The organism is Streptococcus cuniculi (genome assembly GCF_001921845.1).
In the GTDB taxonomy this organism is placed as follows: Bacteria; Bacillota; Bacilli; order Lactobacillales; family Streptococcaceae; genus Streptococcus; species Streptococcus cuniculi.
Map to the genome: position 1 here is coordinate 1 of NZ_MSJM01000010.1, position 46013 is coordinate 46013.

General features: G+C 43.0%; 58 protein-coding genes and 4 tRNA genes. All 62 read left to right on the forward strand.

Annotated features, from left to right (window positions below; genetic code table 11):
* Nucleotides 1-52 precede the first annotated feature (52 nt).
* A tRNA-Phe gene (locus BU202_RS09395) sits at nt 53-125 on the forward strand.
* 16 nt (nt 126-141) lie between these two features.
* Nucleotides 142-212, forward strand: a tRNA-Gly gene (locus tag BU202_RS09400).
* Nucleotides 213-245: 33 nt separating this feature from the next.
* Nucleotides 246-319, forward strand: a tRNA-Ile gene (locus tag BU202_RS09405).
* 9 nt (nt 320-328) lie between these two features.
* A tRNA-Ser gene (locus tag BU202_RS09410) sits at nt 329-416 on the forward strand.
* Nucleotides 417-500: 84 nt separating this feature from the next.
* Nucleotides 501-1331, forward strand: coding sequence for a rod shape-determining protein MreC (mreC, locus tag BU202_RS09415; RefSeq protein WP_075105527.1), 831 nt, complete (start codon nt 501-503; stop codon nt 1329-1331).
* On the forward strand, nt 1328-1840 hold the full coding sequence (mreD, locus tag BU202_RS09420; RefSeq protein ID WP_075105528.1) for a rod shape-determining protein MreD: 513 nt from the start codon (nt 1328-1330) through the stop codon (nt 1838-1840). The genes mreC and mreD overlap by 4 nt, the downstream gene beginning before the upstream one ends.
* 84 nt (nt 1841-1924) lie before the next feature.
* A complete protein-coding gene (pcsB, locus tag BU202_RS09425) occupies nt 1925-3109 on the forward strand; it encodes a peptidoglycan hydrolase PcsB (protein ID WP_075105529.1) in 1185 nt (394 codons plus the stop codon).
* A 429-nt stretch (nt 3110-3538) separates the two neighbouring features.
* Entirely contained in the window at nt 3539-5362 is a 1824-nt protein-coding gene (gene asnB, locus BU202_RS09430) for an asparagine synthase (glutamine-hydrolyzing) (protein ID WP_075105530.1), read from the forward strand.
* 232 nt (nt 5363-5594) lie between these two features.
* Nucleotides 5595-6785, forward strand: a complete 1191-nt coding sequence (locus BU202_RS09435) for a carboxylate--amine ligase (protein WP_075105531.1) — start codon at nt 5595-5597, stop codon at nt 6783-6785.
* A complete protein-coding gene (locus BU202_RS09440; RefSeq protein WP_075105532.1) occupies nt 6785-7471 on the forward strand; it encodes an aspartate/glutamate racemase family protein in 687 nt (228 codons plus the stop codon). The genes BU202_RS09435 and BU202_RS09440 overlap by 1 nt, the downstream gene beginning before the upstream one ends.
* Nucleotides 7472-7802: 331 nt before the next feature.
* Nucleotides 7803-8771 (forward strand): ribose-phosphate diphosphokinase, encoded by a 969-nt coding sequence (locus tag BU202_RS09445; RefSeq protein ID WP_075105533.1) that lies wholly within the window; start codon nt 7803-7805, stop codon nt 8769-8771.
* Nucleotides 8772-8906: 135 nt separating this feature from the next.
* Nucleotides 8907-10085: a pyridoxal phosphate-dependent aminotransferase gene (locus tag BU202_RS09450; RefSeq protein WP_075105534.1), complete on the forward strand. Its 1179-nt coding sequence runs from the start codon at nt 8907-8909 to the stop codon at nt 10083-10085.
* The gene (gene recO / locus BU202_RS09455) at nt 10072-10851 is read left to right on the forward strand and encodes a DNA repair protein RecO (RefSeq protein WP_083605795.1); all 780 of its coding nucleotides are present in this window, start codon (nt 10072-10074) and stop codon (nt 10849-10851) included. Before BU202_RS09450 ends, recO begins: the two co-directional genes overlap by 14 nt.
* A complete protein-coding gene (plsX, locus tag BU202_RS09460; RefSeq protein ID WP_075105536.1) occupies nt 10848-11855 on the forward strand; it encodes a phosphate acyltransferase PlsX in 1008 nt (335 codons plus the stop codon). The genes recO and plsX overlap by 4 nt, the downstream gene beginning before the upstream one ends.
* Entirely contained in the window at nt 11848-12087 is a 240-nt protein-coding gene (locus BU202_RS09465) for a phosphopantetheine-binding protein (protein ID WP_075105537.1), read from the forward strand. The genes plsX and BU202_RS09465 overlap by 8 nt, the downstream gene beginning before the upstream one ends.
* Before the next feature lie 159 nt (nt 12088-12246).
* Complete coding sequence (purC, locus tag BU202_RS09470) at nt 12247-12954, forward strand: phosphoribosylaminoimidazolesuccinocarboxamide synthase (RefSeq protein WP_075105538.1); 708 nt, start codon at nt 12247-12249, stop codon at nt 12952-12954.
* A gap of 1 nt (nt 12955) precedes the next feature.
* Nucleotides 12956-16681 carry a phosphoribosylformylglycinamidine synthase gene (locus tag BU202_RS09475; RefSeq protein ID WP_075105539.1) on the forward strand — a complete coding sequence of 1242 codons (3726 nt, stop codon included), beginning with the start codon at nt 12956-12958 and terminating at the stop codon, nt 16679-16681.
* 9 nt (nt 16682-16690) lie between these two features.
* Nucleotides 16691-18130 carry an amidophosphoribosyltransferase gene (gene purF / locus BU202_RS09480; RefSeq protein WP_075105540.1) on the forward strand — a complete coding sequence of 480 codons (1440 nt, stop codon included), beginning with the start codon at nt 16691-16693 and terminating at the stop codon, nt 18128-18130.
* 69 nt (nt 18131-18199) lie between these two features.
* Nucleotides 18200-19219, forward strand: a complete 1020-nt coding sequence (purM, locus tag BU202_RS09485) for a phosphoribosylformylglycinamidine cyclo-ligase (RefSeq protein WP_075105541.1) — start codon at nt 18200-18202, stop codon at nt 19217-19219.
* A complete protein-coding gene (gene purN / locus BU202_RS09490; protein WP_075105542.1) occupies nt 19216-19764 on the forward strand; it encodes a phosphoribosylglycinamide formyltransferase in 549 nt (182 codons plus the stop codon). Before purM ends, purN begins: the two co-directional genes overlap by 4 nt.
* A 61-nt stretch (nt 19765-19825) precedes the next feature.
* Complete coding sequence (locus tag BU202_RS09495; RefSeq protein ID WP_075105543.1) at nt 19826-20266, forward strand: GNAT family N-acetyltransferase; 441 nt, start codon at nt 19826-19828, stop codon at nt 20264-20266.
* Between the two features lie 49 nt (nt 20267-20315).
* Nucleotides 20316-21863: a bifunctional phosphoribosylaminoimidazolecarboxamide formyltransferase/IMP cyclohydrolase gene (gene purH, locus BU202_RS09500; protein ID WP_075105544.1), complete on the forward strand. Its 1548-nt coding sequence runs from the start codon at nt 20316-20318 to the stop codon at nt 21861-21863.
* A 202-nt stretch (nt 21864-22065) separates the two neighbouring features.
* A complete protein-coding gene (gene purD / locus BU202_RS09505) occupies nt 22066-23325 on the forward strand; it encodes a phosphoribosylamine--glycine ligase (RefSeq protein WP_075105545.1) in 1260 nt (419 codons plus the stop codon).
* A 9-nt stretch (nt 23326-23334) separates the two neighbouring features.
* Nucleotides 23335-23826 (forward strand): 5-(carboxyamino)imidazole ribonucleotide mutase, encoded by a 492-nt coding sequence (purE, locus tag BU202_RS09510; protein ID WP_075105546.1) that lies wholly within the window; start codon nt 23335-23337, stop codon nt 23824-23826.
* Nucleotides 23813-24880 carry a 5-(carboxyamino)imidazole ribonucleotide synthase gene (gene purK / locus BU202_RS09515; protein ID WP_075105547.1) on the forward strand — a complete coding sequence of 356 codons (1068 nt, stop codon included), beginning with the start codon at nt 23813-23815 and terminating at the stop codon, nt 24878-24880. Before purE ends, purK begins: the two co-directional genes overlap by 14 nt.
* 16 nt (nt 24881-24896) lie before the next feature.
* The gene (locus tag BU202_RS09520; RefSeq protein WP_075105548.1) at nt 24897-25115 is read left to right on the forward strand and encodes a phosphoribosylaminoimidazole carboxylase; all 219 of its coding nucleotides are present in this window, start codon (nt 24897-24899) and stop codon (nt 25113-25115) included.
* An 8-nt stretch (nt 25116-25123) separates the two neighbouring features.
* Entirely contained in the window at nt 25124-25276 is a 153-nt protein-coding gene (locus tag BU202_RS10575; RefSeq protein WP_167364753.1) for a hypothetical protein, read from the forward strand.
* A gap of 52 nt (nt 25277-25328) precedes the next feature.
* Nucleotides 25329-25763, forward strand: coding sequence for a hypothetical protein (locus BU202_RS09525; RefSeq protein WP_075105549.1), 435 nt, complete (start codon nt 25329-25331; stop codon nt 25761-25763).
* Between the two features lie 171 nt (nt 25764-25934).
* Entirely contained in the window at nt 25935-27227 is a 1293-nt protein-coding gene (gene purB, locus BU202_RS09530) for an adenylosuccinate lyase (RefSeq protein ID WP_075105550.1), read from the forward strand.
* Nucleotides 27228-27273: 46 nt separating this feature from the next.
* On the forward strand, nt 27274-28272 hold the full coding sequence (gene ruvB / locus BU202_RS09535) for a Holliday junction branch migration DNA helicase RuvB (protein ID WP_075105551.1): 999 nt from the start codon (nt 27274-27276) through the stop codon (nt 28270-28272).
* A 6-nt stretch (nt 28273-28278) separates the two neighbouring features.
* Complete coding sequence (locus tag BU202_RS09540) at nt 28279-28890, forward strand: HAD-IA family hydrolase (RefSeq protein WP_075105552.1); 612 nt, start codon at nt 28279-28281, stop codon at nt 28888-28890.
* A 110-nt stretch (nt 28891-29000) separates the two neighbouring features.
* The gene (locus BU202_RS09545) at nt 29001-29600 is read left to right on the forward strand and encodes a nucleotidyltransferase family protein (protein WP_075105553.1); all 600 of its coding nucleotides are present in this window, start codon (nt 29001-29003) and stop codon (nt 29598-29600) included.
* A gap of 298 nt (nt 29601-29898) precedes the next feature.
* Complete coding sequence (rpsJ, locus tag BU202_RS09550) at nt 29899-30207, forward strand: 30S ribosomal protein S10 (protein WP_067087606.1); 309 nt, start codon at nt 29899-29901, stop codon at nt 30205-30207.
* A 98-nt stretch (nt 30208-30305) separates the two neighbouring features.
* Nucleotides 30306-30932 (forward strand): 50S ribosomal protein L3, encoded by a 627-nt coding sequence (gene rplC, locus BU202_RS09555; protein WP_075105554.1) that lies wholly within the window; start codon nt 30306-30308, stop codon nt 30930-30932.
* A gap of 24 nt (nt 30933-30956) precedes the next feature.
* Entirely contained in the window at nt 30957-31580 is a 624-nt protein-coding gene (gene rplD, locus BU202_RS09560) for a 50S ribosomal protein L4 (RefSeq protein ID WP_067087610.1), read from the forward strand.
* Nucleotides 31580-31879 (forward strand): 50S ribosomal protein L23, encoded by a 300-nt coding sequence (locus BU202_RS09565; RefSeq protein ID WP_067087612.1) that lies wholly within the window; start codon nt 31580-31582, stop codon nt 31877-31879. The genes rplD and BU202_RS09565 overlap by 1 nt, the downstream gene beginning before the upstream one ends.
* Before the next feature lie 17 nt (nt 31880-31896).
* Nucleotides 31897-32730: a 50S ribosomal protein L2 gene (gene rplB, locus BU202_RS09570; protein ID WP_075099719.1), complete on the forward strand. Its 834-nt coding sequence runs from the start codon at nt 31897-31899 to the stop codon at nt 32728-32730.
* 98 nt (nt 32731-32828) lie between these two features.
* Nucleotides 32829-33110, forward strand: a complete 282-nt coding sequence (gene rpsS, locus BU202_RS09575; protein WP_000533766.1) for a 30S ribosomal protein S19 — start codon at nt 32829-32831, stop codon at nt 33108-33110.
* Nucleotides 33111-33125: 15 nt separating this feature from the next.
* Complete coding sequence (gene rplV, locus BU202_RS09580) at nt 33126-33470, forward strand: 50S ribosomal protein L22 (RefSeq protein ID WP_067087616.1); 345 nt, start codon at nt 33126-33128, stop codon at nt 33468-33470.
* Between the two features lie 12 nt (nt 33471-33482).
* Complete coding sequence (gene rpsC, locus BU202_RS09585; protein WP_075105555.1) at nt 33483-34136, forward strand: 30S ribosomal protein S3; 654 nt, start codon at nt 33483-33485, stop codon at nt 34134-34136.
* 3 nt (nt 34137-34139) lie between these two features.
* Entirely contained in the window at nt 34140-34553 is a 414-nt protein-coding gene (rplP, locus tag BU202_RS09590) for a 50S ribosomal protein L16 (protein ID WP_067087620.1), read from the forward strand.
* Nucleotides 34554-34562: 9 nt separating this feature from the next.
* Nucleotides 34563-34769: a 50S ribosomal protein L29 gene (rpmC, locus tag BU202_RS09595; protein WP_075105556.1), complete on the forward strand. Its 207-nt coding sequence runs from the start codon at nt 34563-34565 to the stop codon at nt 34767-34769.
* A 23-nt stretch (nt 34770-34792) separates the two neighbouring features.
* Nucleotides 34793-35053: a 30S ribosomal protein S17 gene (rpsQ, locus tag BU202_RS09600; RefSeq protein ID WP_000440801.1), complete on the forward strand. Its 261-nt coding sequence runs from the start codon at nt 34793-34795 to the stop codon at nt 35051-35053.
* Nucleotides 35054-35077: 24 nt separating this feature from the next.
* Entirely contained in the window at nt 35078-35446 is a 369-nt protein-coding gene (rplN, locus tag BU202_RS09605; RefSeq protein WP_067087623.1) for a 50S ribosomal protein L14, read from the forward strand.
* 75 nt (nt 35447-35521) lie between these two features.
* A complete protein-coding gene (gene rplX / locus BU202_RS09610; protein WP_075105557.1) occupies nt 35522-35827 on the forward strand; it encodes a 50S ribosomal protein L24 in 306 nt (101 codons plus the stop codon).
* A gap of 23 nt (nt 35828-35850) precedes the next feature.
* The gene (gene rplE, locus BU202_RS09615) at nt 35851-36393 is read left to right on the forward strand and encodes a 50S ribosomal protein L5 (RefSeq protein WP_029176426.1); all 543 of its coding nucleotides are present in this window, start codon (nt 35851-35853) and stop codon (nt 36391-36393) included.
* Between the two features lie 14 nt (nt 36394-36407).
* Entirely contained in the window at nt 36408-36593 is a 186-nt protein-coding gene (locus tag BU202_RS09620; protein WP_002936651.1) for a type Z 30S ribosomal protein S14, read from the forward strand.
* Between the two features lie 600 nt (nt 36594-37193).
* A complete protein-coding gene (gene rpsH, locus BU202_RS09625; protein WP_075099715.1) occupies nt 37194-37592 on the forward strand; it encodes a 30S ribosomal protein S8 in 399 nt (132 codons plus the stop codon).
* A 365-nt stretch (nt 37593-37957) separates the two neighbouring features.
* Nucleotides 37958-38494: a 50S ribosomal protein L6 gene (gene rplF, locus BU202_RS09630; protein WP_075105558.1), complete on the forward strand. Its 537-nt coding sequence runs from the start codon at nt 37958-37960 to the stop codon at nt 38492-38494.
* A gap of 87 nt (nt 38495-38581) precedes the next feature.
* Nucleotides 38582-38938, forward strand: coding sequence for a 50S ribosomal protein L18 (gene rplR / locus BU202_RS09635; RefSeq protein ID WP_067087634.1), 357 nt, complete (start codon nt 38582-38584; stop codon nt 38936-38938).
* An 18-nt stretch (nt 38939-38956) separates the two neighbouring features.
* Nucleotides 38957-39451: a 30S ribosomal protein S5 gene (rpsE, locus tag BU202_RS09640; RefSeq protein ID WP_075105559.1), complete on the forward strand. Its 495-nt coding sequence runs from the start codon at nt 38957-38959 to the stop codon at nt 39449-39451.
* Nucleotides 39452-39464: 13 nt separating this feature from the next.
* A complete protein-coding gene (gene rpmD / locus BU202_RS09645) occupies nt 39465-39647 on the forward strand; it encodes a 50S ribosomal protein L30 (RefSeq protein WP_067087637.1) in 183 nt (60 codons plus the stop codon).
* Nucleotides 39648-39787: 140 nt separating this feature from the next.
* On the forward strand, nt 39788-40228 hold the full coding sequence (gene rplO, locus BU202_RS09650) for a 50S ribosomal protein L15 (RefSeq protein ID WP_075105560.1): 441 nt from the start codon (nt 39788-39790) through the stop codon (nt 40226-40228).
* 12 nt (nt 40229-40240) lie between these two features.
* Nucleotides 40241-41548 carry a preprotein translocase subunit SecY gene (gene secY, locus BU202_RS09655; protein ID WP_075105561.1) on the forward strand — a complete coding sequence of 436 codons (1308 nt, stop codon included), beginning with the start codon at nt 40241-40243 and terminating at the stop codon, nt 41546-41548.
* A gap of 93 nt (nt 41549-41641) precedes the next feature.
* Complete coding sequence (locus tag BU202_RS09660; protein ID WP_075105562.1) at nt 41642-42283, forward strand: adenylate kinase; 642 nt, start codon at nt 41642-41644, stop codon at nt 42281-42283.
* Nucleotides 42284-42403: 120 nt separating this feature from the next.
* Nucleotides 42404-42622, forward strand: coding sequence for a translation initiation factor IF-1 (infA, locus tag BU202_RS09665; RefSeq protein ID WP_002936627.1), 219 nt, complete (start codon nt 42404-42406; stop codon nt 42620-42622).
* Nucleotides 42623-42646: 24 nt separating this feature from the next.
* Nucleotides 42647-42763 carry a 50S ribosomal protein L36 gene (gene rpmJ / locus BU202_RS09670; RefSeq protein ID WP_001808836.1) on the forward strand — a complete coding sequence of 39 codons (117 nt, stop codon included), beginning with the start codon at nt 42647-42649 and terminating at the stop codon, nt 42761-42763.
* 17 nt (nt 42764-42780) lie between these two features.
* Nucleotides 42781-43146, forward strand: a complete 366-nt coding sequence (gene rpsM / locus BU202_RS09675; RefSeq protein ID WP_002936622.1) for a 30S ribosomal protein S13 — start codon at nt 42781-42783, stop codon at nt 43144-43146.
* 17 nt (nt 43147-43163) lie between these two features.
* Nucleotides 43164-43547: a 30S ribosomal protein S11 gene (rpsK, locus tag BU202_RS09680; RefSeq protein ID WP_004195509.1), complete on the forward strand. Its 384-nt coding sequence runs from the start codon at nt 43164-43166 to the stop codon at nt 43545-43547.
* A gap of 43 nt (nt 43548-43590) precedes the next feature.
* Nucleotides 43591-44529: a DNA-directed RNA polymerase subunit alpha gene (locus tag BU202_RS09685; RefSeq protein ID WP_075105563.1), complete on the forward strand. Its 939-nt coding sequence runs from the start codon at nt 43591-43593 to the stop codon at nt 44527-44529.
* A gap of 11 nt (nt 44530-44540) precedes the next feature.
* Complete coding sequence (gene rplQ / locus BU202_RS09690) at nt 44541-44927, forward strand: 50S ribosomal protein L17 (protein WP_000331493.1); 387 nt, start codon at nt 44541-44543, stop codon at nt 44925-44927.
* 331 nt (nt 44928-45258) lie between these two features.
* A complete protein-coding gene (locus BU202_RS09695) occupies nt 45259-45735 on the forward strand; it encodes a hypothetical protein (RefSeq protein ID WP_075105564.1) in 477 nt (158 codons plus the stop codon).
* Nucleotides 45736-46013 lie beyond the last annotated feature (278 nt).

Genomic DNA, 46013 nt, shown 5'->3' on the forward strand with positions numbered 1-46013 from the left:
AACCCGAAGGTCGTAGGTTCAAATCCTGCTCCCGCAATTTGATTGTGGATATGGCTCGGTAGCTCAGTTGGTAGAGCAATGGATTGAAGCTCCATGTGTCGGCGGTTCGATTCCGTCTCGCGCCATTTTTTAGGAATAAATGCGGGTGTAGTTTAGTGGTAAAACTACAGCCTTCCAAGCTGTTGTCGCGAGTTCGATTCTCGTCACCCGCTTTTGGATAGTGTCCAAAAACCAAACACATGTTTGGGCGCGTAGCTCAGATGGTTAGAGCGCACGCCTGATAAGCGTGAGGTCGGTGGTTCGATTCCACTCGTGCCCATTTATAAATGGAGAATTACTCAAGAGGCTGAAGAGGACGGTTTGCTAAATCGTTAGGTCGGGTAACTGGCGCAAGGGTTCGAATCCCTTATTCTCCGTTGTTTAACGAGATTATCGAATGATATTCTCGTTTTATTGTATAAAAATTTGCTTGGGTTGTATGAGGTTAGGTAAGATAAGAAATGAATAAAGTTGCGAAATTGATTGTTGTAAGTTCAGTGCTCTTGGTTTTGTCCTTCTCTTTATTGTTTTTGACGGTCAATAAGCGATTGGATATTCCTTATCTTTCAAATGGTGTTCACACTTCTCTATCCTATGTGAACCGATTCCTTTCCAAACCCATTCGTTTTTTCTCCGAACAACGGGATGTGATGACAGAATTAATCGAGACCTATGATGAGAATAAGGAATTAAAAGCATCTTTGGCTTCATTAGAAGGTCAAATTGCGGAGTTGGACACGATAAAAAAGGAAAATGCTAGCTTAAGAGAAACTCTTGGGATGACAGATCGGTATGCGGATAAGCATGTTCTTGTCGGGTTGGTATCTGTGCGGACACCAGTTTCTTGGAATACGCAGTTGACAATTGATTTAGGGAAAAAAGATGGTCTGACTGAGGAAATGCTAGTGGTGGCAAACGGTGGTTTGGTCGGAACAATTGAGCATCTTTACGATGATGTGACCGATGTCAAGTTGCTATCTAATTCGGATAAAGTGACTAAAATTCCTGTCAAGATTGCAGCAGGAAATACCAATATTTATGGTATTTTAACAGGATACGATACGGATACCAATAGTTTTATTATTAGTCAGTTAAATAGCGCCGAGGACATTGCAGTTGGTAGCAATGTTGTTACAAGTGATTTAGCTGGTGCTACGCCGTCTAATATTCAAGTTGGGAAAGTCAGATCCGTTAAGACCAGTAGTAGTGATTTAATTCGTGAGTTGTACGTTGAGCCGACTGCGAATTTTTCCAATATTTATTCCGTTTTGGTCGTAGGAGATGGAAAATGAAAAATTACGTGAAGTACATAATTCCCCTCCTATTGTTGCTAGCTTTTGTGATAGATGGGCAGTTATCTACATTATTTATTAATTTGACACCTGGCATTATCACTGTATCGAGTCACTTTTTATTGATAATGGCTTTGTATTCCGTTCTTTATATTCCTACTTTTTACAATGTTGTGATCTTTACGATTATTGGTTTCTTGTATGATATTTACTATTTGAATATCATAGGCATCTTTGTGACCTTGTTCCCACTAGCTGTTTATCTGATTGATTATTTCTATCAGAGTTTAAGGTTTAAACGAGTGACCAATCATATCATTTTATTAGTTGTCATCTTTGTGGTGGAGTTTGGGGCATTCTTATCTGCTCGTCTATTTGAAGTGTCCAATTTGTCCATGTTTATCTTCGTGGTCTATAGTTTGGTGCCTACCCTAGTCTTTAATTCTCTTTTATTATTGATGTTACAGCCTGTATTAGAGAAGTTCTTTTATATAACGAATAAGACATAAAAATGTAATAATCGCGTAATATTTTTACGCGATTTTTTTGGTAGAATGATATAGTCAGAAAGAATAGAGGAGTTTAACGAACCTATGAAGAAAAAAATCTTAGCAAGTTTGCTAGTGAGTACCATCGCTTTAACAACTGTTGGAAATGTATTGGATGTTAAAGCAGATGATACAGATAGCAAGATTGCAGCTCAAGATAATAAAATTAAAGAAATTACGAGCCAACAAGCTACTGCCCAAGCGCAGGTTGATGCAGTCCAAGCGCAAGTTGACTCTATTGTTGCAGAACAAGCTAGCTTGACAGCTGAAAACGAGCGTTTGGAAGCTGAAACTCAAGCTCTTAGTGCAGAAATCGAAAAATTAGCTGGTGATATTGTATCACGCGATGAAGCCTTGAAAAAACAAGCTCGTAGCGCGCAAACAGACGGTTCAGCAACTAGCTATATCAACACTATTTTAGATTCTAAATCAATCGTGGATGCTTTGTCTCGTGTGAATGCTATGCGTGAAATTGTTGCAGCAAACAACCGTATGCTCGAGCAACAAAAAGCAGATAAAGAAGCGATTGAAGAAAAACAAAAATCAAATCAAGAAGCAATCAATACTCTTATAGCTAATCTTCGTAAACTTGATGAGGATGCAAAGGCATTAGAGGCTCGTCAAGCAGAATTGAAAGTAGCGCAGTTAAACTTGGCTGCTGAAAAAGCAACTGCAGAAGATGAAAAGCAAGCCTTGATTGAAGAAAAAGCAGCGGCTGAAGCGGCAGCCCAAGCGGCGGCAGCAGCTCAGGCGGCTTATCAAGCACAACAAGCAGCGGCAGCCCAAGCAGCCGTATCACAATCACAACAGCCAGTTGTATCTAATGTAGTTTCGAATCCATCATCGGATACATCTGGACCTTCAGTAAGTGCTCCACAACCAAAGATTACATATGATTCAAACAATACTTATCCATGGGGTCAATGTACATGGGGTGTTAAGACGCTTGCGCCTTGGGTAGGAAATTATTGGGGGAATGCAGGACAGTGGTTGCATAGTGCCCAAGCAGCTGGTTTTAGTATCGGTTCGACTCCTAAAGTAGGGGCTGTTGCAGTTTGGAACAACACTTATTGGGGACACGTAGCAGTAGTGACTGCTGTTAATGGAAATCAAATCCAAGTTATGGAAGCAAACTATGGTGGAGATGGCTATAATGCGGATCCTAGAGGGATTGGAAACTACCGTGGTTGGTTTGTTCCAACAGGTGTTACTGGGTATATCTATCCTTAATCAGAGTAACTCTTTGGAGAAAATCCACAAAGTTTAGTATCATGTATAACACAACATCATCTGAATGAGTTTATTCTATCGATTCTCTCATTCAGATGATGTATTTTTTATCTAACAATTGATAAGGGAGTCGTTTTCCTTATTATAAAATGTCGATAGAGCCTAGAGGAAGCCTTCCAATAGAAGTGATTCAATTGACAAAAACAGGTCAAAATTATATAATAAGCGGGTGACTTGGTTATAGATATATCTTGATTCTTATGCTGGAGTCTTCATTTAGAACCGAGTGAAGTAGTCATAAGTAAAGTACGAGAAATGCCGTCTGAGGAAAGACGCTGTATTCGTGTTGTCCAGAAAAGGATTGTCTTTTCAGGATTTTATTTATTTTAGAGAAATGATTTATTAGCAGTTGTATACAAAGGAGTAAGTATGTGCGGATTTGTTGGATTCTATAGCAATACGATAACGGATAAAAATGTCGTGAAAGAAATGAGTGACCAAATTGCTCATAGAGGGCCAGATAGTGATGGCTATTATTTTGATAAAGGGATTAACTTTGGCTTCAGACGCTTGAGTATTATTGATTTGAACGAGGGGTCACAGCCTATTTTAAATGAATCAAACGATATCGCTATTATTTTTAATGGTGAAATCTATAACTATCAAGAGATTCGGGAAGATTTAGTCCAAAAAGGATACCACTTCAAAACTCATACAGATACAGAAGTAATTTTACATGGGTATGAAGAATATGGTGAGGAAGGAATTTTATCTAGATTAAGAGGGATGTTTGCCTTTACGATCTGGGATAGCAAACAAGAAAAGTTGTTTGGCGCGCGGGATCATTTTGGTATTAAACCATATTATTACAGTGTTTTGGGAGAAGATTTTATTTTTGGTTCAGAAGTTAAATCATTTTTGCGTTTTCCTAATTTTGAAAAGAAGATAAATGAAGAAGCTCTAAAACATTACTTAGTGTTCCAATACAATCCTTTGGAGGAGACCTTCTTTAAAGGAGTTAAAAAACTTCGTCCAGGCCACTACTATACTTATCAAAATGGGAAACTGGATATCAAGCGATACTATACCATTAGTTTAGACTATGAAGATCTTACGTTTGACGAAGCAGTTTCAAAGATTGAAAAAGAAGTTGAACAATCAGTTGAATACCACAAAATTAGTGATGTAGAGGTTGGTTCTTTCCTATCTGGTGGTGTTGACTCTAGTTATGTAGTAGCGACTGCACTTCCGAATAAAACCTTCTCTGTTGGTTTTGACAACGAAGGATTTGATGAAACCATGTATGCGAAAGAGTTATCAGATACTCTTGGCATTCAAAACTATTCTAAGATTATCAGTCCAGATGAGTTTTTTGAAGGTATCGAAAAAGTGCAGTATTTTTCAGATGAGCCTCATGCAAATCTTTCAGCCGTTCCGCTTTATTTCCTATCTAAATTAGCTTCGAAACAGGTGAAAGTGGTTCTATCGGGTGAAGGTGCTGATGAATTATTTGCCGGTTATAATGAGTATGAAGAAGCCTTGCCACAAAAAGTCTACAAACTTCTTCCATTCTCGTTAAGACAGTTGTTGTACAGAAAATTGAAGGACAAACCACATTTTCGTGGTAAGTCTATCATCACAAAATATGGTCAAAAGGTTGAAGATAGATATATTGGACAGGCTGAAATCATGTCTGACGACCAAGCAAACACCCTTTTGCAAGAGAAATATAAAAATTCTGTAAAATCAAGTGATTTAACGAAAAAATATTATGATGAAGTGAAAGATATGGATGATGTTTCGAAAAAACTATATCTGGACATGAATATGTGGATTGTTGACGACATTTTATTGAAAGCCGATAAAATGACAATGGCAAATTCGATTGAATTGAGAGTACCCCTACTCGATAAAAAAATGTGGGAATTAGCTCGAACTATTCCAGTCAAACATAAGGTTAATGGAACAACAACTAAGTATGCCTTCCGAAGAGCGGCTAAAAATAAATTACCAGAAAGCTGGGCTAAGAGAAGAAAACTTGGTTTTGTTGTACCGTTTGTCAATTGGATTAAGGAAGAAAGATACTATAATATCGTTAAGGAGACCTTCAACAAGGACTTTGTAGGTGAGTTCTTTGATGTTGAACAAATCAATGGTCTATTGGATGATCACTACAATAATGTAGAAAATAATGGTCGTAAGGTGTATACTATTTATGCATTTCTAAAGTGGTATGAACAGTATTTTAATTAGGAAGAAATTTGAACGTGAATAAGATGATTTCATTTCCTAAATTTTAAGCAGTTGAAAAGCTAAGATTTTTAAGATGAGGGACTCTTTCCTGCAAGAATGTGAGACTCCCTATCCTAACTCCCCTTTCCGTACACAAGTGAGCCGTTTATTGAAGGAGAATTTACGTGCTTTTAGTAGTTACTTGTGTTTGGAAGAAAGGGGTGTTTTGATAAACATGTAAGGAATGATAGATATGAACAAAGCGGTTGTTTTAGGGTGTAATTATTATATCGGTTTAAGTATTATAAGATGTTTGGGAAGAGAAGGAGTAGATGTTGTAGCATGTGATTATGATTTTAAAGATTCCTACGGTGCAAAGTCAACATATATCCGTGAATTTTTGCAAGTGGCGAATTTCAATGAAAATGAGCAACAAACCTTATCAGATTTGATTGAGTATGGGAAGCATCAAGCTGAAAAACCGGTACTATTGCCTTCTCACGATAAATATGTTGAGTTTATTGATCGCTATTATGATGAACTAGAGGAATATTATTTAATCAGTCAAGCTAAGGGGCTCAACAGCCAGCTATTGGACAAATGGGTGCTACATGATATTGCTCACCAACATGGAGTGAGAGTTCCTGCTACTATCCATTCGCAAGATGAGCAGCTATTCGAAAGAGTTGTGAACGAACTTGGTTTTCCTTGTATTATTAAGCCCTTTGATACAGTCGTATTTACAAAAATCTTCAGAAATAAGGTATTTATTTGCCACAATGAAGATGAATTGAAGAGTGGTATTCAGAAAGCAAAAGAGAATAACATAGATGTCTTTGTGCAAGAAATCATTCCAGGATTTGATGACTGCATGTTAACTTACGATTTTCATATTGATCGAACTGGAAAGACAAGCCACTACATGACAGCTCAAAAACAGCGTCAGTGGCCGATTAACTTTGGTGCTTCTGTTTTTACAATTCAAAAATATAATCAGAAATTGGTAGATATTTCTAAACCATTTTTGGAAGCGATTGGGTATAGAGGATTTGGAGAAATTGAATTTAAACAGCATGACAAAACTGGGGAAATTTATCTCATTGAAATCAATGCTCGGACAACCAACTTTAATCATATGATTTATAAGGTGGGCCTCAACATGCCTTATATTGCCTATCTTGATTTGACGGGACAGTTGAAGGAATCAGATTACAAATATATTGACTATAATACAAATTATGCCTTTATTTATGGATTTGAGGATGTGGTTGCCATCTGGCATTACTGGAAGACAGGTCAAGTGGGACTTCTGAAATCCTTAAAAATTTCTTTTTCTAAAAAATGGGCTCCAGCCATCTTTTCAATATCAGACATCAGGCCATGGCTTTTCTTTAACCAAAAGTTACTTGGAAAAGTAGTCAATAAAATGTTCAGGAGGAAATAATGTATAAATTAGGGATTATAGGAGGCATGGGCCCCTTAGCGACTGTAAGATTTTATGAAAAAATAGTGTTACAGACAGAAGCGAAGAAAGATAACGATCATATTGATTTGGTCGTCTTAAATCATGCTACTATACCTGATCGAACTACATGCATTATAGAAGAACAAGGTGAGGAATTCCTAGAAGCTATCAAGGAAGATTTTGAAAAGCTGGAACAATTAGGAGTGGATACAGTAGCCATCCCTTGTAATACCAGTCATTATTATTTTGAAGAATTTAGCCAATTTACAGACTTGCAAATCATCAATATGATTGAAGAAACGGTTTTAGAAGTGAAAAAAAGAGGTAATAGTACGATTGTCGTTTTTGGAACAGTTGGGACCGTGACTTCTAAAGTCTATGACAAATATGCCGCCAAGCATGGTATACAGGTACAGCCTCTTTCGTCAGAAGATATGTATAAAGTGGCAGATATCATTTATGGAATCAAAGCGACAAACAATTTAGAAACAGATCAATTTGAAGACATTTTAAAGCGGTATTGTACAGATGATATTGTGGGCGTTATTGCTTGTACAGAATTGAGTTTATTAGCGATTAATGAAGAGATTAATACCATTGATGCTATGGATGTTCTAGTTGAAAAGAGTATTATTCGCAGTGGAAAAAGGTTAAAAACGCTGTAGTTCTATATAGTTACTCTTATGATTAGATTGCAAATGAGCCAAAAATGTTGTAGGGGTTGGGACAGAAGTACCCAACCTCCTTATTTTTATAGTTTGAGCAGGTTGACGTATATATTAACAGTCTAGTAGACTGTTAATACCCGAGCCTAGAAACTCGAAAGCGAAGATAGTCAGGGGAGTAACTGTTGATACCTAATCCTAGAAACTAGAGAGTGAGGTCTACGAAATCGAACTCTTATGAGTTACCGATTTCTGTCCCACTCCTATTTTTGATTGAAAATTGTCTTAAAAAGGGTTAAAATAGTAAGGTAGAAATAAATAGGAGGCTGTCATGGCGTTTTCTGACATAAAGTTGTTTGCCCTTAGCTCGAATCAAAAGTTAGCGGCTAAGGTTGCAGAGAAAATGGGGATTTCTTTAGGGAAGTCTACCGTTCGTCAATTTTCAGATGGTGAAATTCAGGTGAATATTGAAGAGTCTATTCGCGGGAGACATGTATATATTCTTCAATCAACTAGTTCTCCAGTAAATGATCATTTAATGGAGATTTTGATTATGGTAGATGCTTTGAAACGGGCATCTGCAGAGTCAGTAAATGTCGTTATTCCTTATTATGGTTATGCACGTCAGGATCGTAAAGCACGTGCGCGGGAGCCGATTACTTCTAAATTGGTTGCCAATATGTTAGAAATTGCGGGTGTTGATCGGTTGCTGACGATTGATTTGCATGCTGCGCAGATTCAAGGTTTCTTTGATATTCCGGTGGATCATTTGATGGGTGCTCCTTTGATTGCGGATTACTTTGAGCGTCGTGGAATGGTTGGTGAAGGATATGTGGTGGTATCTCCTGACCATGGTGGTGTGACACGGGCGCGTAAGTTGGCACAGTTCTTGAAAACACCGATTGCGATTATTGATAAGCGTCGTAGTGTTGACAAGATGAACACTTCTGAAGTGATGAATATTATCGGAAACATCGAAGGCAAGACCTGTATCCTCATCGATGATATGATTGATACAGCAGGGACGATTTGTCATGCGGCTGATGCCTTGGCAGAAGCTGGCGCGGTTGAGGTTTATGCTTCATGTACCCACCCCGTCTTGTCTGGACCTGCAATGGAAAATATTCAAAATTCTGCGATTAAGAAATTGGTCGTACTCGATACGATTGAAATTCCTGAAGAGCGTTTGATTGATAAGATTGAACGGATTTCGACAGCTGATTTGTTGGCGGAGGCGATTATCCGAATTCATGAAAAACGTCCATTGTCACCTCTGTTTGAGACAGCGAAGGACAAATAAGCAAGGAAGGTTGGAACGAATGTTTCAGCCTTTTTCTTATGTTGTAAACTTTGTCTCAACTGAAAATAGTGGTATAATGTGATATAGTAATGCCTTTCTTGATAGAAAGAGCCGAGTGGATAGGAGAGGTGAGAGATGGAGTTACGTCATCGGTTTAATCGGAATTTGGATCGGATTGAGGTATCAATGATTCGGCAGTTTGATCAGGCAATTTCAGATATTCCTGGTATTTTAAAGTTAACCTTGGGAGAGCCTGACTTTACCACACCAGATCATGTTAAGGAAGCAGCGAAGGCTGCCATCGATGCCAATAAAAGTCATTATACGGGCATGGCAGGTCTTTTAGAGTTGCGGCAGGCGGCAGCGGAATTTGTCGCTGAAAAGTACAACTTGTCTTACAATCCTATGAATGAGATTTTGGTCACGATTGGGGCGACAGAAGCCTTGTCTGCTAGTTTGGTGGCGATTTTGGAGCCAGGAGATACGGTGCTCCTTCCAGCACCTGCTTATCCAGGTTATGAGCCGATTGTCAATATGGTGGGGGCAGATATTGTCGAGATTGACACGACAGCAAATGATTTTGTCTTGACACCTGAGATGTTGGAGCGGGCAATCATCGAGCAGGGAGACAAGCTCAAGGCAGTAATCTTGAACTATCCTGCCAATCCGACAGGTGTGACTTATTCTCGCAAGCAGATTGAGGCCTTTGCAGAGGTCTTGAAGAAATACCCTATCTTTGTTTTGTCCGATGAGGTGTATGCGGAATTGACCTATACGGGAGAGCCCCATGTGTCGATTGCGGAATACTTGCCAGAGCAGACGATTTTAATTCAAGGCTTGTCCAAATCCCATGCCATGACAGGTTGGCGGATTGGACTCATTATGTCATGTGCGGAGATTGTTGCGCAGGTGATTAAGAGTCATCAGTATTTGGTGACGGCAGCCTCTACAGCCATGCAGTATGGTGCCTTGGAGGCCTTGCGTAATGGAAAAGATGATGCTCTTCCGATGCGTCAAAAATATGTCAAACGCAGGGATTATCTGATTGAGAAAATGACGGAGCTTGGGTTTACCATCATCAAGCCAGACGGTGCCTTCTACATCTTTGCCAAGATTCCAGAAGGTTATAATCAGGATTCCTTTAGCTTCTTGCAGGAATTTGCACGGAAAAAGGCAGTTGCCTTTATCCCGGGTGCGGCCTTTGGCCAGTACGGCGAGGGCTATATTCGGATTTCCTATGCGGCCAGTATGGAGACGATTGAGCAGGCGATGGTACGATTGAAAGAATTTATGATGAATGATGGAACGGATTGAAACGAGCGGACTTGTTCTGTATAATCGAGATTTTCGTGAAGCAGATAAACTGGTCAAAATCTTTACGGAACAAGCTGGAAAGCGAATGTTTTTCGTGAAACATGCTGCCAAATCTAAGTTGACAGCTGCGATTCAGCCCTTGACCTATGCGGATTTTATTGTCAAAATCAATGAGGATGGTTTGAGCTATATCGAGGATTTTCACCAAGTGCAGCCTTTTCGGCAACTCAATCAAGATATTTTTCGTTTGAGCTATGCGACTTACGTGCTTGCTCTAGCAGATGCTTGTGTGCAGGATACGATTCATGATGCGGCCTTATTTGCCTTCTTGGTCAAGACCTTGGAGTTAATGGAGTTGGGCCTCGATTATGAGATTTTAACCAATATCTTTGAAGTGCAGTTATTGGGACGATTTGGGGTGTCGCTGAATGTGCATGAATGTGTTTTTTGTCATCGTGTGGGCCTGCCTTTTGACTATTCCTACAAATATTCAGGGGTACTGTGTCCACAACACTATCATGAGGATGAAAGGCGCTTGCACCTTGACCCTAATGTGCTGTATCTGATTGACCAATTTCAGGCGATTTCTTTTGAGGAATTGGAGCGGATTTCGGTCAAGGATGAGATGAAACGAAAATTGCGCCTTTTTATCGATCAAATCTACGATGAGTATGTCGGGATTCATCTAAAATCAAAGAAATTTATTGATGAGCTGTCTTCTTGGGGGCAGTTAATGAAACAAACAGAAAATGAGGAATTAAAATGAAACGGATTGCTGTTGATGCAATGGGTGGAGATCATGCTCCACAGGCTATTGTAGAGGGTGTCAATCAAGCACTTGCTGCTTTTTCAGATATTGAAATTCAGTTGTATGGAGATGAGGCAAAGATTAAGCCGCTCTTGACTAGTATGGATCGGGTGTCCATTATCCATACGGAGGAGAAGATTGAGTCCAATGACGAGCCTGTAAAAGCGATTCGGCGCAAGAAAAATGCCTCCATGGTGCTTGCGACAAAGGCTGTGAAGACAGGCGAGGCTGATGCGGTCTTATCGGCTGGAAATACAGGTGCGCTCCTTGCTGCGGGTGTGTTTGTCGTTGGACGTTTGAAGCAGATTGATCGTCCTGGGCTGCTTTCAACCTTGCCGACCATGGATGGAAAAGGCTTTGACATGATGGACTTGGGGGCTAATGCAGAAAATACGGCCCATCATTTGCACCAATATGCGATTTTGGGGTCCTTTTATGCCCAGTATGTACGGGGCATTAATCGTCCGCGTGTAGCCTTGTTGAACAATGGAACCGAAGAGTCAAAAGGAACACCAGTTCATAAGGAAGCCTATGACTTGCTTGCTCAAGATGATTCGATTCATTTTATCGGCAATGTTGAGGCGCGTGAGCTCTTAAACGGGGTGGCAGATGTGGTTGTCACCGATGGTTTCACGGGAAACGCTGTCTTAAAAACGATTGAGGGAACAGCTAAAAGTATCCTCAGCCAGTTGACTTCTGCCATTAAAAACGGTGGTCTACTGGCTAAAATTGGAGGTCTCCTCTTGAAACCAACCTTGAAATCTGCTCTTGGTGCGCTTGATTACAAGAAAGCAGGTGGTGCGGTGTTGTTAGGCTTGAAAGCTCCTGTTATCAAGGCACACGGGTCAAGTGATGCGGCTGCTGTCTATCATACCATTCGTCAGATTCGGACCATGCTAGAAGCCGATATTGTCCAAAAATCGGTCGAGCGGTTTTCAGATGAGGAGGAATCTCGTGACTAAGGAAGAAATTTATCAGCGACTTGAGGAACTGCTCGTCGAAGAAAAAGGAGCGGATTTGGAACTTCATCCAGACTTGGCTGTGCAGGAGGAATTGGCAGAGGATTCTGTTGAAGTTATGGAGCTTGTATTGACCTTGGAAGATGAGTTTCAGATTACAATTCCAGATGAAGCGATTGAAGGATTTGAGACGCTGGCAGATATTGTTGAGTATATTGAGAAGCGCTTGGGCTAATATGTCTATTTCTTTGTAAATTATAATAAAACGTTCGTCTTTTGACGGACGTTTTGTGTTTTATTGGGGGAGATCGCCTGTATTTTCTTGAATAAGCGAATATTATGTGCTAGAATAGAGCAAAATACAAAAAATATAAAAGTAAAGGCGAACGATTATATGAAACAGTCATTGTTATATTCGGGGAAAGCTAAGGACATTTACGCAACAGAAGAGGATGAGGTGATTATCTCCTGCTACAAGGATCAGGCGACAGCTTTTAATGGCTTGAAAAAGGAAGAAGTGGTCGGCAAGGGTCGGCTGAACAATCAGATTTCGTCTTTGATTTTTGACAAGTTGAATCGGGCAGGCATTGCGACCCACTTTTTGGAAAAACTCTCCGACACAGAGCAGCTGAACAAAAAGGTTGCGATTATCCCGCTTGAGGTGGTGCTACGCAACTATACGGCAGGTTCTTTTTCCAAACGTTTTGGCGTGGCAGAAGGCATTGCGCTTGCGCAGCCGATTGTCGAATTTTACTACAAAAAAGATGAGCTAGATGATCCCTTTATCAATGATGAGCACGTCGCTTTTTTAAATCTTGCAACGACAGAGGAAATCGCCTACATCAAGGAGGAAACAAGAAAAATTAACCGTTTGTTGACCGCTTGGTTTTCAGACATTGGCCTGACTTTGATTGATTTCAAGTTGGAATTTGGCAAGGATAAGGACGGTAAGATTCTCTTGGCGGATGAATTTTCACCTGATAATTGTAGGCTCTGGGATGCGGATGGCAATCACATGGACAAGGATGTCTTTCGCCGTGGTCTTGGAGAGATGACCGATGTCTATCAGGTCGTGTGGGAAAAGTTACAGGAGTTGGATTAAGATGGAAAAACGAATTTTTGTTGAGAAAAAAGCTGGTTTTCAAATAAAGGCAGAGAGCTTGCTGCGGGAGTTGCAGGAACGTTTGGGAGTTACAAGTCTTACGAGTCTGCGTTTGGTGCAGGTCTATGATGTGTTTGGCTTGAGTGAGACGCTTATGGCTGTAGCAGAGGAGCGGATTTTTTCAGAAAAGGTGACCGATATTCTTCTAAGCGATAGCGAGGTGGCAGATAGCTTTGCAAACAGTCGTTTCTTTGCCATTGAGGCGCTTCCTGGGCAATTTGACCAGCGGGCAGCGAGCAGTCAGGAGGCTCTCTTTCTCTTGGGAGCAGATAGTCACGTAACGGTGAAGACGGCTCAGCTCTATCTATTAAATGCGGATGTGAGCGATGCAGATGTTGCAGTCATTCAGGCCTATTTGCTCAATCCTGTTGATTCACGTTTCAAGGATGTGACAAAGGATTTAGAAGTTCCTGCTTTTTCCAGCTCTGCTGAAGTGATTCCAGTGCTTGAGGTGTTCAAGGACTATAGCGAAGCAGACTTTGCTCAATATAAAAAAGATCAGGGGCTTGCCATGGAAGTGGCGGATTTGCTCTTTATTCAGGATTATTTTGCCTCAATCGGGCGCTGTCCGACAGAAACGGAATTAAAGGTTTTGGACACCTACTGGTCAGACCATTGTCGCCATACGACTTTTGAGACAGAATTGCGTAGCATTGATTTTTCAGCGTCACAATTTCAAGATCAGTTGCAGGCGACTTATGAGAAATATCTTGCCATGAGAAGAGCATTGGGGCGTGCGGACAAGCCGCAGACACTCATGGATATGGCAACGATTTTTGGCCGTTATGAACGAGCCAATGGACGTTTGGACGACCTTGAAGTCTCCGATGAAATCAATGCCTGCTCGGTGGAAATTGAAGTCGATGTCAATGGAATCAAAGAACCGTGGCTCTTGATGTTTAAAAATGAAACCCACAATCACCCGACAGAAATCGAGCCATTTGGTGGTGCGGCAACCTGTATCGGCGGTGCCATTCGTGACCCGCTTTCAGGCCGTTCTTATGTGTATCAAGCCATGCGGATTTCAGGGGCGGGGGATATTACACAGCCCTTGTCGGCAACTCGCTCAGGAAAATTGCCACAGCAGGTCATCTCAAAAACGGCCGCGCACGGCTACTCCTCCTATGGTAATCAAATCGGCCTTGCAACGACCTATGTTCGGGAATATTTCCACCCAGGATTTGTGGCAAAACGCATGGAATTAGGTGCTGTTGTCGGCGCTGCTCCGCGTGAAAATGTCGTGCGTGAAAAGCCAGAAGCAGGTGACATTGTGATTCTCCTCGGTGGGAAAACAGGTCGTGACGGTGTCGGAGGAGCGACAGGTTCGTCGAAAGTTCAGACTGCGGAGTCCGTCGAAACAGCGGGAGCGGAAGTTCAAAAAGGAAATGCCATTGAAGAGCGAAAGATTCAACGGCTCTTTCGTGACAAGGCTGTGACCCGCTTGATTAAAAAGTCCAACGATTTTGGGGCAGGTGGTGTCTGTGTTGCGATTGGAGAATTGGCAGATGGTCTGGAGATTGATTTGGACAAGGTACCGCTCAAGTACCAAGGCTTAAATGGAACCGAGATTGCCATTTCAGAAAGTCAGGAGCGCATGGCTGTGGTGGTTCGTCCAGAAGATGTCGAGGTCTTTATCGCCCTAGCTGCTAAGGAAAATGTTTTAGCAGTAGCTGTGGCAACTGTGACCGAAAAGCCAAATCTTGTCATGACTTGGAAAGGGCAGAAGATTGTTGATATTGAGCGTTCCTTCCTTGATACCAATGGTGTACGAGTGGTGGTGGATGCACAGATTACCGATAGTCAACAGGATGTGCCAGAGCAAAGAATCACAGCAGCAGAAACCTTGAAACAAGATTTGCAGACCCTACTATCTGACTTGAATCATGCCAGCCAGAAGGGCTTGCAGACCATGTTTGATAGCTCGGTCGGGCGCTCAACCGTCAATCATCCACTAGGCGGTCGCTACCAAATCACTCCGCCAGAAAGCTCTGTTCAGAAATTACCTGTGGAGCATGGTGTGACAGAAACGGTGTCTGTCATGGCACAGGGCTACAATCCTTTGATTGCGGAATGGTCTCCTTATCATGGTGCAGCCTATGCTGTGATTGAAGCGACCAGTCGCTTGGTGGCAACAGGTAGTGAGTGGGAAAAGGCACGTTTTTCTTATCAGGAATATTTTGAGCGGATGGACAAAGAAGCCGAGCGTTTCGGCAAACCCGTAGCGGCGCTACTAGGCTCGATTGAAGCACAGATTCAGCTGGGCTTGCCGTCTATTGGGGGCAAGGATTCTATGTCAGGGACTTTTGAGGAATTGACCGTTCCTCCGACCTTGGTGGCCTTTGGAGTGACGACTTCAACCGTCGGTCGCGTTTTGTCGCCAGAGTTTAAGGCAGCAGGTGAGCACCTCTATTACATTCCCGGTCAGGCCATTGCAGCAGATATTGACTTTGAAAGGATTAAGGAAAATTTCAAAAAATTTACCGCTATTCAACAAAAACATAGGATTACAGCGGCTGCCGCAGTCAAGTATGGGGGTGTGGCAGAAAGTCTTGCACTCATGACCTTTGGCAATCATATCGGAGCAAGAGTGGATCTTGATCAGCTGGAGATGAGCTTACAAGGTCAGCTGGGGGGATTTGTCTTTACCAGTCCAGATGAGATTGACGGGTGCGTGAAAATCGGACGGACGACAGGTGAAGCCAGCCTCATCATCAACGAGATTGCCATGCCTTTAGCAGACTTACTAGCCAGTTTTGAAGGAACCTTTGAACCTGTGTATCCAACGGTCTTTGAACAAGAAGGAAGAATGGCAGAAGTTGCGCCAGTCGTGAGAGACTTTGTGCGTGAGAGCACAGAAACCGTCAGTCAACCCTTGGTCTACATCCCGGTATTTCCGGGGACCAACTCTGAATATGATTCGGCCAAGGCCTTTGAAGAGGCAGGTGCCAAGGTGCGTCTTGAGCCTTTTGTGACCTTGGATGAAGCAAGTCTTGCCCAGTCTGTCGACAAGATGGTCCAATCTATTCGTGAAGCGCAGATTCTCTTTTTTGCAGGTGGATTTTCAGCGGCAGATGAGCCAGATGGCTCTGCCAAATTCATCGTTAATATCTTGCTTAATGAAAGGATTAAGGCTGCGATTGATGCCTTTATCGCGCGTGGGGGTCTCATTATCGGAATCTGTAATGGTTTTCAGGCTCTCGTTAAATCAGGTCTTCTTCCTTATGGTAATTTTGAAGAGGCAGGTGTTACCAGTCCGACCCTCTTTTACAACGATGCCAACCAGCACGTGGCAAAAATGGTGGAAACCCGCATTGCCAATACCAATTCACCTTGGCTATCTGGTGTGGAAGTTGGCGATATTCATGTCATTCCAGTGTCGCATGGGGAAGGGAAATTTGTCGTGACAGCAGAAGAATTTGCATCGCTGCGTGACAAGGGTCAGATTTTCAGCCAATATGTGGATGTTGAGGGGCAACCAAGCATGGACAGCCGCTACAATCCAAACGGGTCCTTCTATGCCATTGAAGGCATTACGAGCAAGAATGGACAAATTATTGGAAAAATGGGGCATTCAGAACGCTATGAAGCAGGCTTGTTTCAGAATATTCCGGGAGAAAAAGATCAGAAATTGTTTGAAAGTGCCGTGCGGTATTTCACAAAGAAGTAAGGGGAAATGATGACATACGAAGTAAAATCTCTCAATGAAGAATGTGGCTTGTTTGGCATTTGGGGGCATCCGCAGGCCAGTCAAGTGACCTATTTCGGCTTGCACAGCTTGCAGCACCGCGGTCAGGAGGGAGCTGGGATTTTGGCCAATGAAGCAGGAACCCTTCGCCGTCATCGAGGCTTGGGCTTGGTTTCTGAAGTTTTTAGACATCAGGAAGATTTGGAAAGCCTGCGAGGTCAAGCAGCGATTGGTCATGTCCGCTATGCAACAGCAGGTGGAGCTTCTATCAACAACGTCCAACCCTTTCTATTTGACTTTTTTGATATGCAGCTGGGGCTGGCTCACAATGGAAATCTGACCAACACCCAGAGTTTGAAGAGAGAGTTGGAAGCACAGGGAGCGATTTTTGCCAGTTCTTCTGATACCGAAATCCTCATGCACCTCATTCGGCGCAGTCAAAAGGAGGAATTGCTGGATAAGATTAAAGAAGCACTCAATCAAGTCAAGGGTGGCTTTGCCTATCTGATTATGGCAGAAGATAAGCTGATTGCGGCGCTTGATCCCAACGGTTTTCGGCCCTTATCTATCGGGCAGATGAAAAATGGTGCCTGGGTGGTTTCCAGTGAGACATGTGCTTTTGAAGTGGTCGGAGCTGAGTGGATAGAAGATGTGAAACCGGGAGAAATCGTCATCATTGATGACCACGGCATTCGGCATGACCGCTATACAGAGGACACACAGCTGGCTATTTGTTCCATGGAATATGTCTATTTTGCGCGACCAGACAGTGTGATTAACGGCGTCAATGTCCACGCGGCGCGTAAAAAAATGGGTCGCCGTTTGGCACAAGAAGCAAAAATTGAAGCGGATATTGTCGTTGGTGTGCCCAATTCCTCCCTGTCCGCAGCTAGTGGCTACGCGGAAGAATCAGGACTGCCCTACGAAATGGGCTTGATTAAAAACCAATACACTCAACGCACCTTTATTCAACCGACGCAGGAATTGCGGGAGCAGGGCGTTCGGATGAAATTGTCTGCCGTATCCAGCATTGTCAGAGGCAAGCGCGTGGTCATGGTAGATGATTCGATTGTTCGAGGAACGACCAGTAGGCGGATTGTTCAGCTGTTGCGAGATGCAGGAGCAGCAGAGGTTCATGTGGCGATTGCTAGTCCCCCTCTCAAATACCCTTGCTTTTTCGGGATTGATATTCAACAGCGCAGCGAATTGATTGCAGCCAATCACAGCAAGGAGGAGATATGCGAGATTATTGGAGCAGATAGCTTGACCTTCCTGTCCTTAGAAGGCTTGATTGAGGGAGTGGGCATGGAGACAGACGCTCCAAATGGCGGGCTTTGTGTAGCCTATTTTGACGGGAATTATCCAACGCCACTCTATGATTATGAAAAGCGGTATCTGGAAAGTCTGGCAGAAAAAACGAGTTTTTACTAATCTAGCTTACTTCATAAAAGAAAATGAAGTGACGATAGTAGCATTTACGGTATGTGAAAGGAGAAAAGGATGTCAAAAAATGCATACGCAGCATCAGGTGTCGATGTAGAAGCAGGATATGAGGTCGTTGAACGCATCAAAAAGCATGTCAAAAAGACCGAACGTCTGGGTGTCATGGGCGCTCTCGGTGGCTTTGGAGGCATGTTTGACCTGACAGAACTTGAGGTCAAAGAACCTGTTTTGATTTCTGGAACTGACGGGGTTGGAACCAAGCTCATGCTAGCAATTCAGTATGACAAGCACGATACTATTGGCCAAGATTGTGTGGCCATGTGTGTCAATGACATTGTCGCAGCAGGTGCGGAGCCCCTCTACTTTCTCGATTATATCGCGACGGGGAAAAACATTCCTGAAAAATTAGAGCAGGTTGTCAAAGGTGTTGCGGACGGCTGTCACCTAGCAGGTGCCGCCCTCATTGGAGGAGAGACGGCTGAAATGCCAGGTATGTATGGTGAAGAGGATTATGACTTGGCAGGTTTTGCGGTCGGCATTGCGGAGAAATCTCAAATCATCGACGGGTCAAAGGTGGTGGCAGGCGACGTTCTTCTGGGCCTCGCCTCAAGTGGTATTCATTCTAATGGCTATTCCCTCGTCCGTCGTGTTTTTGCTGACTATACAGGCGATGAATGCTTGCCCGAATTAGAGGGAAAGCCTCTCAAGGAAGTCTTGCTTGAGCCGACACGGATCTATGTCAAAGCTCTTCTTCCCCTTATCAAGGCAGGCTTGGTACATGGCATTGCCCATATCACAGGTGGTGGCTTTATCGAAAATATTCCTCGGATGTTTGGTGAGAACTTGGCTGCTGAGATTGAGGAAAGCAAGGTACCCGTTTTGCCGATTTTCAAAGCCTTGGAGAAATACGGTGAGATTCCTCATGAAGAGATGTTTGAAATTTTCAATATGGGTCTCGGAATGGTGCTTGCAGTAGCAGCAGAGGACGTGGCGCGTGTGAAAGAGATGCTTGCCGAAGAAGTCTATGAAATCGGTCGTGTGATTGAAAAAACAGATCAGAGTGTGGTACTTAAATGAAAAAAATAGCCGTTTTTGCTTCAGGAAATGGGTCGAATTTTCAAGTGATTGCGGAGCAATTTCCCGTTGAATTTGTCTTTTCAGACCACCGTGATGCCTACGTACTGGAGCGTGCCAAGGCTCTCGGTGTGGCGGCTTATGCCTTTGAACTCAAAGAATTTGATGATAAGGCAGCCTACGAACGGGCGATTGTGGCCTTGCTGGAACAGCATGAGGTGGACTTGGTGGTCTTGGCGGGTTACATGAAGATTGTGGCAGATACGCTTCTTGCCCGCTACGAGGGACGGATGATCAACATTCACCCCGCCTACTTGCCAGAATTTCCAGGTGCTCACGGTATTGAGGACGCTTGGCATGCTGGTGTTGACCAGTCGGGTGTGACCGTCCACTGGGTAGATTCAGGTGTAGATAGCGGACAGATTATCCGTCAGGAGCGCGTGCCGATTTTAGAAAACGATACGCTTGAGAGTTTTGAAGAGCGGATACATGCGATGGAATACAAACTTTATCCAGAGGTGATTCGGGAGTTGCTCTCTCATTTGTAAGTCCAATATGATAGAATGATGGTATGTCATGATGGATTACAACAAGAAAGGAGTGGCTACAATGGTTACACTGAGATTAGTAGATGAGGAAAATTTTGCTCAAGTCATTGACTTGACGGTTGCGGAGAAAGACCAGCAGTTTGTGGCGTCTAATCTTCGCTCGCTAGCGGATTGCTGGCTCTATCGGGAAAATGGAGATGTCTTTCCCTATGCCATTTATGCAGATGATAAGGTGGTAGGATTTGCCTTGGTGGATGTAGATGATGAAGAGGCGTGCTATATGATTTGGCGCCTCATGATTGATTGGCGCGAGCAGGGAAAGGGCTACGGAAAATCAGCTATCCTAGCCTTAATAGAGCAAGCTAAAGCACTAGGGAAATACAGCACCATTCGGGCAGATTTTGTCAAAGGCAATCATAGAATGGAGCAGCTATTGCACTCACTAGCATTTACGATTTTCGGTCAAGATGACCGAGAAATATTTACAAGACGAACCCTTTGATGCAAAAAGGAAATTGGAATAGGGCGAAGTAGAGAAATAAGGAGAAATCATGACAAAAAAAGCCTTGATTAGTGTGTCGGACAAGACAGGCATTGTAGCATTTGCACAGGAATTAGAAAAACTGGGCTGGGATATTATCTCGACAGGTGGGACGAAAGCGGCGCTGGATACTGCGGGTGTTGCGACCATTGCCATTGATGATGTGACAGGATTTCCAGAGATGATGGATGGGCGCGTGAAAACCCTGCACCCTAAGATTCATGGAGGTCTGTTAGCCAGACGAGATCTTGACAGTCACCTAGAGGCAGCAAAAAGCCACGGCATTGACTTGATTGATCTAGTGGTGGTGAATCTCTATCCTTTCAAAGAAACGATTGCAAAGCCTGATGTTACCTACGCAGATGCTGTCGAAAATATCGATATTGGTGGACCGTCTATGCTCCGCTCTGCTGCAAAAAATCATGCCAGCGTGACGGTGGTTGTGGACCCAGCTGATTATCAAATTGTAGTGGACGAATTGCAGGCAGCAGGCGCTACCAGCCTTGCCACCCGCAAGCGCCTAGCGGCCAAGGTCTTTCGTCATACCGCAGCCTACGATGCCTTGATTGCGGATTATTTTACCAATCAAGTGGGCGAAGAAAAGCCAGAGAAGTTGACCCTAACTTATGAACTTAAGCAACCGATGCGCTATGGGGAAAATCCACAGCAGCATGCTGATTTCTACCAAACAGCTCTGCCTCTTGCTTACTCTATCGCAGCCAGCAAGCAACTAAATGGAAAAGAACTCTCCTTTAACAATATTCGTGATGCCGATGCAGCCATTCAGATTATCCGTGATTTTCAAGATCGCCCAACAGTCGTTGCACTCAAGCACATGAATCCGTGTGGCATTGGACAGGCAGAGGATATTGAGACGGCTTGGGATTACGCTTACGCATCAGACCCTGTATCGATTTTTGGTGGAATTGTCGTGCTGAACCGTGAGGTAGATGCGGCAACGGCTGAAAAAATGCACCCGATTTTCCTTGAAATCATCATCGCACCGAGCTACACACCCGAAGCTCTAGAGATATTGACCAACAAAAAGAAAAATCTGCGGATTTTGGAGCTGGACTTTAGCCAACAGGCAGATAGTACTACTGAAAAAGAAGTCACAGGCGTGCTAGGCGGGCTTCTTGTCCAAGACCAAGATGTGGTAGCAGAAGATTCGAGTGACTGGCAAGTTGTCACTAAGCGCACCCCAAGTCTAGAAGAGCAGACTGCTCTTGCCTTTGCTTGGAAATCCATCAAATATGTCAAATCAAACGGCATTATCATCACCGATGATCACATGGTGCTAGGTGTTGGACCGGGGCAAACCAATCGGGTCGCTTCCGTGAAAATCGCCATTGACCAAGCAAAAGACCGCTTGGACGGTGCTGTGCTTGCTAGTGACGCCTTCTTTCCCTTTGCGGATAACATCGAGGAAATCGCTGCCGCAGGCATCAAGGCCATTATCCAACCCGGTGGCTCTGTCCGCGACCAAGAGTCCATTGATATGGCGGATAAACATGGTCTAACCATGATCTTTACAGGCGTGAGACATTTTAGGCATTAAAAGAGCCAGTATGAGCATACCTTTCTACGATGTGCTCTCATAAATCGCTAGACATCCCAAGTGTAGGAAGCCCCGCTTGGGATGTTTCTTCTTCTATCGTTCGGAAATGGAGTGAAAAACGGACTATTTTATAGAATTTATAGATAAATACGAATGATTTTGATACAATATCCTTATAAAATACGTTTTTAGAGGTGTGCAGATGAAACTGTTGGTGGTTGGTTCAGGTGGTCGTGAACATGCGATTGCGAAGAAATTAATAGAGTCAAAAGGCGTTGAGAAGGTCTTTGTTGCTCCTGGAAATGACGGAATGCTTTCAGAGGGGATTGAATTAGTGGATATTGCGATTTCCGAACATTCTAAGTTGATAGACTTTGCCAAAAAAGAAGCCATTGCTTGGACTTTTGTGGGGCCAGACGATGCCCTGGCGGCAGGCATCGTAGATGCGTTTGAGTCGGTTGGCCTAGTCGCTTTTGGTCCTAGAAAAAACGCATCAGAATTGGAATGGTCCAAGGATTTTGCCAAATCCATCATGAAAAAATATGGTGTGCCGACAGCACGCTATGAGACTTTCTCTGATTTTGCAGCAGCCAAAGCCTATATTGAAGAAGAGGGAGCGCCGATTGTTGTTAAAGCCGACGGCCTAGCGCTCGGTAAGGGGGTGGTTGTTGCAGAGACGGTGGAAGAAGCAGTCGCTGCGGCTCAAGACATGCTGCTTGATAATAAATTTGGCGATAGCGGAGCGCGCGTGGTCATCGAGGAATGCTTGAGCGGGGAGGAATTTTCCCTCTTTGCCTTTGTCAATGGGGAGGATTTCTACCTCATGCCTACAGCTCAAGACCACAAACGGGCTTTTGATGGGGATAAAGGGCCAAATACAGGAGGGATGGGGGCTTATGCACCAGTTCCCCATCTGCCAGCGGGTGTGGTTGAGCAGGCTGTCACAGAGATTATCCAGCCGGTCTTGAAAGGTATGATAGCAGAAGGGCGCCCCTATCTCGGTATCCTCTATGCGGGCTTGATGTTGACGGTAGAAGGTCCCAAGGTTATTGAGTTTAACGCTCGCTTTGGAGACCCTGAAACGCAGGTTATCCTACCACGGCTGACCTCTGATTTTGCTGAAAACATCACCGATTTGCTGGAAGGAAAAGCTCCAGCCTTTACATGGCTAGAAGAAGGTGTGACTTTAGGGGTTGTGGTCGCAAGCAAGGGCTATCCGCTGGATTATGAAAAAGGGGTGTTGTTGCCAGAAAAGACCAGTGGTGAGGTTGAGACCTACTATGCAGGGACGAAGCGCAATGCTGCACAGGCGTTAGTCTCAAATGGCGGTCGGGTCTATATGCTAGTCACCACGCAGGAGAACGTGCCACAAGCGCAAGAGATAATCTATCAGCAATTAAGAAATCAAGACACAACAGGTCTGTTCTATCGGACAGATATTGGAAATAAGGCAATTCAGTAAGGAGAAATTATGGCAGAAACACTTGTATCGCTCATCATGGGATCCATTTCAGATTGGGAAACGATGAAGAAAACAGCACAGGTATTGGATGAATTTGGCGTTCCTTATGAAAAAAAGGTGGTCTCTGCCCACCGAACGCCTGATTTGATGTTTGAACATGCAGAAAAAGCTCGTGAACGAGGCATCAAGGTGATTATTGCAGGTGCGGGTGGGGCAGCGCATTTACCAGGAATGGTGGCAGCTAAAACGACCTTGCCAGTCATCGGAGTGCCAATCAAATCACGGGCGTTGAGCGGAATTGACTCGCTTTACTCCATTGTACAAATGCCCGGAGGTGTGCCTGTCATGACCATGGCGATTGGCGATAGTGGAGCTGTCAATGCAGGTCTGTCTGCGGTGCGGATTTTGGCGATGGAGCAGCCAGGCTTAACGGAAAAATTAGTCGCATTTGCGGAAAAGCAGGGGAAAATCGCAGAGGAGTCAAGTCATGACCTTATCTAAAACAATTGGGATTATCGGTGGGGGACAACTGGGGCAGATGATGGCGATAGCGGCTATTTACCGTGGGCACAAGGTCATTACGCTTGATCCTGTGGCGGATTGCCCGGCCTCCAAGGTCAGCGAGGTAATCGTGGCAGACTATGCAGATGTAGAGGCTCTTCGTATCTTAGCGGAGCGTTGTGATGTACTGACCTATGAATTTGAAAATGTGGATGCGGAAAGTCTTGATGCAGTAGCGGATAAGGCACTCTTGCCTCAAGGGACGGACTTGCTGCGGATTTCTCAAAATCGGATTGCTGAAAAAGCCTTTTTGAGCCAAGTAGGCGTTGCAGTAGCCCCCTATCGAGTGGTGACATCGAGCAAAGATTTGACAGACTATGATTTTGTGACGACACGAGTGCTAAAAACCGCGACAGGTGGCTATGATGGGCACGGTCAAGTAGTCATTCGAGATGAGGAGAGTCTCGCGCAGGCAAAAGTCTTGGCAGACCAGACGGACTGTGTTTTGGAAGATTTTGTGCCTTTTGACATGGAAATTTCCGTCTTAGTTTCAGGAAATAGTCGAGAGTTGACCGTTTTTCCTGTCCAAGAAAATATTCACCGCAACAATATTTTGTCTAAAACCATTGTTCCAGCCCGCATTTCTGAAAATTTAGCAGAAAAAGCTGTTCAAATGGCAAGAAAAATTGCCACAGACTTGCAACTTTTTGGTACACTATGTATAGAGATGTTTGTGACAGGCTCAACCATTTTGGTTAATGAAATCGCACCGCGCCCTCACAATTCGGGGCATTATAGCATTGAGGCCTGTAATTTTTCCCAATTTGACACCCATATCTTGGGGATTTTGGGCGAAACCTTGCCAGACATTCAACTCTATGCACCAGCTCTTATGCTCAATATTCTGGGGCAGGATATGGAAGCTGCTAGAGAATTTATGACACAGCACCCGCAGGCTCACCTACATTTTTACGGCAAGGCAGAAGCTAAGTATAATCGGAAGATGGGGCATGTGACCATGCTGACGGAGAAAGTGGAAGAGGTAAATTTATAAAAACTAGGAGGTTTTTATGCACCAAATTATCGTTCATGCTTTTGCAGACCAAGTTGCAGTTGTAGAAGTACTCTTTGCCAGTCAGGACAAGGAAAAAGTGGCTGTCAAGTACCAAGAATTGCAGGAAAAATTCCCTAATGACTATCTAGCAATCTATGACTTACCCATGGATGTCAATCTCGATAGCTTACCACACTATCCGTCGGTGGAGATTAGTAAAGAGGATTTTGAGTAGGAGGCCTGATGGACTTCATTTTATTGTTAGCAATCATGTATCTAGGTTGGAGTGCTAGTGAAAAACTGACGCATTTGACTAAAAGGATTCGAAAATTGGAGCGGCGAGAAAATGGAGAATGTGGCATGTCGCAATTGCTGAAAGGATTAGAGGGCAAGTAATGATGAAGGTTGTCCGCATCGACCATATCAAAGAAATGGAGATAGTAGAATCATGACTCTGTTAGAACGCTATCAATCAGATTCAGGGTGGATGAGCGAGGAAGATTACCGAGTTTACTTGGAGAAGTTACAAGCTAGTTCACGCTTGGATAATGAGGTGCTTGCCTTTGCAGAAAAGGGCTTGATTCACGACAGTTCTTTGCAGCGGATTCGGCTTGATTTTGAAAATAGCTTTATGGAGATAGAACTCAGCGATTATGAGTGCGAATATGTGTACTATCTATCCTATAAGGGAGTTGACTTTTCCAAGACCGTCTTGGTTTTAGAAAATCAGATTCAGTTTTTGGTTGATGAAATTTCTCTTGAAGAGCGCTATGTCAAGCATGATTTACTGGTGACCTCCTGGAGCAGCCAAAATCCAAATCCAGTCATGATGACGATTATTTGTCAAGAAATGGCACTGCATAGAGAGAAGCAAGTTCGTTAACACAGGCTATCTTGATTTTAAAATATAGAAAGGAGTAAGAGGGCGGCCGTATTTGCAACTGAATACGAGCTACGGATTTGACCAAAAAGATAATTTTTCCGAGAACCCTGTGGTTCTTCGTTAACATTCCTATTTTGGCTGTGTTCGCTTAACGCCCTTAATATCTTAATTATGCTATCACGTTACACACGCCCTGAAATGGGGGCTATTTGGACAGAGGAAAATAAATACAAGGCTTGGCTTGAGGTGGAAATCTTGGCAGATGAGGCTTGGGCTGAGTTGGGAGAGATTCCCAAGGAAGACGTGGCGAAAATCCGTGAGAAAGCGGGATTTGACATCGACCGCATTTTGGAAATTGAGCAAGAAACCCGCCACGATGTGGTGGCCTTTACCCGTGCTGTCTCTGAAACCTTGGGGGAGGAGCGCAAGTGGGTGCATTACGGCTTGACCTCGACAGACGTTGTGGATACGGCCTATGGCTACCTCTACAAGCAGGCTAATGACATTATCCGTGAGGACTTGCGCAGGTTCACGGAGATTGTCGCAGATAAGGCACGTGAGCATAAGTATACCATTATGATGGGGCGGACCCACGGTGTGCATGCGGAGCCAACGACTTTTGGTCTCAAACTCGCCACTTGGTACAGCGAAATGAAGCGTAATATCGAGCGTTTCGAACGTGCGGCTGAGGGAGTTGAAGCAGGGAAAATCTCTGGTGCGGTAGGAAATTTTGCCAATATTCCACCATTTGTCGAAGAATATGTCTGTGAGAAATTAGGCATTCGTCCGCAGGAAATTTCTACGCAGGTCCTTCCGCGTGACCTCCACGCAGAATATTTTGCAGCCCTTGCGAGCATTGCAACATCCATCGAGCGTATGGCAACGGAAATCCGTGGTCTGCAAAAATCCGAGCAACGCGAAGTCGAAGAGTTCTTTGCCAAGGGTCAAAAAGGTAGCTCTGCTATGCCTCACAAACGAAACCCAATCGGCTCTGAAAACATGACAGGGCTTGCGCGTGTGATTCGTGGGCACATGGTAACCGCCTTTGAAAATGTCGCTCTCTGGCATGAACGCGATATTTCCCACTCGTCCGCAGAGCGGATTATCACGCCTGACACGACGATTTTGATTGACTACATGCTCAACCGATTTGGGAATATCGTGAAAAACTTGACGGTATTTCCAGAAAATATGAAACGCAATATGGAATCAACCTTTGGCTTGATTTACAGCCAACGTGCCATGCTTGCCTTGATTGAAAAAGGGATGACGCGTGAGGAGGCCTATGATTTGGTACAGCCTAAAACGGCCTATGCTTGGGACAATCAGACTGCCTTCAAACCACTCCTTGAAGCAGATGAACAGGTGACAGAGCGCCTCAGTCAAGCAGAAATTGATGAACTCTTTGACCCGTCTTATTACGCTAAGCGCGTGGATGACATTTTTGAGCGCGTGGGATTATAGGAAATGAAAGGGAGGCTTGTTCCTCCTTTTGTGATATAATAAAACTATGAATAGAATACTTGATACAGAACAACTAGGCGATGAGGAGTACGTAGAGCGTACCCTGCGCCCACAAAAATTAAATGAATACATCGGTCAGGACAAGGTCAAGGATCAGTTGAAAATCTTCATTGAGGCCGCTAAGATGCGGGACGAAGCCTTGGATCATGCGCTGCTGTTTGGACCTCCGGGCTTGGGGAAAACGACCATGGCTTTTGTGATTGCCAATGAGCTGGGGGTAAATATCAAGCAGACCAGCGGTCCGGTCATTGAAAAGGCTGGAGATTTGGTAGCGCTTCTGAATGACTTGGAACCTGGCGATATCCTCTTTATTGATGAAATCCACCGTTTGCCTATGGCAGTAGAGGAAATCCTCTATAGCGCCATGGAAGATTTTTACATCGACATCATGATTGGCACGGGTGAAGCCAGCCGAGCGGTGCATTTAGAATTGCCACCCTTTACCCTGATTGGGGCAACAACGCGTGCGGGTATGCTGTCCAATCCCCTACGCGCTCGCTTTGGAATCACAGGTCACATGGAATATTATGCCCTGTCTGATTTGACGGAAATTGTCGAGCGGACAGCTGATATTTTTGAAATGGAGATTACCCACGAAGCCGCCATCGAGTTGGCGCGCCGTTCGCGTGGAACTCCCCGTATCGCCAATCGTTTGTTAAAACGTGTGCGAGATTTCGCCCAAATCATGGGAGATGGTGTGATTGATGATACCATTACAGATAAAGCCTTGACCATGCTAGATGTCGACCGTGAGGGTCTTGATTATGTCGATCAGAAGATTCTGCGAACCATGATTGAGATGTACGGCGGTGGGCCTGTCGGCCTAAATACCCTTTCGGTCAATATTGCAGAAGAACGGGAGACGGTTGAGGACATGTATGAACCCTATCTGATTCAGCAAGGTTTTCTCATGCGGACTAGGACTGGTCGTGTCGCGACAGCTAAAGCCTATGAACACCTAGGGTATGAATATATAGAGAGGTAGAAGCCGATGAACGAAGCATTTATTTGGGACTTGGACGGAACTCTACTGGATTCCTACGATGCGATTTTACTGGGACTAGAAGAAACCTATCAACAGTTTGATGTGCCCTTTCATCGCGAAGAAATCAAAGTCTTTATTTTACGCTATTCGGTCAAGGAATTGCTCGTTCAACTCTCGCAAGCGGAGCAAATACCGCTAGAAACCTTAAATACGGTGAGGGCTCATTCCTTGCGCGAAAAAAATGCTCATATTCAATTGATGGAGGGAGCTAGAGAAATTCTCGAGTGGGGTCATCAAACAGGAATTAAACAGTTTGTCTACACCCATAAAGGGGATAATGCCTTTGCCATCTTGGATGAGCTAGGCATTTCCAAGTATTTTGTAGAAGTGTTGACGGGTGATTCTGGCTTTGCACGCAAACCTCATCCGGAGGCGATTGTCTATCTCGTGGAGAAATATGATTTGTCGCAGGAAACAACCTATTATATAGGAGATAGACTGCTGGATGCCGAGACAGCTCAGGCAGCAGGGATAAAAAGTCTCAACCTAACAGTTGCATCCTCTGCGAACAACACCCATATCGAGAGCCTCCTTGCGATAAAAGAGGTCGTAGGTTAAGGTTTGATTAAGAATTCTTTTCTATACTATAATCATTCTTTTTCATAAACCTCCTTACTATCGAGCAGAAGCACTAGCTGCTCGATTTTTTGTAGTATAATGGATGTATGATGACTGAAAATGACTTGAAAAAAATGTTATTGACGAATAGAAAAATGCGAGAAGTACTTGAAATTGTCGCAAGTCTGCAGTTGCAAGACGCCTGGGTCTGTGCAGGGACAATTCGCAACTTCATCTGGAATCTGCTCAGCCACAAAGAGGCATTTGATGAGGAAACAGATGTGGATGTCGTATTTTATGATGCGACCATTTCTTATGAAGAAACTATTTTAATAGAAGAAAAGTTGAAATGTTCTTATCCGCACTATCGTTGGGAGTTGAAAAACCAAGTCTACATGCACCAGCATAGCCCACACACAAGTTCCTACAAACATTCACGAGATGCCATTTCTAAATATCCTGAAATATGCACGGCAATCGCAGCTCGCTTGTTGCCTGATTCTCAAGTAGACCTGTTTTGTCCGTATGGCTTGGAGGATATTTTGACTTTTAAGGTTTGTCCAACGCCGCATTTTGCAGCGGATCAAGACCGAATGACGGTCTACCGTGAGCGAGTCTGTAAGAAGAATTGGAAACGCAAGTGGCCTGCTCTCATCATTACAGGCATAGAGGAATTGCCGAAAGATGATAGAAGTGGTTTGGAAGCATGAAGAATTTTTGCAGAAAACATTCATATATATAGAAAGAAGCTCGAAATTTTAAATATTGAGCTTTTTATGTTGATCAATCGCAAAGCAGTTCCATCTTCCGGCACTATTTTTCAAAAATCGAACAAAAATGCTTGCATTGCCCGCTAGAATCTGTTAGAATGTTCTAGTGCCGTAAAAAATACGGCTGTAGCTTTGATGCAAGAGGTTGCGACACGCTCGGTTGCATTGCCACGCAACTACCTGTCGGTTTTCTTGTGGAGCTAGCCTATTATCTTAAATAGACGAAAAGGAGAAAAAGATGGCAAACAAAAAAATTCGCATCCGCTTGAAAGCGTACGAACACCGTACACTTGACACAGCAGCTGCAAAAATCGTAGAAACTGCAACACGTACAGGTGCAAGCGTAGCTGGTCCAGTACCACTTCCAACTGAACGTAGCCTCTACACAATCATTCGTGCGACTCACAAGTACAAAGATTCTCGTGAGCAATTCGAAATGCGTACTCACAAACGTCTAATCGACATCGTGAACCCAACGCAAAAAACAGTTGACGCTCTTATGAAACTTGATTTACCAAGTGGCGTGAACGTAGAAATCAAGTTGTAATAGAACACGAACTACGGATCGTGCATCTTGGTTTGAGCATGAAAAACGCTCGTTAAAAACTTTTTAAACTATAAAATAAGAAAAGGAATATTTTTCTCATGACAAAAGGAATCTTAGGGAAAAAAGTGGGAATGACTCAAATCTTCACTGAAACTGGTGAATTTATCCCTGTAACTGTCATCGAAGCAACTCCAAACGTTGTTCTTCAAGTGAAAACTGTTGAAACAGATGGATACAATGCAATCCAAGTTGGTTTTGATGACAAACGCGAAGTATTGAGTAACAAACCTGCCAAAGGCCATGTAGCAAAAGCTAACACAGCTCCTAAGCGCTTCATTCGTGAATTCAAAAACATTGAAGGCTTGGAAGTTGGTGCAGAAATCACAGTTGACACTTTCGCAGCTGGAGATGTTGTTGATGTAACTGGTACATCTAAAGGTAAAGGTTTCCAAGGTGTTATCAAACGCCATGGTCAATCACGTGGTCCTATGGCTCACGGTTCACGTTACCACCGTCGTCCAGGTTCAATGGGACCTGTTGCGCCAAACCGTGTATTTAAAAACAAACACTTGGCAGGACGTATGGGTGGCAACCGTGTGACAATTCAAAACCTTGAAATTGTACAAGTTGTTCCAGAAAAGAACGTTATCCTTATCAAAGGAAACGTACCAGGTGCTAAGAAATCTCTTATCACCATCAAATCAGCAGTAAAAGCTGGTAAATAATAAGGAAAGGGGAAATCAGTCATAATGGCAAACGTAACATTATTTGACCAAACTGGTAAACAAGCTGGTGAAGTAGTTCTTAACGATGCGATCTTTGGTATCGAACCAAACCAAGCAGTTGTGTTTGATGTGATCATCAGCCAACGCGCAAGTCTTCGTCAAGGAACTCACGCAGTTAAAAATCGCTCAGCAGTTTCAGGTGGCGGACGCAAACCATGGCGTCAAAAAGGAACTGGACGTGCTCGTCAAGGTTCTATCCGCTCACCACAATGGCGTGGCGGTGGTGTAGTCTTCGGACCAACTCCACGTTCTTATGCCTACAAACTTCCACAAAAGGTTCGTCGCTTGGCGCTTAAATCTGTTTACTCAGAAAAAGTTGCTGAAAACAAATTTGTAGCTGTTGACAGCCTTTCATTTACAGCTCCAAAAACTGCTGAATTCGCAAAAGTTCTTGCAGCATTGAGCATTGATTCAAAAGTCCTTGTTATTCTTGAAGAAGGAAATGAATTTGCAGCTCTTTCAGCTCGCAACCTTCCAAACGTGAAAGTTGCAACTGCTACAACTGCAAGCGTCCTTGACATTGCAAATGCAGACAAACTTCTTGTAACTCAAGCAGCTATCTCTAAAATTGAGGAGGTTCTTGCATAATGAATTTGTATGATGTTATCAAAAAACCTGTCATCACAGAAAGCTCAATGGCTCAGCTTGAAGCAGGAAAATATGTGTTTGAAGTGGACACTCGCGCTCACAAACTTTTGATCAAACAAGCTGTAGAAGCAGCGTTTGACGGAGTTAAAGTTGCAAATGTGAACACTATCAACGTAAAACCTAAAACAAAACGTGTAGGACGTTATGTAGGTCGTACAAGCAAAGTGAAAAAAGCAATCATCACATTGACTGCTGATTCAAAAGCAATCGAATTGTTCGCTACAGCTGACGCTGAATAATCAAAGGAGGAATTAACGTGGGAATTAAAGTTTATAAACCAACTACAAATGGCCGTCGTAACATGACTTCTTTGGATTTCGCAGAAATCACAACAAGCACTCCTGAGAAATCATTGCTTGTTTCTCTTAAGAGCAAAGCTGGTCGTAACAACAACGGTCGCATCACAGTTCGTCACCAAGGTGGCGGTCACAAACGTCATTACCGTTTGATTGACTTCAAACGCAACAAAGACGGTATCGAAGCAGTTGTTAAAACAATTGAATACGATCCAAACCGTTCAGCAAACATCGCTCTTGTACACTACACAGACGGTGTGAAAGCATACATCATCGCTCCTAAAGGTCTTGAAGTTGGTCAACGTATCGTTTCAGGTCCAGAAGCAGATATCAAAGTCGGTAACGCACTTCCACTTGCGAACATTCCAGTCGGTACTGTTATCCACAATATCGAATTGAAACCAGGTCGTGGTGGTGAATTGGTTCGTGCTGCAGGTGCTTCTGCACAAGTGCTTGGTCAAGAAGGTAAATACGTTCTTGTTCGTCTTCAATCAGGCGAAGTTCGTATGATTCTTGGAACTTGCCGTGCAACTGTTGGTGTTGTCGGAAACGAACAACACGGACTTGTGAACCTTGGTAAAGCAGGACGTAGCCGTTGGAAAGGTATCCGCCCAACAGTTCGCGGTTCTGTAATGAACCCTAACGATCACCCACACGGTGGTGGTGAAGGTAAAGCACCAGTTGGTCGTAAAGCACCATCTACTCCATGGGGCAAACCTGCTCTTGGACTTAAAACTCGTAACAAGAAAGCTAAATCAAGCAAACTTATCGTTCGTCGTCGCAACGAAAAATAATCTGTTACAAGTAGCGTAACGCATATCCGCCAGCTCGGTAGCCTTGCGGTTGCAAGGCAGGCCGCTGTGGTACATATTTTAAAGGAGAAAATATTAAAATGGGACGTAGTCTTAAAAAAGGACCTTTCGTCGATGAGCATTTGATGAAAAAAGTTGAAGCTCAAGCAAACGATGAAAAGAAAAAAGTAATTAAAACTTGGTCACGTCGTTCAACGATTTTCCCAAGTTTCATTGGTTATACAATCGCAGTTTATGATGGACGTAAACATGTACCTGTTTACATCCAAGAAGACATGGTAGGTCACAAACTTGGTGAATTTGCACCAACTCGTACTTACAAAGGTCACGCTGCTGACGACAAGAAAACACGTAGAAAATAATAGGAGGAACACATAATGGCAGAAATTACTTCAGCTAAAGCAACTGCTCGCACAGTACGTGTTTCACCTCGTAAATCACGTCTTGTCTTGGATAACATCCGTGGCAAAAGCGTAGCCGATGCAATCGCAATCTTGAAATTCACACCAAACAAAGCTGCAGGCATTATTGAGAAAGTATTGAACTCTGCAATCGCTAATGCTGAAAACAACTTTGGTTTGGAAAAAGCAAACTTGGTAGTAAGCGAAGCTTTCGCAAACGAAGGACCAACACTTAAACGTTTCCGTCCACGTGCAAAAGGTTCTGCTTCACCAATCAACAAACGTACAGCTCACATCACTGTAGTTGTGGCAGAAAAATAAGGAGGTAAAAACGTGGGACAAAAAGTACATCCAATTGGTATGCGTGTCGGCATCATCCGTGACTGGGATGCTAAATGGTATGCTGAAAAAGAATACGCGGATTACCTTCATGAAGATCTTGCAATCCGCAACTTTATCAAAAAAGAATTGGCTGAAGCATCAGTTTCAACTATCGAAATTGAACGCGCAGTAAACAAAGTGATCGTAAGCATTCACACAGCTAAACCAGGTATGGTTATCGGTAAAGCTGGTAGCAATGTTGATGCACTTCGTGCACAATTAAACAAATTGACAGGTAAACAAGTACACATCAACATCATCGAAATCAAACAACCTGATTTGGATGCACACCTTGTTGGTGAAACAATTGCTCGTCAATTAGAGCAACGTGTGGCTTTCCGTCGCGCTCAAAAACAAGCTATCCAACGTACAATGCGTGCAGGAGCAAAAGGAATCAAGACTCAAGTATCTGGTCGTTTGAACGGTGCTGATATCGCCCGTGCAGAAGGATACTCTGAAGGAACTGTTCCGCTTCATACACTTCGTGCGGATATCGACTATGCTTGGGAAGAAGCACTTACAACTTACGGTAAACTTGGTGTTAAAGTATGGATTTACCGTGGAGAAGTTCTTCCAGCTCGTAAAAACACTAAAGGAGGTAAATAACCAATGTTAGTACCTAAACGTGTTAAACACCGTCGTGAATTCCGTGGAAAAATGCGCGGTGAAGCTAAAGGTGGAAAACAAGTAGACTTCGGTGAATATGGTCTTCAAGCTACAACTAGCCACTGGATTACAAACCGTCAAATCGAAGCAGCCCGTATCGCGATGACTCGTTATATGAAACGTGGTGGTAAGGTTTGGATTAAAATCTTCCCACACAAATCATACACCGCTAAAGCTATCGGGGTACGTATGGGATCTGGTAAAGGGGCACCTGAAGGTTGGGTAGCACCAGTTAAACGTGGTAAAGTGATGTTTGAAGTTGCTGGCGTTTCAGAAGAAATCGCACGCGAAGCATTCCGCTTGGCTAGCCACAAACTACCAGTTAAATGCAAATTCGTAAAACGTGAAGCAGAATAAGGAGAAGACATGAAACTTAATGAAGTAAGAGAATTTGTTAAAGAACTTCGTGGACTTTCTCAAGAAGAACTTGCAAAGCGCGAAAATGAATTGAAGAAAGAGCTCTTCGATCTTCGTTTCCAAGCTGCCGCTGGTCAACTTGAGCAAACTGCTCGTTTGAACGAAGTTAAAAAGCAAATTGCACGTATCAAAACTGTGCAATCAGAAATGAAATAATAGATTGGGAAAGGAGAATTTCAATGGAACGCAATAATCGTAAAGTTCTTGTTGGACGTGTTGTATCTGACAAAATGGACAAAACCATCACAGTTGTAGTTGAAACAAAACGTAACCACCCAGTCTATGGTAAACGTATTAACTACTCTAAAAAGTACAAAGCTCATGATGAAAACAATGTTGCTAAAGAAGGCGATATCGTACGTATCATGGAAACTCGCCCACTTTCAGCTACAAAACGCTTCCGTCTTGTAGAAGTTGTGGAAGAGGCAGTTATCATTTAATCAACCTGAAAGGAGAAAACTTACATGATTCAAACAGAAACTCGTTTGAAAGTTGCTGATAACAGTGGCGCACGTGAAATCTTGACAATCAAAGTTCTTGGTGGCTCAAAACGTAAATCTGCAAACATCGGCGACATCATCGTTGCTTCAGTAAAACAAGCTACTCCTGGTGGTGCGGTTAAAAAAGGTGACGTCGTGAAAGCCGTTATCGTTCGTACTAAGACAGGTGCTCGTCGTGCTGATGGTTCATACATCAAATTCGATGAGAATGCTGCAGTCATCATCCGTGAAGACAAAACACCTCGCGGAACTCGTATCTTTGGTCCAGTTGCACGTGAATTGCGCGACGGCGGTTTCATGAAAATCGTTTCATTGGCACCAGAAGTACTTTAATATAAAACAAACGAAGTCCCCTGAAAATCTTTTCAGGGTGCCCATTAGGGCGTAAGAAATAATAGGAGAAACCAAATGTTTGTAAAAAAAGGCGACAAAGTTCGCGTAATCGCTGGTAAAGACAAAGGCGTTGAAGCTGTAGTCTTGACAGCACTTCCAAAAGTAAATAAAGTTGTTGTAGAAGGTGTTAACATCGTCAAAAAACACCAAAAACCAAATAACGAAAACCCTCAAGGTGCTATCGTTGAGAAAGAAGCTGCTATCCACGTGTCAAACGTACAAGTTCTTGACAAAAACGGTGTAGCAGGTCGTGTTGGTTACAAGTTTGTTGACGGTAAAAAAGTTCGTTACAACAAAAAATCAGGCGAAGTGCTTGATTAATCACGAAGGAAAGGAGAAGTAACATGGCAAATCGCTTAAAAGAAAAATATCTTAATGAAGTAGTTCCTGCTTTGACTGAACAATTTAACTATTCATCAGTTATGGCTGTACCAAAAGTTGATAAGATTGTTTTGAACATGGGTGTTGGTGACGCTGTTTCTAACGCTAAAAACCTTGAAAAAGCTGCTCAAGAATTGGCATTGATTTCAGGTCAAAAACCACTTATCACTAAAGCTAAAAAATCAATCGCCGGCTTCCGTCTTCGTGAAGGGGTTGCAATCGGAGCGAAAGTAACACTTCGTGGCGAACGTATGTATGAATTCTTAGATAAATTGGTATCTGTATCACTTCCACGTGTACGTGACTTCCATGGTGTTCCAACAAAATCATTTGACGGACGCGGAAACTACACACTTGGTGTGAAAGAGCAATTGATCTTCCCAGAAATCAACTTCGACGATGTTGACAAAACTCGTGGTATGGATATCGTTATCGTTACAACAGCTAACACTGACGAAGAATCACGTGCATTGCTTACTGGCCTTGGTATGCCGTTCGCAAAATAAGAGGGAGAGAATAAATGGCTAAAAAATCAATGATCGCTAAGAACAAACGCCCAGCTAAGTTCTCTACGCAAGCATATACTCGTTGTGAAAAATGTGGACGTCCACATTCAGTTTACCGCAAATTCAAACTTTGCCGTGTATGCTTCCGCGACTTGGCTTACTTAGGTCAAATCCCAGGCGTTACCAAAGCTTCTTGGTAATAACATGATGCAACGGACGTTAAAAAATCCGTATGAAAATAGGAGCCTGACGCAGAGTTCTGAAAGAACTCAAGAAAGGCTATACCTAAAGGTAGCCACACCTGTAGTTCAGCTAAAGCTGAAACAGTTGCGTCTCTCTTTCACCAGGATTTTAGTCTGTGCTCAAATATGATGATGTGAGAGCGTTAATAAAACGAAGTGAAAATAGGAGGTCTACCGCTGGAGCGATGCTCCTAGGTAGAGCTGTCTTTTTCACCACGTTTTTAGCTCGAACTCAAATACGATGTGAAGGCGTAAAAACGCTCAGCAAAAATAAGAAATTTAGCGAAGGTGTTTGCACCTAGATACATTTATCTTTTTTGCATAGCGTTTAGCCTGAACTCAAATGAAAAACAACATAGAACTAATCATCGTTAGTTCAACAATGGTAGAATTTGCTGATGTGAATCCGGACTAAGAGCTGTGTAAAATAGATAAGTCTCTTCTTGTTCATCGAACAATCGTCGATTTCCTAATTTTACCTTGCTCTTTACGTCCTTGCTATCATTATTAACTAGCAAGTGAGAACTTCAAACTACTAGTAAGAGGAGAATTTTTAAAATGGTTATGACTGACCCAATTGCAGACTTTTTGACACGTATTCGTAACGCAAACCAAGCAAAACACGAAGTGCTTGAAGTGCCTGCATCAAACATCAAAAAAGGAATTGCTACAATTCTTAAAAACGAAGGTTTTGTAAAAAACGTTGAATTCATTGAAGATGACAAACAAGGCATCGTGCGCGTATTCTTGAAATACGGACCAAACGGTGAAAAAGTTATCACAAACTTGAAACGTGTATCAAAACCAGGTCTTCGTGTTTACTCAAAACGTGAAGATATTCCTAAAGTTCTTAACGGACTTGGAATTGCAATCATCTCTACATCAGAAGGTCTTTTGACAGACAAAGAAGCTCGTCAAAAGAACGTTGGTGGAGAGGTAATCGCATACGTTTGGTAAAATTCTAGCTTCCAAATTCGTCATGATTCGTCGTTATTGCCTTTTGCCGTACGTCAGTACTGCCTGCAAGGCAATACCTAGATGATATGAGGAGCATTACGGGCACCGCAAGATTGTTTATCTATTTTGCAAAGTCCGAGTTCTGATTGTTTATCAAATAATAACTTAGCTTAGTGATGCTATTCAGCCGGATTTGCGGATGTGAACACGGACTAAGAGCCGTGCGAAATAGATAAATCTTCTCTTGTTCATCGAACAATCGTCGATTCCCTAATTTCGCTTTGCTCTTTACGTCCTTAGTATCATAAGCTCCCGTGAAAACTGGTCGTTGATCGGCCTGATAATCTAACAGGAGAAATAAAAACATGTCACGTATTGGTAATAAAGTAATTACATTGCCTGCTGGTGTTGAGCTTTCGCAAAACAACGGTGTGGTAACTGTAAAAGGACCTAAAGGGGAATTGACTCGTGAATTCCCAACTGCTATTGAAATCCGTGTGGAAGGTACTGAAGTAACACTTCACCGTCCAAACGATTCAAAAGAAATGAAGACTATTCACGGTACAAGCCGTGCTAACCTCAACAACATGGTTGTTGGTGTTTCTGAAGGCTTCAAAAAAGAACTTGAAATGCGTGGTGTCGGTTACCGTGCGCAACTTGCAGGTAACAAATTGACACTTGCTGTTGGTAAATCACATCCAGATGAAGTGGTTGCACCAGAAGGTATCACATTTGAAGTTCCAGCACCAACACAAATCATCGTGTCTGGTATCAACAAAGAAGTTGTTGGTCAAACAGCAGCTTATATCCGTAGCCTTCGTGCTCCTGAACCTTACAAAGGTAAAGGTATCCGCTATGTTGGTGAATTTGTTCGCCGCAAAGAAGGTAAAACAGGTAAATAATGATGTTTCCGAGTGGATTTTCCACATCGCGCATTATATTCCAACGTATCTCATACAGATATGATCAATAATTAAGAGGTGAAAATTGTGATTTCAAAACCAGATAAAAACAAAATCCGCCAAAAACGCCATCGTCGTGTTCGCGGTAAAATCTCTGGAACTGCTGCTCGCCCACGTTTGAACATTTTCCGTTCTAATACAGGCATCTACGCTCAAGTGATTGATGACGTAGCGGGTGTAACGCTCGCAAGCGCTTCTACTCTTGATAAAGAAGTTTCAAAAGGTACTAAGACAGAACAAGCCGTTGTTGTAGGTAAACTCGTTGCTGAACGCGCAGTAGCGAAAGGTATTTCTGAAGTGGTCTTTGACCGCGGTGGATATCTCTATCACGGACGTGTGAAAGCATTGGCTGAAGCAGCTCGTGAAAACGGATTGAAATTCTAATAGGGAGGACACTAAGAAATGGCATTTAAAGATAACGCAGTTGAATTTGAAGAACGCGTAGTAGCCATCAACCGTGTTACAAAAGTTGTTAAAGGTGGACGTCGTCTTCGCTTTGCAGCTCTTGTGGTTGTTGGTGACCGTAATGGTCGTGTAGGTTTCGGTACTGGTAAAGCTCAAGAAGTACCAGAAGCTATCCGTAAAGCAGTTGAATCTGCTAAGAAAAACTTGATTGAAGTACCAATGGTTGGTACAACAATTCCTCACGAAGTTCGTTCAGAATTTGGTGGAGCTCGCATCATGTTGAAACCAGCTGCAGAAGGAGCTGGGGTTGCTGCGGGTGGTGCTACTCGTGCGGTTATCGAGTTGGCAGGTATCGCTGATGTGACTTCTAAGTCACTTGGTTCAAACACTCCAATTAACGTTGTACGTGCAACAGTTGAAGGTTTGAAACAATTGAAACGTGCGGAAGAAGTGGCTGCACTTCGTGGCGTTTCAGTTTCTGATTTAGCATAAGAAAGGGGATAACATGGCTCAAATTAAAATTACTTTGACTAAGTCTCCAATCGGTCGCAAACCAGAACAACGTAAAACAGTTGTTGCCCTTGGACTTGGCAAATTAAACAGTTCAGTTATCAAAGAAGATAACGCTGCTATTCGTGGAATGGTTACAGCAATCTCTCACTTGGTAACTGTTGAAGAAGTTAACTAATTGTAACTTTGAAAAAACACATGACGAAGTCGCTTAGAGAAATCTTTGCGACTTACTGTCAATTCTGTATAGGCGAGTTTTTAGGTTGAGGCCTTACCCAGCCTAAAGGCGCTAGCATTTTACACATAAGGAGAAAATAAATGAAACTTCATGAATTACAACCTGCTACAGGTTCTCGTAAAACTCGTAACCGCGTTGGTCGTGGTACATCATCAGGTAACGGTAAGACTTCAGGTCGTGGACAAAAAGGTCAAAAAGCTCGTAGCGGTGGTGGCGTACGTCTAGGTTTTGAGGGTGGACAAACTCCATTGTTCCGTCGCCTTCCAAAACGTGGATTTACTAACATCAATGCTAAAGAGTATGCGATTGTTAATCTTGACCAATTGAACGCTTTTGAAGATGGTGCAGAAGTAACACCAGTTGTGCTTGTTGAAGCTGGTATTGTGAAAGCTGAAAAATCAGGAATTAAAATTCTTGGTAACGGCGAATTGACAAAGAAATTGACTGTGAAAGCAGCGAAATTCTCTAAATCAGCTGAAGAGGCTATTACTGCCAAAGGTGGTTCAGTAGAAGTCATCTAAGAGAGGTGACCTATGTTTTTTAAACTATTAAAAGATGCATTTAAGGTAAAGAACGTCCGTACGAAAATCTTGTTTACGATTTTTATCTTATTTGTCTTTCGTGTTGGAACGCACATCACAGTTCCAGGAGTGAACGTTAAAAGTCTCGAAGCCTTATCCAATATTCCATTTTTGAATATGTTGAGTTTGGTTTCCGGGAATGCCATGCGTAATTTCTCCGTATTCGCCTTAGGTGTCAGTCCTTACATCACTGCCTCAATCATTGTTCAGCTGATGCAGATGGACCTCGTACCTAAGTTTGTGGAATGGGGTAAGCAGGGGGAAGTAGGACGTCGTAAGTTGAATCAAGCGACACGCTACATTTCCTTGGCTTTAGCTTTTGTCCAGTCAGCCGGAATCACTGCAAGTTTTAATGCCTTGTCCGGAGCCAAGCTGACAACTATGCCCCTGAATTGGAAGACCTATCTCATTATTGGGGCAATTTTGACAACGGGTTCTGCTATCGTGACTTGGCTTGGTGAGCAGATTACGGATAAAGGATATGGTAATGGTACATCCATGATTATCTTTGCCGGAATCATCTCATCACTACCTGATACGATTCACGATATCTATGTTGATCGCTTTGTCAATATCGAATCAAGTCGTTTGGGAGAATCTGCCCTGTTAGTTGGCGTTTTGTTGGTAGCAGTTTTAGCAATTGTTTACTTTACAACCTTCGTTCAACAAGCAGAGTATAAAATTCCAATCCAATACACTAAACGTGCTCAAGGTGCACCGTCAAGTTCTTACTTGCCGTTGAAACTCAATCCGGCAGGTGTTATTCCGGTCATCTTCGCAGGTTCTATTACAGCTATTCCGACATCACTTCTCCAGTTCTTTGCGAGCCAGAATAAGAGTATTTCTTGGCTATCCACTGTTCGAGAATACTTTGATTACTCTACAATCAAAGGGATGATTGTTTATGCTGTATTGATTATTCTCTTTACCTTCTTCTATAGCTTTGTTCAGGTAAATCCAGAAAAGGCTGCAGAAAATCTCCAAAAGAGTGGAGCGTACATCCACGGAGTGCGTCCAGGTAAGGGAACAGAAGAATACTTCTCAAAATTATTAACACGCCTTGCAACAGTTGGATCCCTATTCCTAGGATTTGTTGCATTGTTACCGATTCTTGCACAAAATGTCTTTGGGCTCACTTCTAAAATTGCCTTCCTCGGAACAAGTTTAATCATCGTGATTATGACAAGTATCGAAGGAATCAAGCAGTTAGAAGGTTACCTGCTCAAGAGAAAATATGTAGGTTTCATGGAAACAGAATAGACTATAGGTTGACCTAGTCAACCTTCTATTTTGTTTTTTGATAAGTTTGTCAATCGTGGCAAATTTATGTGAAAACAAAATAAGGAGTTTATCATGAATCTTTTAATTATGGGTTTGCCAGGTGCTGGTAAAGGAACGCAAGCTGCAAAAATTGTTGAAAAATTTGACGTAGTGCATATTTCAACAGGTGATATGTTCCGTGCAGCGATGGCAAATCAGACAGAAATGGGTTTGTTGGCAAAATCCTATATTGATAAAGGTGACTTGGTGCCTGATGAAGTAACCAATGGTATTGTCAAAGAACGCTTAGCGCAAGAAGATATCAAGGAAAAAGGTTTCTTATTGGACGGCTACCCTCGAACAATCGAGCAAGCACATGCCTTGGATGAAGCCTTGAAAAACCTTGGCATCACACTCGAAGGGGTTATCAATATCGAGATTGATCCAGCTAAGTTGGTCGAACGTCTCAGCGGACGCATCATCCATCGTGAAACAGGTGAAACCTTCCACAAGGTCTTTAATCCACCTGCAGAAGGATACGACGAAAAGGATTACTACCAACGCGAAGATGACAAACCAGAATCTGTCAAACGTCGCTTAGAAGTCAATATTGCCCAAGGACAACCGATCATTGATCACTATCGTGCTGCAGGTTTAGTACACGATATTGAAGGGGATCAAGACATCGAAGTCGTCTTTGCAGATATTGAAAAAGTTTTATCAAAATTGCAATAAAATAGGGGATTTAGCTTGCGTTTTCTTGACGAAAATGATAGAATAGCTTAGTCTGACTTATAATTGTTACCTCTGTGTTCAGAGGACATCAAATCGAAATTTAGAGGGGGATACTTTTGCATGGCAAAAGAAGATGTGATTGAAATTGAAGGTAAGGTAGTTGATACCATGCCAAATGCTATGTTTACTGTAGAGTTGGAAAATGGACACCAGGTTCTCGCAACTGTTTCAGGAAAAATCCGCAAAAACTACATTCGTATTTTGGTCGGTGATCGCGTAACGGTTGAACTTAGTCCATATGACTTGACACGTGGACGTATCACATACCGCTTTAAATAGTCGAAATACTTGGAGGGATTAAACATGAAAGTAAGACCATCGGTCAAACCAATTTGCGAATACTGCAAAGTTATTCGTCGTAATGGTCGTGTTATGGTAATTTGCCCAGCAAATCCAAAACACAAACAACGTCAAGGATAAGATAGAAAGGAGAAAAAATGGCTCGTATTGCTGGAGTTGATATTCCAAACGACAAACGTGTAGTAATTTCATTGACTTACGTATACGGTATTGGTCTTGCAACATCTAAAAAAATTCTTGCAGCAGCTGGAATCTCAGAAGATGTTCGCGTAAAAGATTTGACTTCTGATCAAGAAGATGCAATCCGTCGTGAAGTAGATGCGATTAAAGTTGAAGGTGACCTTCGTCGTGAAGTAAACTTGAACATCAAACGTTTGATGGAAATCGGTTCATACCGTGGAATTCGTCACCGTCGTGGACTTCCTGTCCGTGGACAAAACACTAAAAACAACGCTCGCACTCGTAAAGGTAAAGCTGTTGCGATTGCAGGTAAGAAAAAATAAAATAGGAGGTAGAAAAATTGGCTAAACCAACACGTAAGCGTCGTGTGAAAAAAAATATCGAATCTGGTATTGCACACATTCACGCTACATTTAATAACACTATTGTTATGATTACTGATGTGCATGGTAATGCGATCGCTTGGTCATCAGCTGGTGCTCTTGGTTTTAAAGGTTCTCGTAAATCTACACCATTTGCGGCTCAAATGGCTTCAGAAGCAGCTGCTAAATCTGCACAAGAACACGGTCTTAAAACAGTTGAAGTTACAGTAAAAGGCCCAGGTTCAGGTCGTGAGTCTGCTATCCGCGCTCTTGCTGCCGCTGGTCTTGAAGTAACAGCAATTCGTGATGTGACTCCTGTACCACACAATGGTGCTCGTCCTCCAAAACGTCGCCGTGTATAATCAACTAACGATACACAGCTTTTCGTTTAAGAGGGAGTAAGAAATGATTGAGTTTGAAAAACCAACTATAACAAAAATTGATGAAAATAAAGATTACGGCAGATTTGTTGTCGAACCATTAGAACGTGGTTATGGAACAACTCTTGGGAACTCACTTCGTCGTGTACTTCTTGCGTCACTACCAGGTGCGGCAGTAACGTCTATTAAAATTGACGGTGTACTACACGAGTTCGACACAGTTCCAGGTGTCCGTGAAGATGTGATGCAAATTATTTTGAACATCAAAGGCATTGCTGTAAAATCTTATGTCGAAGACGAAAAGACGATAGAGCTTGATGTTACAGGTCCGGCAGAAATTACTGCAGGAGATATCTTGACAGATAGTGATATTGAAATTGTTAACCCTGACCATTATCTCTTTACCATCAGTGAAGGTGCGAGCTTTAAAGCTATCATGACGGTGAATACCGGTCGTGGATATGTACCAGCTGAAGGCAATAAAAAAGATGATGCGCCAGTTGGCACACTTGCAGTAGATTCTATCTACACGCCAGTGAAAAAAGTCAATTATCAAGTTGAACCAGCTCGCGTTGGTAGCAACGACGGTTTTGACAAATTAACGCTTGAAATCATGACTAACGGGACAATCATTCCAGAAGATGCCTTGGGTCTTTCTGCGCGTATTCTAATGGAGCACTTAGGTCTGTTTACTGATTTGACAGAAGTTGCGAAATCAGCAGAAGTGATGAAAGAAGCTGAAGAAGCATCAGATGATCGTATGTTGGATCGTACGATTGAAGAATTAGATTTGTCTGTTCGTTCATATAACTGTTTGAAACGTGCAGGTATCAATACTGTATTTGATTTGACAAAAAAAACTGAACCAGAAATGATGAAAGTACGCAATCTTGGACGCAAGAGTCTTGAAGAAGTCAAAGTTAAATTGGCTGACCTTGGTTTGGGATTGAAAAAAGATAAATAAAGGAGGAATACATGGCTTACCGTAAACTAGGACGCACTAGCTCACAACGTAAAGCAATGCTTCGCGACTTGACAACAGATCTTTTGATCAATGAATCAATCGTTACAACTGAAGCTCGTGCAAAAGAAATCCGTAAAACAGTTGAAAAAATGATTACACTTGGTAAACGTGGTGACTTGCACGCTCGTCGTCAAGCAGCAGCATTTGTTCGTAACGAAATCGCATCAGAAAACTATGATGAAGCTACTGATAAATACACATCAACTACAGCTCTTCAAAAATTGTTCTCTGAAATCGCACCTCGTTATGCAGAACGCAACGGTGGATACACTCGTATCTTGAAAACGGAACCACGTCGTGGTGACGCTGCACCAATGGCAATCATTGAACTTGTATAAGATCATCAATTTTGTTGAGTGTTATGATGGTGGAATGTTGAGGCATTCTTAGTCTAGCTCTGGTCTACCGCTGGGTTTTTCCCAGCGGGAACACTCATCAGATGAAAACGCAACGCTTGTTTACGAAATCGCTTTGATAAAAACGATTTCGTAAGCAGGCGTTTTTTATCGCTTTGCTAAGGAATAAAAGAATAGGTGTCAATAGAAGTGAGGAAAAGTCCTTTAGTTCCTTGCTGACCAAAGATTTAGGACAAAAAAGTCCTTTTTCTTTTTTCTCTGATTGGATATACTTCCTATAGGGAAATCCACTATAGAGAAAGGAGAGAAAAATATGGAGTTTAAAGAAGTGTATGCCAAGGTACGACCGATTGTTCAAAAGACACGGCGGGAATACTATGTCAAACTATGGGAACCGGAAGACTGGGATCAAGAAGGAATGTATGTCCTATATCGCTTGCTCCAGCAAGAAGATGAAATCGTAAGAGATGAGTCTCGCTTGCTTCGTTATTTCAAGGTCAAATTCCGTAATTATGTCAACGATATATTGCGTAGACAAAGTACACAAAAACGCGGCTTTGACCGCCTCCGTTACGAGGAGATAGGAGAAATATCTCATATGGTCAGCAGTGGTGGCCTGCTCACAGATGAATTAGTGTGCCTTCGTGATTCACTAGCGCGCTATCGTTCTACACTAAGTCCGCGTGATTCTAAAAAGTATGATACGCTCGTCAGTGGTGCTCGCTTCAAAGGTCGAAAGAAGCTGCTACGCTCCCTTCGCCAACACCTCATAAGTGAAGATAAGATATAGTAAAAAATAGCGCCTCCCCCTTGACAAGCATGGGTGATTTGTAGTAGATTATATTAGCAGTAAGATGACCTCGGCCTTTTCCGTATTGCCAGACATGGAGAATTGAAAAAAATTCAAAAAAAATTCAAAAAGTAGTTGACATGTTAAGGAAGAGGTGATATACTGATATAGTTGTCGCTTGAGAGAGCGGACGGACAAGACCTTTGAAAATTAAAGAAGACGAACCAAACGTGCAGGGTGGTTTATGGAGACATAAACCGTCAATGAACGAAAAAAAT

Excerpts from the sequence above, each read along its gene's own strand:
- mreC (WP_075105527.1), top strand. The coding sequence starts at position 501 with ATGAATAAAGTTGCGAAATTGATTGTTGTAAGTTCAGTGCTCTTGGTT.
- mreD (WP_075105528.1), top strand. The coding sequence starts at position 1,328 with ATGAAAAATTACGTGAAGTACATAATTCCCCTCCTATTGTTGCTAGCT.
- pcsB (WP_075105529.1), top strand. The coding sequence starts at position 1,925 with ATGAAGAAAAAAATCTTAGCAAGTTTGCTAGTGAGTACCATCGCTTTA.
- asnB (WP_075105530.1), top strand. The coding sequence starts at position 3,539 with ATGTGCGGATTTGTTGGATTCTATAGCAATACGATAACGGATAAAAAT.
- BU202_RS09435 (WP_075105531.1), top strand. The coding sequence starts at position 5,595 with ATGAACAAAGCGGTTGTTTTAGGGTGTAATTATTATATCGGTTTAAGT.
- BU202_RS09440 (WP_075105532.1), top strand. The coding sequence starts at position 6,785 with ATGTATAAATTAGGGATTATAGGAGGCATGGGCCCCTTAGCGACTGTA.
- BU202_RS09445 (WP_075105533.1), top strand. The coding sequence starts at position 7,803 with ATGGCGTTTTCTGACATAAAGTTGTTTGCCCTTAGCTCGAATCAAAAG.
- BU202_RS09450 (WP_075105534.1), top strand. The coding sequence starts at position 8,907 with ATGGAGTTACGTCATCGGTTTAATCGGAATTTGGATCGGATTGAGGTA.
- recO (WP_083605795.1), top strand. The coding sequence starts at position 10,072 with ATGGAACGGATTGAAACGAGCGGACTTGTTCTGTATAATCGAGATTTT.
- plsX (WP_075105536.1), top strand. The coding sequence starts at position 10,848 with ATGAAACGGATTGCTGTTGATGCAATGGGTGGAGATCATGCTCCACAG.
- purC (WP_075105538.1), top strand. The coding sequence starts at position 12,247 with ATGAAACAGTCATTGTTATATTCGGGGAAAGCTAAGGACATTTACGCA.
- BU202_RS09475 (WP_075105539.1), top strand. The coding sequence starts at position 12,956 with ATGGAAAAACGAATTTTTGTTGAGAAAAAAGCTGGTTTTCAAATAAAG.
- purF (WP_075105540.1), top strand. The coding sequence starts at position 16,691 with ATGACATACGAAGTAAAATCTCTCAATGAAGAATGTGGCTTGTTTGGC.
- purM (WP_075105541.1), top strand. The coding sequence starts at position 18,200 with ATGTCAAAAAATGCATACGCAGCATCAGGTGTCGATGTAGAAGCAGGA.
- purN (WP_075105542.1), top strand. The coding sequence starts at position 19,216 with ATGAAAAAAATAGCCGTTTTTGCTTCAGGAAATGGGTCGAATTTTCAA.
- BU202_RS09495 (WP_075105543.1), top strand. The coding sequence starts at position 19,826 with ATGGTTACACTGAGATTAGTAGATGAGGAAAATTTTGCTCAAGTCATT.
- purH (WP_075105544.1), top strand. The coding sequence starts at position 20,316 with ATGACAAAAAAAGCCTTGATTAGTGTGTCGGACAAGACAGGCATTGTA.
- purD (WP_075105545.1), top strand. The coding sequence starts at position 22,066 with ATGAAACTGTTGGTGGTTGGTTCAGGTGGTCGTGAACATGCGATTGCG.
- purE (WP_075105546.1), top strand. The coding sequence starts at position 23,335 with ATGGCAGAAACACTTGTATCGCTCATCATGGGATCCATTTCAGATTGG.
- purK (WP_075105547.1), top strand. The coding sequence starts at position 23,813 with ATGACCTTATCTAAAACAATTGGGATTATCGGTGGGGGACAACTGGGG.
- BU202_RS09520 (WP_075105548.1), top strand. The coding sequence starts at position 24,897 with ATGCACCAAATTATCGTTCATGCTTTTGCAGACCAAGTTGCAGTTGTA.
- BU202_RS10575 (WP_167364753.1), top strand. The coding sequence starts at position 25,124 with ATGGACTTCATTTTATTGTTAGCAATCATGTATCTAGGTTGGAGTGCT.
- BU202_RS09525 (WP_075105549.1), top strand. The coding sequence starts at position 25,329 with ATGACTCTGTTAGAACGCTATCAATCAGATTCAGGGTGGATGAGCGAG.
- purB (WP_075105550.1), top strand. The coding sequence starts at position 25,935 with ATGCTATCACGTTACACACGCCCTGAAATGGGGGCTATTTGGACAGAG.
- ruvB (WP_075105551.1), top strand. The coding sequence starts at position 27,274 with ATGAATAGAATACTTGATACAGAACAACTAGGCGATGAGGAGTACGTA.
- BU202_RS09540 (WP_075105552.1), top strand. The coding sequence starts at position 28,279 with ATGAACGAAGCATTTATTTGGGACTTGGACGGAACTCTACTGGATTCC.
- BU202_RS09545 (WP_075105553.1), top strand. The coding sequence starts at position 29,001 with ATGACTGAAAATGACTTGAAAAAAATGTTATTGACGAATAGAAAAATG.
- rpsJ (WP_067087606.1), top strand. The coding sequence starts at position 29,899 with ATGGCAAACAAAAAAATTCGCATCCGCTTGAAAGCGTACGAACACCGT.
- rplC (WP_075105554.1), top strand. The coding sequence starts at position 30,306 with ATGACAAAAGGAATCTTAGGGAAAAAAGTGGGAATGACTCAAATCTTC.
- rplD (WP_067087610.1), top strand. The coding sequence starts at position 30,957 with ATGGCAAACGTAACATTATTTGACCAAACTGGTAAACAAGCTGGTGAA.
- BU202_RS09565 (WP_067087612.1), top strand. The coding sequence starts at position 31,580 with ATGAATTTGTATGATGTTATCAAAAAACCTGTCATCACAGAAAGCTCA.
- rpsS (WP_000533766.1), top strand. The coding sequence starts at position 32,829 with ATGGGACGTAGTCTTAAAAAAGGACCTTTCGTCGATGAGCATTTGATG.
- rplV (WP_067087616.1), top strand. The coding sequence starts at position 33,126 with ATGGCAGAAATTACTTCAGCTAAAGCAACTGCTCGCACAGTACGTGTT.
- rplP (WP_067087620.1), top strand. The coding sequence starts at position 34,140 with ATGTTAGTACCTAAACGTGTTAAACACCGTCGTGAATTCCGTGGAAAA.
- rpmC (WP_075105556.1), top strand. The coding sequence starts at position 34,563 with ATGAAACTTAATGAAGTAAGAGAATTTGTTAAAGAACTTCGTGGACTT.
- rpsQ (WP_000440801.1), top strand. The coding sequence starts at position 34,793 with ATGGAACGCAATAATCGTAAAGTTCTTGTTGGACGTGTTGTATCTGAC.
- rplN (WP_067087623.1), top strand. The coding sequence starts at position 35,078 with ATGATTCAAACAGAAACTCGTTTGAAAGTTGCTGATAACAGTGGCGCA.
- rplX (WP_075105557.1), top strand. The coding sequence starts at position 35,522 with ATGTTTGTAAAAAAAGGCGACAAAGTTCGCGTAATCGCTGGTAAAGAC.
- rplE (WP_029176426.1), top strand. The coding sequence starts at position 35,851 with ATGGCAAATCGCTTAAAAGAAAAATATCTTAATGAAGTAGTTCCTGCT.
- BU202_RS09620 (WP_002936651.1), top strand. The coding sequence starts at position 36,408 with ATGGCTAAAAAATCAATGATCGCTAAGAACAAACGCCCAGCTAAGTTC.
- rpsH (WP_075099715.1), top strand. The coding sequence starts at position 37,194 with ATGGTTATGACTGACCCAATTGCAGACTTTTTGACACGTATTCGTAAC.
- rplF (WP_075105558.1), top strand. The coding sequence starts at position 37,958 with ATGTCACGTATTGGTAATAAAGTAATTACATTGCCTGCTGGTGTTGAG.
- rpsE (WP_075105559.1), top strand. The coding sequence starts at position 38,957 with ATGGCATTTAAAGATAACGCAGTTGAATTTGAAGAACGCGTAGTAGCC.
- rpmD (WP_067087637.1), top strand. The coding sequence starts at position 39,465 with ATGGCTCAAATTAAAATTACTTTGACTAAGTCTCCAATCGGTCGCAAA.
- rplO (WP_075105560.1), top strand. The coding sequence starts at position 39,788 with ATGAAACTTCATGAATTACAACCTGCTACAGGTTCTCGTAAAACTCGT.
- secY (WP_075105561.1), top strand. The coding sequence starts at position 40,241 with ATGTTTTTTAAACTATTAAAAGATGCATTTAAGGTAAAGAACGTCCGT.
- BU202_RS09660 (WP_075105562.1), top strand. The coding sequence starts at position 41,642 with ATGAATCTTTTAATTATGGGTTTGCCAGGTGCTGGTAAAGGAACGCAA.
- infA (WP_002936627.1), top strand. The coding sequence starts at position 42,404 with ATGGCAAAAGAAGATGTGATTGAAATTGAAGGTAAGGTAGTTGATACC.
- rpmJ (WP_001808836.1), top strand. The coding sequence starts at position 42,647 with ATGAAAGTAAGACCATCGGTCAAACCAATTTGCGAATACTGCAAAGTT.
- rpsM (WP_002936622.1), top strand. The coding sequence starts at position 42,781 with ATGGCTCGTATTGCTGGAGTTGATATTCCAAACGACAAACGTGTAGTA.
- BU202_RS09685 (WP_075105563.1), top strand. The coding sequence starts at position 43,591 with ATGATTGAGTTTGAAAAACCAACTATAACAAAAATTGATGAAAATAAA.
- rplQ (WP_000331493.1), top strand. The coding sequence starts at position 44,541 with ATGGCTTACCGTAAACTAGGACGCACTAGCTCACAACGTAAAGCAATG.
- BU202_RS09695 (WP_075105564.1), top strand. The coding sequence starts at position 45,259 with ATGGAGTTTAAAGAAGTGTATGCCAAGGTACGACCGATTGTTCAAAAG.